46 protein-coding genes and 1 tRNA gene are annotated in these 55,296 nt (G+C 35.8%); 22 read left to right on the forward strand and 25 right to left on the reverse strand.

Going from position 1 to position 55,296, the window contains the following annotated elements; all coding sequences use genetic code 11:
* The coding region (locus tag ABIZ51_09195) for a hypothetical protein (protein MEO7088954.1) at positions 1 to 847 on the reverse strand (847 nt) is incomplete at its 3' end.
* A gap of 320 nt (positions 848 to 1,167) precedes the next feature.
* Here ABIZ51_09195 and ABIZ51_09200 point away from each other — a divergent pair.
* The gene (locus ABIZ51_09200) at positions 1,168 to 1,911 is read left to right on the forward strand and encodes a T9SS type A sorting domain-containing protein (protein ID MEO7088955.1); all 744 of its coding nucleotides are present in this window, start codon (positions 1,168 to 1,170) and stop codon (positions 1,909 to 1,911) included.
* Between the two features lie 31 nt (positions 1,912 to 1,942).
* On the opposite strand, the gene ABIZ51_09205 is transcribed toward ABIZ51_09200, so the two are convergent.
* Together ABIZ51_09205 and ABIZ51_09210 are read right to left on the reverse strand one after the other, a co-directional pair.
* Positions 1,943 to 2,629, reverse strand: a complete 687-nt coding sequence (locus ABIZ51_09205) for an NAD-dependent deacylase (protein ID MEO7088956.1) — start codon at positions 2,627 to 2,629, stop codon at positions 1,943 to 1,945.
* 20 nt (positions 2,630 to 2,649) lie between these two features.
* Positions 2,650 to 3,921, reverse strand: coding sequence for a choice-of-anchor L domain-containing protein (locus ABIZ51_09210; GenBank protein MEO7088957.1), 1,272 nt, complete (start codon positions 3,919 to 3,921; stop codon positions 2,650 to 2,652).
* Between the two features lie 278 nt (positions 3,922 to 4,199).
* On the opposite strand from ABIZ51_09210, the gene ABIZ51_09215 reads away from it, so the two are divergent.
* Positions 4,200 to 7,502 carry a PKD domain-containing protein gene (locus ABIZ51_09215; protein ID MEO7088958.1) on the forward strand — a complete coding sequence of 1,101 codons (3,303 nt, stop codon included), beginning with the start codon at positions 4,200 to 4,202 and terminating at the stop codon, positions 7,500 to 7,502.
* Positions 7,503 to 7,544: 42 nt separating this feature from the next.
* Here the strand turns inward: ABIZ51_09215 and ABIZ51_09220 are convergent, their stop codons facing one another.
* A complete protein-coding gene (locus tag ABIZ51_09220; GenBank protein ID MEO7088959.1) occupies positions 7,545 to 9,068 on the reverse strand; it encodes a glycosyltransferase family 39 protein in 1,524 nt (507 codons plus the stop codon).
* Between the two features lie 134 nt (positions 9,069 to 9,202).
* Here ABIZ51_09220 and atpD point away from each other — a divergent pair, with 134 nt between their 5' ends.
* The 14 genes from atpD to ABIZ51_09290 all read left to right on the forward strand — a co-directional run bounded on the left by atpD (position 9,203) and on the right by ABIZ51_09290 (position 26,312).
* A complete protein-coding gene (atpD, locus tag ABIZ51_09225) occupies positions 9,203 to 10,711 on the forward strand; it encodes a F0F1 ATP synthase subunit beta (protein ID MEO7088960.1) in 1,509 nt (502 codons plus the stop codon).
* A 50-nt stretch (positions 10,712 to 10,761) separates the two neighbouring features.
* A complete protein-coding gene (locus ABIZ51_09230) occupies positions 10,762 to 11,118 on the forward strand; it encodes a four helix bundle protein (GenBank protein MEO7088961.1) in 357 nt (118 codons plus the stop codon).
* Between the two features lie 53 nt (positions 11,119 to 11,171).
* On the forward strand, positions 11,172 to 11,408 hold the full coding sequence (gene atpC, locus ABIZ51_09235) for an ATP synthase F1 subunit epsilon (protein MEO7088962.1): 237 nt from the start codon (positions 11,172 to 11,174) through the stop codon (positions 11,406 to 11,408).
* 279 nt (positions 11,409 to 11,687) lie between these two features.
* Positions 11,688 to 14,966: a preprotein translocase subunit SecA gene (gene secA / locus ABIZ51_09240; protein ID MEO7088963.1), complete on the forward strand. Its 3,279-nt coding sequence runs from the start codon at positions 11,688 to 11,690 to the stop codon at positions 14,964 to 14,966.
* 198 nt (positions 14,967 to 15,164) lie between these two features.
* On the forward strand, positions 15,165 to 15,536 hold the full coding sequence (locus tag ABIZ51_09245; GenBank protein MEO7088964.1) for an MmcQ/YjbR family DNA-binding protein: 372 nt from the start codon (positions 15,165 to 15,167) through the stop codon (positions 15,534 to 15,536).
* A gap of 64 nt (positions 15,537 to 15,600) precedes the next feature.
* On the forward strand, positions 15,601 to 16,428 hold the full coding sequence (gene tatC / locus ABIZ51_09250) for a twin-arginine translocase subunit TatC (GenBank protein MEO7088965.1): 828 nt from the start codon (positions 15,601 to 15,603) through the stop codon (positions 16,426 to 16,428).
* Between the two features lie 39 nt (positions 16,429 to 16,467).
* A complete protein-coding gene (locus ABIZ51_09255; protein ID MEO7088966.1) occupies positions 16,468 to 16,833 on the forward strand; it encodes a carboxymuconolactone decarboxylase family protein in 366 nt (121 codons plus the stop codon).
* A gap of 8 nt (positions 16,834 to 16,841) precedes the next feature.
* Positions 16,842 to 19,313, forward strand: coding sequence for a DUF5686 family protein (locus tag ABIZ51_09260; GenBank protein MEO7088967.1), 2,472 nt, complete (start codon positions 16,842 to 16,844; stop codon positions 19,311 to 19,313).
* A gap of 166 nt (positions 19,314 to 19,479) precedes the next feature.
* A complete protein-coding gene (locus ABIZ51_09265; GenBank protein MEO7088968.1) occupies positions 19,480 to 20,223 on the forward strand; it encodes an isoprenyl transferase in 744 nt (247 codons plus the stop codon).
* 1 nt (position 20,224) lies between these two features.
* The gene (locus ABIZ51_09270) at positions 20,225 to 22,888 is read left to right on the forward strand and encodes a POTRA domain-containing protein (protein MEO7088969.1); all 2,664 of its coding nucleotides are present in this window, start codon (positions 20,225 to 20,227) and stop codon (positions 22,886 to 22,888) included.
* A gap of 57 nt (positions 22,889 to 22,945) precedes the next feature.
* A complete protein-coding gene (locus ABIZ51_09275) occupies positions 22,946 to 23,476 on the forward strand; it encodes an OmpH family outer membrane protein (protein MEO7088970.1) in 531 nt (176 codons plus the stop codon).
* Between the two features lie 26 nt (positions 23,477 to 23,502).
* Positions 23,503 to 24,078, forward strand: a complete 576-nt coding sequence (locus tag ABIZ51_09280) for an OmpH family outer membrane protein (protein ID MEO7088971.1) — start codon at positions 23,503 to 23,505, stop codon at positions 24,076 to 24,078.
* A gap of 26 nt (positions 24,079 to 24,104) precedes the next feature.
* The gene (murI, locus tag ABIZ51_09285) at positions 24,105 to 24,953 is read left to right on the forward strand and encodes a glutamate racemase (protein ID MEO7088972.1); all 849 of its coding nucleotides are present in this window, start codon (positions 24,105 to 24,107) and stop codon (positions 24,951 to 24,953) included.
* A 51-nt stretch (positions 24,954 to 25,004) separates the two neighbouring features.
* On the forward strand, positions 25,005 to 26,312 hold the full coding sequence (locus ABIZ51_09290) for a lysophospholipid acyltransferase family protein (GenBank protein MEO7088973.1): 1,308 nt from the start codon (positions 25,005 to 25,007) through the stop codon (positions 26,310 to 26,312).
* Positions 26,313 to 26,370: 58 nt separating this feature from the next.
* Here the strand turns inward: ABIZ51_09290 and ABIZ51_09295 are convergent, their stop codons facing one another.
* From ABIZ51_09295 to ABIZ51_09305, 3 genes are all read right to left on the reverse strand, one after another.
* Positions 26,371 to 28,203, reverse strand: a complete 1,833-nt coding sequence (locus ABIZ51_09295; GenBank protein MEO7088974.1) for a gliding motility-associated C-terminal domain-containing protein — start codon at positions 28,201 to 28,203, stop codon at positions 26,371 to 26,373.
* A gap of 134 nt (positions 28,204 to 28,337) precedes the next feature.
* Positions 28,338 to 28,673: a gliding motility protein GldC gene (gene gldC, locus ABIZ51_09300; GenBank protein MEO7088975.1), complete on the reverse strand. Its 336-nt coding sequence runs from the start codon at positions 28,671 to 28,673 to the stop codon at positions 28,338 to 28,340.
* A 10-nt stretch (positions 28,674 to 28,683) separates the two neighbouring features.
* Positions 28,684 to 29,703 carry a hypothetical protein gene (locus ABIZ51_09305; protein ID MEO7088976.1) on the reverse strand — a complete coding sequence of 340 codons (1,020 nt, stop codon included), beginning with the start codon at positions 29,701 to 29,703 and terminating at the stop codon, positions 28,684 to 28,686.
* Between the two features lie 61 nt (positions 29,704 to 29,764).
* On the opposite strand from ABIZ51_09305, the gene ABIZ51_09310 reads away from it, so the two are divergent.
* Genes ABIZ51_09310 through ABIZ51_09320 form a run of 3 tightly spaced genes read left to right on the forward strand, consistent with a single transcriptional unit; the run spans position 29,765 to position 32,498 of the window.
* Complete coding sequence (locus ABIZ51_09310) at positions 29,765 to 30,436, forward strand: porin family protein (GenBank protein MEO7088977.1); 672 nt, start codon at positions 29,765 to 29,767, stop codon at positions 30,434 to 30,436.
* 57 nt (positions 30,437 to 30,493) lie between these two features.
* The gene (locus ABIZ51_09315) at positions 30,494 to 32,140 is read left to right on the forward strand and encodes an NAD+ synthase (protein MEO7088978.1); all 1,647 of its coding nucleotides are present in this window, start codon (positions 30,494 to 30,496) and stop codon (positions 32,138 to 32,140) included.
* Between the two features lie 10 nt (positions 32,141 to 32,150).
* Positions 32,151 to 32,498, forward strand: a complete 348-nt coding sequence (locus ABIZ51_09320; protein MEO7088979.1) for a DUF4296 domain-containing protein — start codon at positions 32,151 to 32,153, stop codon at positions 32,496 to 32,498.
* Positions 32,499 to 32,510: 12 nt separating this feature from the next.
* Here the strand turns inward: ABIZ51_09320 and ABIZ51_09325 are convergent, their stop codons facing one another.
* The 5 genes from ABIZ51_09325 to ABIZ51_09345 form a co-directional block, all read right to left on the reverse strand.
* Complete coding sequence (locus ABIZ51_09325; protein MEO7088980.1) at positions 32,511 to 33,119, reverse strand: PAP2 family protein; 609 nt, start codon at positions 33,117 to 33,119, stop codon at positions 32,511 to 32,513.
* Positions 33,120 to 33,136: 17 nt separating this feature from the next.
* The gene (locus ABIZ51_09330) at positions 33,137 to 34,660 is read right to left on the reverse strand and encodes a LysM peptidoglycan-binding domain-containing protein (protein MEO7088981.1); all 1,524 of its coding nucleotides are present in this window, start codon (positions 34,658 to 34,660) and stop codon (positions 33,137 to 33,139) included.
* Positions 34,661 to 34,774: 114 nt separating this feature from the next.
* The gene (gene gatA, locus ABIZ51_09335) at positions 34,775 to 36,196 is read right to left on the reverse strand and encodes an Asp-tRNA(Asn)/Glu-tRNA(Gln) amidotransferase subunit GatA (GenBank protein ID MEO7088982.1); all 1,422 of its coding nucleotides are present in this window, start codon (positions 36,194 to 36,196) and stop codon (positions 34,775 to 34,777) included.
* Between the two features lie 76 nt (positions 36,197 to 36,272).
* Complete coding sequence (tatA, locus tag ABIZ51_09340) at positions 36,273 to 36,476, reverse strand: twin-arginine translocase TatA/TatE family subunit (protein ID MEO7088983.1); 204 nt, start codon at positions 36,474 to 36,476, stop codon at positions 36,273 to 36,275.
* 117 nt (positions 36,477 to 36,593) lie between these two features.
* Positions 36,594 to 37,004 (reverse strand): BrxA/BrxB family bacilliredoxin, encoded by a 411-nt coding sequence (locus ABIZ51_09345; protein MEO7088984.1) that lies wholly within the window; start codon positions 37,002 to 37,004, stop codon positions 36,594 to 36,596.
* 237 nt (positions 37,005 to 37,241) lie between these two features.
* On the opposite strand from ABIZ51_09345, the gene ABIZ51_09350 reads away from it, so the two are divergent.
* On the forward strand, positions 37,242 to 38,063 hold the full coding sequence (locus ABIZ51_09350; GenBank protein MEO7088985.1) for a hypothetical protein: 822 nt from the start codon (positions 37,242 to 37,244) through the stop codon (positions 38,061 to 38,063).
* A 99-nt stretch (positions 38,064 to 38,162) separates the two neighbouring features.
* On the opposite strand, the gene ABIZ51_09355 is transcribed toward ABIZ51_09350, so the two are convergent.
* From ABIZ51_09355 to ABIZ51_09375, 5 genes are all read right to left on the reverse strand, one after another.
* A complete protein-coding gene (locus ABIZ51_09355; protein ID MEO7088986.1) occupies positions 38,163 to 38,864 on the reverse strand; it encodes a 3'-5' exonuclease in 702 nt (233 codons plus the stop codon).
* A 95-nt stretch (positions 38,865 to 38,959) separates the two neighbouring features.
* On the reverse strand, positions 38,960 to 39,364 hold the full coding sequence (locus tag ABIZ51_09360; GenBank protein MEO7088987.1) for a hypothetical protein: 405 nt from the start codon (positions 39,362 to 39,364) through the stop codon (positions 38,960 to 38,962).
* A 439-nt stretch (positions 39,365 to 39,803) separates the two neighbouring features.
* Positions 39,804 to 40,019, reverse strand: a complete 216-nt coding sequence (locus tag ABIZ51_09365; protein MEO7088988.1) for a YwbE family protein — start codon at positions 40,017 to 40,019, stop codon at positions 39,804 to 39,806.
* 15 nt (positions 40,020 to 40,034) lie between these two features.
* The gene (locus ABIZ51_09370) at positions 40,035 to 41,726 is read right to left on the reverse strand and encodes a M3 family oligoendopeptidase (GenBank protein MEO7088989.1); all 1,692 of its coding nucleotides are present in this window, start codon (positions 41,724 to 41,726) and stop codon (positions 40,035 to 40,037) included.
* A gap of 90 nt (positions 41,727 to 41,816) precedes the next feature.
* On the reverse strand, positions 41,817 to 42,698 hold the full coding sequence (locus ABIZ51_09375; protein ID MEO7088990.1) for a leucine-rich repeat domain-containing protein: 882 nt from the start codon (positions 42,696 to 42,698) through the stop codon (positions 41,817 to 41,819).
* Between the two features lie 237 nt (positions 42,699 to 42,935).
* Between ABIZ51_09375 and ABIZ51_09380 the strand changes: the two genes are divergently transcribed.
* Positions 42,936 to 43,676: an outer membrane beta-barrel protein gene (locus tag ABIZ51_09380; GenBank protein MEO7088991.1), complete on the forward strand. Its 741-nt coding sequence runs from the start codon at positions 42,936 to 42,938 to the stop codon at positions 43,674 to 43,676.
* 7 nt (positions 43,677 to 43,683) lie between these two features.
* Here ABIZ51_09380 and ABIZ51_09385 read toward each other — a convergent pair.
* From ABIZ51_09385 to ABIZ51_09415, 7 genes are all read right to left on the reverse strand, one after another.
* Positions 43,684 to 43,757: transfer RNA gene (locus ABIZ51_09385), tRNA-Ala, on the reverse strand.
* Between the two features lie 65 nt (positions 43,758 to 43,822).
* Positions 43,823 to 44,803 (reverse strand): polyprenyl synthetase family protein, encoded by a 981-nt coding sequence (locus tag ABIZ51_09390; GenBank protein MEO7088992.1) that lies wholly within the window; start codon positions 44,801 to 44,803, stop codon positions 43,823 to 43,825.
* The gene (locus ABIZ51_09395) at positions 44,800 to 45,735 is read right to left on the reverse strand and encodes an NAD-dependent epimerase/dehydratase family protein (GenBank protein MEO7088993.1); all 936 of its coding nucleotides are present in this window, start codon (positions 45,733 to 45,735) and stop codon (positions 44,800 to 44,802) included. The genes ABIZ51_09390 and ABIZ51_09395 overlap by 4 nt, the downstream gene beginning before the upstream one ends.
* Positions 45,736 to 45,746: 11 nt before the next feature.
* Positions 45,747 to 46,607, reverse strand: coding sequence for a glucose-1-phosphate thymidylyltransferase RfbA (gene rfbA / locus ABIZ51_09400; protein MEO7088994.1), 861 nt, complete (start codon positions 46,605 to 46,607; stop codon positions 45,747 to 45,749).
* A gap of 64 nt (positions 46,608 to 46,671) precedes the next feature.
* Positions 46,672 to 49,371: a DUF3352 domain-containing protein gene (locus ABIZ51_09405; protein ID MEO7088995.1), complete on the reverse strand. Its 2,700-nt coding sequence runs from the start codon at positions 49,369 to 49,371 to the stop codon at positions 46,672 to 46,674.
* Between the two features lie 50 nt (positions 49,372 to 49,421).
* Entirely contained in the window at positions 49,422 to 50,021 is a 600-nt protein-coding gene (locus ABIZ51_09410) for a ribonuclease HII (GenBank protein MEO7088996.1), read from the reverse strand.
* Positions 50,002 to 51,153, reverse strand: coding sequence for a glycosyltransferase family 1 protein (locus ABIZ51_09415; GenBank protein ID MEO7088997.1), 1,152 nt, complete (start codon positions 51,151 to 51,153; stop codon positions 50,002 to 50,004). The genes ABIZ51_09410 and ABIZ51_09415 overlap by 20 nt, the downstream gene beginning before the upstream one ends.
* A gap of 116 nt (positions 51,154 to 51,269) precedes the next feature.
* Between ABIZ51_09415 and ABIZ51_09420 the strand changes: the two genes are divergently transcribed.
* Positions 51,270 to 52,709: an oligosaccharide flippase family protein gene (locus ABIZ51_09420; GenBank protein ID MEO7088998.1), complete on the forward strand. Its 1,440-nt coding sequence runs from the start codon at positions 51,270 to 51,272 to the stop codon at positions 52,707 to 52,709.
* A 144-nt stretch (positions 52,710 to 52,853) separates the two neighbouring features.
* Here the strand turns inward: ABIZ51_09420 and ABIZ51_09425 are convergent.
* Positions 52,854 to 55,296, reverse strand: a 2,443-nt coding sequence (locus ABIZ51_09425; GenBank protein MEO7088999.1) for a putative LPS assembly protein LptD, incomplete at its 5' end; no start/stop codon positions are given.

Below are 55,296 nucleotides of genomic sequence, written 5' to 3' on the forward strand. Positions count from 1 at the left end.
TCATCGTATAAATTCCATCCGCAGTGGGCGTCCAAGCTATATTGTGTGTAAAGTTATAATTACTTAATGCAGAAATACTCAAAGAAGAAAGTGCGTCCGTAACTGGAGTTCCACCATTTACACTGTATTTCAAATTCATAGAAGTAATAGTAGTTGAACCATAATTATGAATAGTTCCGCTTACAGTTTTCGCAACGTTATTGCCAATGTAATAAGGTAAATTTTGAGCTGTAACGCCCATATCATAATTGCTTGGTGCAAAAACACTCACATTATCAACTCCTACTCCATACATTTGGTATCCGAAATTATTGTATGTAAAGGCAATCATCACATTCGCATTTCCTGCTGCATAAGCAGATATATCATACGTAGCATTTCTCCAATTATTATTACTTGCTCCTCCAATAGTATCAGCAGTTGTCCATGTAACTCCTCCGTTATTAGATACAGCAATGGTAGCTTGCTCAGTAGGTCCACTTGTATATCCTACTTCTTGAAACCAAACATCCAAAGAAACAAACACGTGGGCATAAGCAGCGCAATTCATACTAGATGAATACAAAGTATCATTGCTCAAATGTGCCTGACCTGTATTAGTATTCGTTGGTGCATTGTTATCGTAATCATCCACCCAAGCATACTCCGTATGCGCCGGAACAATCGTATTTAAGTTTGCTCCCATCGCGGTGCTTACATGCCAACCTGTATTTGTTACAGAACCTGCTTTTTGTTGTGACCATCCAGCGGGCATGCCTGACTGAAAATTTTGCGACTGGATAACTTGCGCATTTGTAGCGAAACAAAATGCAGCGAGGCACGTTACGCTGAGTAGTATTTTTTTCATGTTTTTTTGTTTATTAATTAGTAATTTTTTTTAGACCTTTAAATCGAATTTGTTTAGGGTAAAAGTAGAAATAAAAAATAGTAATTCCTACTTTTTTTTATTGATTATTGTATTCCTAAAATTACAATCGCCTCAAGACAGTTTATTTTAAAGGTGTTTCAAAAAAATATTTTTCGGGTTAGTATATATAAACTTTTTTAAAATTTTAGCGTAGAAGTATCCATAAGATTGCAAATTCAGATTTTAATCGTACTTTTACCCTGTCGAAAAAATATTTTTTTGGATGCATTTTTTTCAACCTAATAATTAAATAAAACATTATGAAAAAGACATTACTTTCCTTGCTATCGTTCTCATTGATTGCAACTATTTCCGTTGCACAGGGTGTATTTAAAATAACAGATCCAAATAACGGAAATATTGTTGTAAACAGTACAACTATTGATTATTGGGGTGCCCCAAATTCAATGATGGAAGCTAAACTAAATGTAAAAAACACAACAAATAGCAGTATCGATGTTTTTTGCAAACGCGATACTATTTCCACCGTGAGTGGAAGTACTAATCTTTTTTGTTGGGTTCTTTGCTACGGACCGAGTACCAATCAATCTCCTACAGGGATTGTTTTAGCTGCAGATTCCACCACTTCTTCTTTTTATGGTAAGTATACTACCGGACCAGGAACAGGTGTTACTACTATTAGATATGTATTTTTTGGTCAATATAATCCGAGTGATTCTTCTTACGTAACCGTAAATTATCACGTTACACCTACTGGAATTGCTACTTATACGCTTGGAAAAAATGCTTTGTCGCCGGCGTTTCCAAATCCTACTGCTAATTTAGTTTCTCTTTCTTATTCGTTGGAATCGGATGCAACTGTTGCAAAAATTATTTTTTACAACATGCTGGGAGAAAAAATAAAAGAATTACCGATTGATATCAATAACCGCGAAGGCATTGTAAAAGCAGATGTTACTGGAATGGATGCAGGAATTTATTTCTACTCTTTTGTTGTCAACGGTAAAACGATTGCAACTAAAAAATTAGTGGTAACACACTAAAAATTTACATTAAAATAAAACATTCGAAAAATTATTTTTTCAAGAGCTCTTTTACCAACGCCGGAACGCCCGTTCCGGCGTTTTCTTTTCTAAAAAAAAAGTTTTTTTGGCTTGGTATTTTTAAGCTGTTGGGGTCAATCACATATTTGGGCACATTTTCAAAAACAGCCTCCAATAACCCTGCCGCCGGATACACATTTAGCGAAGTTCCCACAACCATAAAAACACTTGCTTTTGCAGCCATCGCGTAAGCCATTTCCATATTCGGAACCAATTCTCCAAACCATACAATGTGCGGACGTAATTGAGAGCCTTTTTTGCAAACGTCGCCCAATTTTAATTCGGTTTTATTTATTTCGTAAATTAGCGATTCGTCTACGCTGCTGCGCGATTTCATGATTTCTCCATGCAAATGCAATACTTTTTTGGAGCCGGCTCTTTCGTGTAAATCGTCAATATTTTGAGTGATGATTTGCACATCGTATTTTTTTTCCAATTCTACCAATGCGAAGTGCGCGGCATTGGGTTTTGCATCCATCACTTGTTGTTTACGCTTGTTGTAAAAATCGAGTACTAAAGCGGGATTTTTTGCCCATGCTTCGGGCGTGGCAACGTCGTTAATATTATATTCTTCCCACAAACCGCCGGTATCACGAAATGTTTTTATTCCGCTTTCGGCACTTATTCCGGCTCCTGTAAAGACAACAATTTTTTTCATCCAAAAAAGCGTTTGAAAAATTATTTTTTTCGTAAGATGGTTACAAAACCTTTCATCGTCTTATCGTTCGGAACGTCTAAGATATAGTAATACGTGCCATCCGACAAATCGGAACCGTTCCATTCGTTGTGATAATTATCGTCTTCAAAAACTTTTTTTCCCCAACGATCATAAATAATTAATCTCGAATCAGGATGTCTTTCCAAATTTTGAATCACAAAATAATCATTTACATTGTCTCCGTTAGGTGTGAAAACATTGGGAATCATCACATCGCAGGCGTTTACATGTATGTACACAGAATCGGCGCCGCTTTCACAAAATCCTGGAACGGAAACTTTTATTTTCTTCATTCCGGGAGTATTCCAACTTAATGAATACGGTCCGGAACCGCTACCAGATAAGACATTTGCACTATCAAAATTCCAATTAAAAATATGTGAAGTAGAAGTATCGCTACAAAAAACGCGTACATTATCATTCGGACAAAGAGTATCTGCCATCAAATTAGTTTGGATGTGTAAGCTGCTACCACCAGTAAAACTGCCTGCCTCCAGAAAAACACCGGAATCAATATTTCCGTCGCCTCCATCGGCAATCGCAATTTTGATGTGGTATTTTTGTCCGCACTGAACGGGTGAAACAGCCGTCATTGGCTCCGTAAAACCATTGTATTGAACTGTTGTTCCGCCAGTATTATCAATATAATAATTAGAATGACTGTTGCAACACGGATTGGATGTATTGCAAACACTGGTACCTACGCAATTTCCATTTAAAGTGTTGATGGAAATCGGAGTAGTAGTAGTCGGAATCAATGCTAAATTTTTTTTTCCGACAATGCCAGGACCACTGATATAAAACGCGAATACATCATTGTCAGGGCAACACACGTATTCCGGGTATTCTTCCGAACCAAATACATAATGAAATTTAATCGTATCCGCATACGGCACAAAATCAAATTCTAACACGGCGGCATCAAATGTTGTTCCGCCCGAAGTAGCGCTCAAATCAGAATCTCCGGGCAAATGTAAATTCAATCCGGCACTTGTTTGATTGTTCGGACCAACCGCCAAATAAATACTTCCTGTTGTCATTAAAATACCGCTGCTGATGCCGATATTCGAGTTGGTTCCGTTAAAAAAGCCTGTTGCAATTTGCGCGCCTGTATATGTGATATTACTGGCAATTACACCGCTGCCCAGCAAAACGTTTTGTACTAATTGTTGCGGTGTTTGCGTGTTATTTACTACCAATTGTGCGAGCACATCGGAGGGTTTACAAAGCAAAAAAATGCTTGCGAAAAAAATGATTTTCTGAAAAAATTTCAACACAAAAAAAATTACTGTACAAATTTAGTAAAAGATTTTTATCAGAATTTTTGCTGAAAAAACAGCTTCAAAAAAATAATTTTTCGATGCGAAATTTTTGATACAAAAGAGTCATCGTAAAAAAAAATTTAAAGGGAGAAAAACGAAAGTCTATCGGCAAATTTTGTTGATTAACCAAAAAATATTTTATCTTTGGTATCTGAATAACAGATTTTTAAATTAAAAATAAACGTAAGATGGCAATAAAATTACCTCGTTACAGTTGTTTGAAAAATTATTTTTCCGATAAAGGAAAGTGCTTTTTTCTCATTTTGGGATGTTTTATTTTCTGTACATCCGCCTATTCTCAAACACATTCTTTTCAACCTAAATGGAAGGTAAATCCGTTTGATCAAAAAGTGTTTGTAGAAAACAAAACTCAATTTGATGGGAAAGACAGTCTGCCAAACAGCCCTATTTTATTTGGCATACGCAATAAAGGTGTCCAAATTTATTTTACTCCGAAAGGCTTGACATATCGACACGATGAATACAAAAAAATTAGTGGAGACGAACGCGAAAAATTAGAAAAAGAAGGTAAAACACACGAGGAATTAACGCAAGTAATTACGACAATGGCAAGTATGGAGTGGGAAAATTCCAATCCGAACGTGCAAATTATTGCAGAAGATAAAGTAAGTAATTATTTTACGTATGGCGATTTGCGCGACAATTCAGGCAAAACAACTATCAAAGCACAGGCTTATAAAAAAATACTTTACAAAAATTTATATTCAAATGTGGATGTGGAATATTCTTTTCCAGAAAATAAAGAAGGAATTGAATATGCGATTATTTTGCATCCAGGAGCAGATGTATCCCAGTTAAAAATGAAGTATTCTGGAAACGAAAAAATAAATTTGGATGCTATCGGAAACGCAGAAATAAATTCAGCCTTCGGAAGCATTATTGACCATGCGCCAATTACAAAAAATCAAAATGGACTGAAAATTAATTCCTCATTTCAGGTGAATGATAATATCGTTTCTTTCCATCTAAAAACCTACAATCACAGTGAAACTGTTATTATTGATCCTTGGGTTACAACGCCTACTTTTGCAGGCTCCTCCAATGCATATGATGTAGATTGTGATTTAGCAGGAAATGTTTATATTTATGGTGGAACTCCTCCTTTTACAGAATCAAAACTAAACAGCGCTGGCGTCATTTTATGGTCGTATACATCCACCCCCATAACCAGTAGTTACTATGGAGATTTTGCAGTGGACGGACACAGTCAAAATTCATACTTAACCGAAGGATTTAATTCTTCTGGAGCTGAGATTGTGAAGGTAAGCGGTGCAGGAACCCAATTAGCTGTGCTCCCTCCCAATCCAAATATGGTGGAAATGTGGAGAATCGTTTACAACAATTGTACACATACTTCTGTAATTGCTGGCGGAGGAACTGGACCAGTTTATCAAGCCTGCGTATTGGATACAAACGTAACAACCATAACACCTGTTAATATTTTAAATGCCGTAGAATGTTGCCATGATTTTGCCCTGTTAGCACAAGATAATGTTGGGAATTGCTACATGGCCACAGCTCAATCTGTGGGTTACCCTGGTAATTTCGACAATGTATTACTAAAAGCACCTATTCCTGCCTTGGCTCCCACAGCTTATCTGGTTTCTGATGGATATACCTTTGTAGAAGTAGGAAGTGTGACGTATGGACCCGGTCCGCCAAATGGTTTCAACGGAATGGCAACAAGTAATAATTTTCTCTATACCTATGATGGAGCTATTTTAAAGAAATGGAACCCTGCAACAGGTACTTTGTTAGCCAGTGCAACAATTACTGGAACCCCTTTTAATTCTGGCGGTATTGCTGTTGATATGTGTGATCATATTTTTATAGGAGTTGGTAATGCTATCAAACAATATGATGTTAATTTAAATCCTGTTGCTACAATCCCTGCAACTAATATTGTATATGATTTAAGATTAGGAGCTGGAGGACTGTTATATGCTTGCGGACTTGGTTTCGTGCAATCACTTTCAGTTACATTAGCTCCATGCACGGGAGGTTTAACTTTAACAATGACCTCCACAGGAGGTTGTGCCGCCGCAGGAACAGCAACCGTTACAGCTTCAGGAGGCGTTGGACCTTACTCATATTCATGGAGTACTGCGCCTTCGCAAAATACGGCCACTGCTACAGGACTCTCTTCTGGAGAATATTATGTAAGTGTAACCGATAATTCATGTATTCCTTTAACGTCTAAAGATTCCGTTCTAATTACATCGGGCGTTACAGCATCTTTAATCATAAGTGCCGTCCCTCCTATTGTTTGTCAAGGAGATTCGAGTTCCTTATCAGTATCAGGAGCAACAACCTACTCTTGGTCTCCCTCTACTGGGTTAAGTTCCACTACTTCTGCCAATCCAAAAGCAACTCCTCCAGCAACTACTACCTATACTGTAACTGGTACATCTGGTACATGCACAGGCACAGCACAAGTAACAGTAACCGTAAATCCACTCCCAATATTAAGGGTTAATTCTGCCGCTATTTGTATTGGAAATAGCGTTACTTTAAACGCCAGTGGAGGAATAACATACAGTTGGACCCCAGCGACAGGATTAAGTTCTAGCACTTTGTCAAACCCAGTTGCAAACCCAATTGTTACCACCAATTATACGGTATCTGCTACCGATAATGGCTGTTCAAGCACTGCTAGTGCCACCGTAACAGTTCGCCCATTGCCAATGGTAGCTTTTTCAGCTGATACTACTCACGGTTGTGCCCCTGTTTGTGTAAAATTTACAAACCTCAGCACTCCAACAAGTATGACAGCAGTATGGGTATTTGGGAATGGTAATACAAGTACCAACTCCCCTATTGCCAATAATTGTTATCCAAATCCTGGAACCTATACCATAAAACTTGCCGTAACAGATAGCTTAGGTTGTTCCAATACGGCATCCATAAACAATATGATAACAGTATATCAAAACCCAATAGCTGCCTTTTCAATGGCTCCTCAGCCAGCAATTATCATTGATCCGATTGTTTATTTTACCGATCATTCCACAGGAGGAGTCAATCAATGGGAATGGAATTTTGGAGATGTGCCAAATTCAGCCTCTTCTTTACAAAACCCACAATATACCTACCCTGACACTGGATATTACAACGTTCAACTTATTGTAACCAATAATTATGGCTGTAAGGACAGCATTACACAAATAGCTTATATTGAAGGGGATTTTGTATTGTATATACCAAATGCATTTACGCCCAATAACGATGGACTAAATGACGTGTTTTTACCAACTGGATCGGACGTGGATGTAAACAATTACGATATGTCTATTTTCGACCGCTGGGGAAATTTAATTTTTCATACAACCAATTTCTATCAAGGTTGGGACGGAAAAGCCAATGGAGGAAAAGCTATTGCACAGGAAGATGTCTATGTTTGGAAAATCAGCGTCAAAGATTTTAAGGAAAAAAGCCATTTATACATTGGGCACGTTTCCTTAATGAAATAAAATAATCCGTTTTGAATTTTGATATTTTGGGCTCTCAAAAAATTATTTTTCTAAATGATAAATATAAGTCGTTTGATTATTATTTACGGGATTCATGTAATTGAGTAACCAATCAATAAAGCTGGGCTGAATAGTGGTTTCGTAAGTTAAATCGGGGTAATATTTTTTCATCGTGGCAACACGCGCATCAATATTTTCTTTTTGCATAAATACTACGTAATTGGGTAAAATGGGAGAGTTTTTTAATTCGGTTGTTTGTTTATAAAGCGAATCCAGTGGAAATTTTTTAGTTACGAAAAATACGTGTCCCCATTTTTGCAAATAAAACAATGGCAGCATCGTAAATTTATCGTTGTCGCTGTCTTCGATAACAATGGAGCGAACATCGTGTTTCGCAGCGATATACGTCATGGCTTCTACGCGATTTCGTTTGGAATAGGAAACCGAAACTACCAATAATGGCAAGAGATTTACGCTCCAAAAAAATATCCAGCAAACGCGAGTTAATTTTGGTCGCTTTTGCCAAAAAGCTGATTTTTCTTGAAATTCGCTCCAGCCCACCCATCCTAAAATAATAATAAAAGGAATAATCGGAATGATGAAACGCTCTTGTTTATTGGGGAAATAGCAATGGAACGCAAAAAAAATAAAACTTGGTAAAAATAAAATTAACTGTGTTTTCCATTTTTTTACGAAACCAAAAAGTAAAGCCAAACTTATTGGAGGAATCAAAATCCCCGTTAACAAAGGGAAATAATTGTACCAAGGTTGTGTGTTGTACGAAGTTGAATGCGCTAAATTGTAGCGAACGTATTCTCTAAATTCAACAAAAGGGGCGTGCCAGACAAATGAATCGACAACGCCCTGTATCGCGGCAGCGCAGAGTGCAAAGCCAATGCCGAGTGTGATTGCTTCTTTCCATTTTTTCTGAAAGAGGAGCGCTAAACCAAAACCTCCGCAAAATAAAATAGATTGAAAACGAATGGAAAATGCAATGCCGACGATGAAACCAATCCATAAATAGGTGCGGAAAGAAAATTTTTTTTCGGAAGCGATTAACAATAACCACGTGGCGTACATCAAAGGTGGAATGCAAACAAATTCTACCAAATTACGAACGCTTAAAAAAGGCATAAACCAAAATAAAGCAAGTAGTATTCCAACTACTTTCGCACGTTTTTGGTCGGCAATTTTCTCGGTAATTTTATATCCAAAATAAATAATACTGATAGATAATACGGCGTGTAAAAAACGAACGAGATACATTTTGTGTTGAGGATCTGTAACGCCGATTTGTTTGAGCAACCAAAACAATATAAAATGTAATCCGGTATAAAAAAAACTATGTCCAGAAGGGTGCATCGCAGGCTCATGACTAAACGGAAGCCAACTGTTGTAATCGGCACCATCTACCCAAGATTGCGCCGGTTCGATGACCAAAAAATGATCGTCGTGCATGCCATATCCTTTCGAAAAAATAACAGCTAAAATGCGAAAAAAACATCCTGCTAAAAGAATCAGCAGCAGCGGTTTTTCATTCCATAATTGTTTGATCCGTAGAATCATTTTGCGAAAAAATAATTCTACGAAAGTAGTAAACAGTTTTCGAAGAATTATCAACAAACCTGCTTTTTAATTCATAAAAAAATACTACATTCGCGCAAAATTTTAAAAATAATTTTTTTAAGCACACATAAAAAATGGCACAGAAAAACGGGAAAATAGTACAGGTAATTGGTCCTGTAATTGACGTAAGTTTTGAAGAAACAGGCGGTAAATTGCCGAGTATCTTGGACGCTCTTGAGATTGTGAGAGATAACGGACAAAAAGTAATTTTAGAATGTCAACAGCACATTGGCGAAGATACTGTGAGAACAGTAGCGATGGATTCCAGCGATGGACTTAGAAGAGGAATGGAAGTGATTGCAACTGGCGCTCCAATTAAAATGCCGATTGGCGATAAAGTAAAAGGACGTTTATTTAATGTAGTTGGCGAAGCCATTGATGGAATTGATCAAGTTTCCAACGAAGGTGGTTATGCGATTCATAGAATGCCTCCTAAATTTGAAGAACTTTCCACAGCTACCGAAGTCTTATATACTGGAATTAAAGTTATTGACTTATTAGAGCCTTACGCGAAAGGCGGTAAAATTGGTTTGTTTGGTGGTGCGGGTGTTGGCAAAACCGTATTGATTATGGAATTGGTAAATAACATCGCGAAGGCATATTCCGGATTATCCGTATTTGCGGGCGTTGGCGAAAGAACCAGAGAAGGAAACGATTTGTTGAGAGAGTTTATCGAATCGGACGTTATCAATTATGGAAAAGAGTTTAAACATTCGATGGAACAAGGTGGTTGGGATTTATCGAAAGTAGATAAAAAAGCCTTGACAGAATCCAAAGCAACATTGGTGTTCGGACAAATGAACGAACCTCCTGGAGCACGTGCTCGTGTGGCTTTATCAGGATTAACAATGGCAGAATATTTCCGCGATGGAGATGAAAAATCTGGCGGACGTGATATTTTATTTTTCGTAGATATTATTTTCCGTTTTACACAAGCAGGTGCGGAAGTATCGGCTTTATTGGGTCGTATGCCTTCTGCGGTAGGTTATCAGCCAACACTTTCCACAGAAATGGGAATGATGCAAGAGCGTATTACTTCTACAAAAAGAGGTTCTATCACTTCTGTTCAGGCGGTTTATGTACCTGCGGATGACTTGACGGATCCGGCTCCGGCTACCACTTTTGCGCATTTGGATGCTACTACGGTATTGAGTCGTAAAATTGCTGAGTTAGGAATTTATCCTGCGGTGGATCCATTGGATTCTACTTCTCGTATTCTTTCTCCAACCGTTTTGGGTGATGCGCATTATAACACTGCTCAACGCGTGAAACAAATTTTACAACGTTACAAAGAGTTGCAAGATATTATCGCGATTCTTGGAATGGACGAACTTTCGGAAGAAGATAAATTGGTAGTTCAACGCGCCAGACGTGTTCAACGTTTCTTGTCGCAACCATTCCACGTTGCCGAACAATTTACAGGTTTGAAAGGCGTACTTGTTACAATCGAAGATACTATCAAAGGATTTAATATGATTTTAGATGGCGAAGTGGATGAATATCCAGAAGCTGCCTTCAATCTTGTTGGAACCATTGAAGATGCAATTGAAAAAGGGAAGAAAATTCTCGCGGAAGCGAATTAATAATAATTTGAAGATTCGACGATTTGAAAATGTATGAATGAAAAAGTGAAATGCGTGACGATAAAGAAAATATAATCGTTGATTTAACATTTCAGTTTTCGTTAGAGTTGATTGAATATGTTGAGTTATTAGAAGCAAACAGGAAGTTCATAATCGCCAATCAGTTATTGCGTTCAGGAACTTCGGTTGGTGCGAATGTAAGAGAAGCACAAAACGCAGAAAGCAAAGCAGATTTTATTCATAAAATAAAAATTGCCTTGAAAGAAGCCGAAGAAACGGAATATTGGTTGTTGTTGGCGAAACATTCAAAACAATATCCGACTGAAGAAAATTTATTATTGAAAATTGCATCTATTTTAAAAATTCTATCAAAAATTATTGGTTCGTTAAAAAGAAATAATACATAAATTTTCAGAGAAATCGTCAAATAAATTCATTCTCAAATTTTCAAATTGTCACCATGTTTTTAGAAATCATTACTCCGGATAAAAAATTATACAGCGGCGAAGTAAAATCGGTACAAGTGCCCGGCGCAGATGGTTCGTTTGGTGTTTTAGATGCGCATGCGCCTGTAATTGCTACTTTGCAAGAAGGAAAAATAAAGATTACCGACGATAAACACGGCGTGCAATTAATTGAAATTAAAGGCGGCGTGGTAGAAGTGTTGCGTAATAAAGTAACTGTTTTAGCAGAATAAATTTCTTTTCTCTTTCGCGAAAAATTATTTTTTTGGGACGCCTTTTTTGTCTTTGGAAAAATATTTTTTTGAACCACTTTTAATTGTTTTGAAAAAATAATTTTTCAAAACAAATTTATCTCATCACAAAAATCTTTTTTTTACCCTTCGAAAAATTATTTTTTCGGAAGCACAATTTATCGTTTCAAAAATTATTTTTTTGAACGGCTTTTTTACTTTTCTTCCTCCGAAAAATAAACTAAATTTGCCAGCTTAAATAAAAACATAAAACAGCATTCCATGTTAGAATCATTCACGGCGTCCATTTCGAAAATGTTTGGTAATAAATCCGACCGAGATTTAAAAACAATTCATCCGATTGTCGATCAAATCCATAAAATATATCCAAGCATCCAAATACTCAGCAACGATGCGCTTCGCGCGAAGACGCAAGAGTTTAAACAACGCATCGCGGACGAAATAAAAGCCGACGAAGCGCGCAGCGAAGACTTAAAAAAGCAAGCAGAATTTTCGGACGATTTATCCATCGAAGAAAAAGAAAAATTATACGCGGAAATTGATCAACTTAAAAAAACAATTACCGAAACGATTAAAAAAAGTTTAGATGCCATTCTTCCGGAAGCTTTTTCTGTGATGAAAGAAACGGCAAAGCGTTTCAAAGAAAACGAAGCTGTAGAAGTAACGGCAACGGCGCTCGACAAAGATTTTTCTGCTTCCAGAAACAGCGTTCAAATAAAAGGCGAAAAAGCATTTTGGAGCAATACTTGGAAAGCCGCAGGAACAGACGTCAAATGGGACATGGTGCATTACGATGTGCAATTAATTGGAGGCATTGTTTTGCACGAAGGAAAAATTGCGGAGATGGCAACGGGCGAAGGAAAAACTTTGGTGGCTACTTTGCCGATGTACCTTAATGCCCTTTCTGGCAGAGGCGTTCACTTGGTTACGGTAAATGATTATTTGGCAAAACGAGATTCGGAATGGATGGGAACTTTATTCGAATTTCATGGATTGACAGTGGATTGTATTGATAAACATGAACCGAATTCTCCCGAAAGAAGACAAGCGTATTTAGCGGATATTACATACGGAACCAATAACGAATTTGGTTTCGATTATTTACGTGATAACATGGGTCACAGCGTGGAAGATTTGGTGCAACGCGCACCTAATTACGCGATTGTGGATGAGGTAGATTCCGTGTTGATTGACGATGCGCGTACGCCGCTTATTATTTCTGGACCTACGCCAAAAGGCGATAAACAGGAGTTTCAAGCATTAAAACCAAGAATCGAAAAAATTGTAAATGCTCAAAAATCATATATCAATACAGCTTTAGCTGATGCCAAAAAATTAATTTCCGAAGGCAAAGAAAAAGAAGGAGGATTGGCTCTATTCCGTTGTTACAGAGGATTGCCGAAAAACAAAGCACTCATCAAATATTTAAGCGAGCCCGGAATTCGTGCGATTTTGCAAAAAACAGAAAACTTTTATTTGCAAGATCAGGAAAGAGAAATGCACAAAGCAGATGAAGAATTATTTTTTGTGATTGATGAAAAAAATAATTCCATTGAACTTTCTGAAAAAGGATATGATTTACTCACTACATCCAGCGAAGATGCTAAGTTTTTTGTGTTGCCAGATGTAGGTGCTGAAATTGCAGAAATTGAAAAATCAGAAAAAAGTATTGAGGAAAAAGCAGTTCAGAAAGATGAATTGCTTCGAGATTTTAGTGTGAAATCTGAATTGGTTCACACCATCAATCAATTGTTGAAAGCCTATACGCTTTTTGAGATTGATGTGGAATACGTAATCATCGATGGTAAAATTAAAATTGTGGATGAGCAAACTGGTCGTATCATGGAAGGCAGAAGGTATTCCGACGGTTTGCACCAAGCTTTGGAAGCCAAAGAAAATGTGAAAGTAGAAGCTGCAACACAAACGTACGCCACCATTACTTTGCAAAATTATTTCCGGATGTACAATAAATTGGCGGGGATGACGGGTACTGCAGAAACGGAAGCAGGCGAATTTTGGGATATTTATAAATTGGATGTTGTCGTTATTCCTACCAACAGAAAAATTGCACGTGCAGACAGGGAAGATTTGGTGTACAAAACCAAACGCGAAAAATACAATGCGGTTATTGATGAAATTGTAAAATGTGTAGAAGCAAAACGTCCAGTATTGGTGGGTACAACTTCTGTCGAAATTTCAGAATTATTAAGTCGCACGCTTAAATTACGCGGTATCAAACACAATGTCCTCAACGCCAAATTACATCAGAAAGAAGCAGACATTGTTGCAGAAGCAGGACGTCCTGGAACCGTTACCATTGCTACCAATATGGCAGGAAGGGGAACGGATATTAAACTCGGGCCTGGCGTAAAAGAAGCAGGAGGTTTGGCAATTATTGGTACGGAACGCCACGAATCCAGACGTGTAGACAGACAATTACGCGGACGTTCCGGAAGACAAGGAGATCCAGGATCAACACAATTTTTTGTTTCCTTGGAAGATGATTTGATGCGCCTTTTCGGATCGGAAAGAATCGCGAAATTAATGGACAGAATGGGTTTGAAAGAAGGCGAAGTAATTCAGCATTCCATGATTACAAAATCCATTGAACGTGCGCAACGAAAAGTGGAGGAAAACAATTTCGGTATTCGTAAACGATTAATTGAATACGATGACGTGATGAATGCGCAACGGGAAGTTATCTACACGAAAAGAAAACACGCACTTTATGGCGAACGCATTTCCGTGGACATTGCTAATATGTTGACTGATGTGTGCGAAAATATTACGGATGAATTTCACGAAACGCAAGATTACGAAGGATTTAAAATGGAATTGATTCGATTACTTTCTTTAGAATCTCCTATTTCTGAAAAAGAATTTGCCGATTTAACAAACGTAGCTATTGGCGCAAAAACGTATGAGACAGCGGCTTTGCAATACAAAAATAAAAGTGCAGCCATTGCGATAAAAGCCTTCCCAACGATAAAAAACGTGCACGAAAGTCCATCCAATCAATATGAAAATATGATTACAACACTTTCGGACGGAATACGAACCATGCAAGTATTGGTCAATCTTCAAAAAGCATACGATTCGAAAGGAAAAGAAATGGTTTCGTCCTTTGAAAAATCTGTTATTTTAGCGATGATTGACGATGCTTGGAAAGAACATTTGCGCGAAATGGATGATTTAAAACAATCGGTTCAAAATGCGTCGTACGAACAAAAAGATCCTTTGTTGGTTTACAAATTTGAGTCGTTCGAATTGTTCAAATCCATGATTACGAAAGTGTATAAGGATGCGATTTCTTTTTTGATAAAAGGAAATTTAATGAATGAAAATCCGACACAACAACGTGCGCCGCAACGCGAAGACACAAGTCGTTTACAAACCAGTCGTAGTGGAATAGAACCTGGCGCGCAGCGTCAAGAAGAACAACCAAAATCACAACCAGTAAGAGCAGAAGAAAAAACAGGTCGTAACGAACCTTGTCCTTGTGGAAGTGGCAAAAAATTTAAGAATTGTCACGGAAAATAATTTTTTCGAAAGGCAATATTATTTTTCAACTTACAAAAGAAGAATTTGAAAATATCAGATTTCAAATTGATATTTTAAATCAAAGTATGTCATCACAGATTGTGATGACATACCCGACAAAACGTCCAAACTCTTTTTTGCATTACGTTTTCACGGAACAAAGAATCGGTTTCAAAAAATAATTTTTCAAACGCAAAAATGAATAGCGAAGAACTCCGAGATTATTGTTTGACAAAACAAGAAGTAACGGAAAGTTTCCCGTTTGGATCGGATACATTGGTTTTTAAAGTGTGCGGAAAAATATTTTTACTTTGTAGTTTAAGTTCCAATCCATTGCAATTTAATGTAAAATCCGATCCGGAAAAAATCACTGAATTACGTGAACAATACGATTGTGTTTTACCAGGTTATCACATGAATAAAAGACATTGGAATACCATTATTATAGATGGTTCTGTAAGTAAACAGCAATTGCAAAAATGGATAAATGAATCCTATCGTTTGATTATTTTATCACTCCCAAAAACAGTTCAGAAAAATTATTTTTCCGACACGAATTCTTCGCTGTAAAAATCTTGCGTTTCGCAAACGGAAAACTGTCCTGTTTTTTTTTACCTTTAGCCACTGAAAAATTATGTTTGAAAGGATAAAACAAGCACTCAATCCGAACGGAGAAATGTCATTTTTGGCACATCTCGAAACCTTGCGTTGGCATTTGATGCGCTCCGTAATTGTGGTTTCTATTTTGGGCGTAGTGATGTTTATCAATGAAAAATTTTTATTCGGAACAGTTTTATTTGGTCCGAAAAACCCTGATTTCATTACGTATCGCATTCTTTGCCGAATTGGCGGAAGATTAAATATGCCGGAATTGTGCATTCATAAAATTCCGATACAATTAATAAATACGGAGCTCGCTGGACAATTAACGATGAGCATGTGGGTTTCCTTCGTTGCCGGATTAATCCTCGGAATGCCCTACGTTTTATGGGAATTTTGGTTGTTTATAAAACCTGCTTTAAAACAAAAAGAAATAAAAGGCGCCAAAGGTTTTGTGTTTTTTGCGACCTTACTTTTTTTACTGGGCGCGAGTTTCAGTTATTTTTTAATTGTGCCATGGACGATAAATTTTCTTGGAAATTACAGTATCAGCGGAAGCGATGTGTCGAATATGATTACGATGGATTCGTATATTTCTACCGTTACGAGTTTGGTTTTTTTACTCGGTTTGGTTTTCGAATTACCGATTATCGTTTATTTTCTAACCAAGTTCGGAATCCTTTCAGCAGCATTTATGCGTAAATATCGCAGGCATGCCGTTATTGTTGTTTTGATTGGCGCAGCATTTATTAGTCCGCCGGATGTTACCTCGCAAATGGTGGTAGCAGTGCCTTTGTATTTGTTGTTTGAAGTGAGTATTTTTGTTTCAGCCTTTGCGCAAAAACGAAAAAAAGTAATTTAATTCGAACGTTAAAAAGTGTTTTGAAAAAATAATTTTCCGATGAGCAATTCCATAGCTGAGTTCAATGATTTTCGCGAAGCGATGAACGAAAAAATTTTAGCACAAGATAATTTGGTGCTGAAACGTTTATTTAATTTGGATACAAATACGTATCAGGCAGGTGCACTTCCCGTGAAAACAAAAGAATTATTGGGTTTGGTGGCTTCGATGGTTTTGCGTTGCGATGATTGCATTAAATATCATTTGGGAAAATGTGACGAACAAAATGTATCGGACGAAGAACTTTTTGAAACCTTTGCCGTTGCGAATATTGTAGGCGGAACAATTGTTATTCCGCATACGCGAAGAGCAGTTGCGTATTGGGAAGAATTAAAAAAAGAAAAAAAACAGGCTTCAAAAAAATAATTTTTCGAATGCACTTTTTCATAAAAAAAATGCGTGTTTTATTTTTTCTTTTTTCACTATTTTGTGTTTCGATTTTATCTGCGCAAGAAACAAAAATTTCGGGAAGAGTGTACGATGCGAAAACCCGCGAACCATTGCCATTTATCAGTGTTGCGCTGCAAGGCACAACTATTGGGACTACCACAGATGTAGAAGGAAATTACACCATTTCTTCTGATATTTCTGCTGATTCCATCCAATTTTCATACATCGGATACACCACTTTTTCACACAAAATAATCCATCACCAAACACAAATTGTCAATGTGTTTTTACAGCCTTCCGAAATGGATTTGCCTGAAATTACTATTCGTCCGGGCGAAAACCCAGCACATAAAATTTTACGAAAAGTAATTGCACACAAGCCGGAAAATGACCCAGATTATTTGGATGCGTATCAATACCAAGTGTACAATAAATTAGAATTTGATTTGAACAATCTTTCCGAAAAATTTAAAAACCGAAAAGTTTTTAAACCTATCAAATTTGTGTTCGATAATATTGATAGTTCCAATGTGAAAGAAAAGCCGTATTTGCCCATGTTTATCACGGAAACCTTGTCGGATGTGTATTATAAAAAAGATCCAAAATACAAGCAAGAAATCATCAATGCCAGTAAAGTATCCGGAATGCAAGACGCCAGCATCGCGCAGTTTACAGGCGATATGTATCAAACATTTAATATTTACGATAATTCTTTTTTGGTTGCTACCACCAGTTATTTCAGTCCCATTTCGAACAACGGATTATTGTATTACAAATATTATTTGATTGATAGCTTGGTGTTGAATGGACATTGGTGTTATCAAATTCAATTTAAACCGAAACACAAACAAGCATTTGCCTTTACCGGAAATATTTGGATTGCCGATACCACCTTTGCTGTGGCACGTTTGGAAATGTCTTTAGCCCCAGGAACAAATATTGATTTCATTACCGAGTACAACGTAATTCAAGATTACAAATACATAGATAAGACATGGATGCTGAGCACCGACAAGCGGATTGTTGATTTTGCCATTCAAAAAAATACGATGGGAGTTTACGGACGAAAAACGACGTATTATCACAACATCGTTTTGCATCAACCGAAACCGAATGATTTTTATTCGAAGACAGATAATTTAGTTTTGCAAAAAGGTGCAGTAAATCGATCCGATACGTATTGGAAAAAAAATCGCCCAGACTCCCTTTCCAAAGAAGAAAAGAAAATTTATCAAATGGTGGACAGCGTGGAATCTTTACCCATTTATCATACATGGTTTGGCATTGTCAGTTTGCTTTATACTGGTTATAAAACGGTGGGTAATTTTGATATTGGTCCTTACGGATATATGCTCAGCGCCAATCAAATTGAAGGAACACGCATTCGGATGGGTGGGCGAACAAGTTCTAATTTCAGTTCGTGGTACGAGTTAAGCGGATATGCAGCTTACGGATTTACGGATCAAAAATTAAAATACGGTATCGGATTTAAAACATTTGTTTCGCATAAACCACGCGAAATAATCGGAATTACGTATAAAAATGATTATGAAATTTTAGGAACAAACGACAACATTGTTCCGACAGATAATTTACTGACATCGCTTTTTTCAAGAAGTCCGCTTAACAATCTCACGAAAGTGGAAGAAGTGCATGCGTATTACGACAAAGAATGGTTTCCTGGTTTTGGAACAGTATTTAGTTTTATCGGGCGCACGATGATTCCCTTGGGCGATTTCAAATACCAATACTACAACAACGAAAACGAATTGATTACAAAACCCAATATCAAATCATCTGAGTTAAAATTGGAAACAACGTATTCGAAAGATCAAAAATATATTGATGAAGGTTTTATTCGTGTCCCCGTACCAAACATGAATCCCGTTTTTCAATTCGATTATATGTTGGGCATAAAAGGACTTTTCAATAGTGATTATCAATACAATAAATTTGTGTTGAATATCAGTCAGCGTGTAAACATTTTACCTTTCGGACACATCAATTATACTTTAGAAGGCGGAAAAGTTTTTGGAAATATTCCGTATCCGTTAATGGTTTTACATCCTGGCAACGAAACTTATTTTTACGATCCGAACACATTTAATTTGATGAATTATTACGAGTTTGCAAGCGACCAATATGCAGACGCCTTGGTAGAAGAGCATTTCGACGGATTTTTTTTCAATCACATTCCTTTGTTGCGAAAATTAAAATGGAGAGAAGTAGTAGAAGCAAAAGCACTGGTAGGCAGCGTAAGCAGTGCTGACAGAAACACCTTACTTTTCCCATCCACCTTACATTCCTTAAACCAAGGCGCTTATTATGAAACAGGAGTTGGCATCGAAAATATTTTTAAAGTAATTCGTATTGATGCCGTTTGGCGATTGTCTTATCTAAATGATCCGGATATTTCTCGTTTCGGTATTCGCGGAACGTTGCAATTAATGTTTTGAAAAAATAATTTTTCAAACACGAAATATCCTTGCATAAAAAAGACTTCAAAAAAATAATTTTTCAGAAGGTCTTTTTAGCTGATATCAGTATCTCGAATAATATTATTAACTTTGCACGTTTTGTTAAAAACGTCCCCTTTTAGCTGGGACGATTTTTTTTGTTATCATGGAATTAAAAGAAAAAATAGATTTTAAAAAACTGCCCAAACACATTGCTATCATTATGGATGGAAATGGACGATGGGCAAAACAAAAAGGGAAAGCGCGTATTTTTGGGCATCAAAATGCAATAAAAGCAGTAAAAGAAACGGTGGAAACAGCGGCAGAATTAGGAATTGAATATCTTACACTTTATGCTTTTTCTACCGAAAATTGGAATCGTCCGGAATATGAAATAAATGCACTGATGCAATTACTGGTTTCCACCATCAGCAAAGAAACCAAAACACTGAATGAAAATAATATCCGATTATTAGCTATTGGCGATTTAAACAGTTTGCCGAAAAAGTGTTTAGAAGAATTAAATTTAGCGATGCAAAAGACGGAACACAATAAAAGAATGAATTTAGTGTTAGCGTTAAGTTATAGTTCCAGATGGGAAATCGTTAATGCAGTGAAAAAAATAGCTCAACACATCGAAAGCAAAACAATAAAAGCAGAAGACATCAACGAAAAAATGCTTAGTTCCTATTTAAACACCGCCCAATTTCCAGATCCTGAATTGATGATTCGCACCAGCGGAGAGTACCGCATCAGTAATTTCCTATTGTGGCAGTTGGCTTACGCCGAATTTTATTTCACAGAAAAATTATGGCCCGATTTCAGAAAAGCAGATTTATACGAAGCCATTATTAATTATCAAACCCGAGAGCGCCGGTTTGGAAAAACAAGCGAACAATTAGCCAATTAAAATGAAAAAAATAGTTTTAGCACTTAGTTTTTTATTCCTTATCACCACTTTTATAAGTGCGCAAGTTCAGATTGGCAACGACTCCACAAAAATTGATTATTCCAATCCGAAAGAATATACTATTGGTGGAATTACTGTTTCTGGAACGCAACATTTGGATAAAAATGTGCTGATTCTCCTTTCCGGATTGTCGCCCGGACAAAAAGTGCAAATACCTGGCGATAAAATAGCCAGCGGTATCGAAAACTTATGGAAACAAGGACTTTTTGACGATGTTAAAATTCAAGTTACAAGAATACAGGGCAAAAGTGTTTTTTTAAACATCGCTATTGTGGAACGCCCACGACTTTCCAAATTTACTTTTTCGGGAGTTAAAAGGTCGGAAGCAGACGATTTGCGGGACAAACTCAAACTGGTTCGCGGTAAAGTAGTAACGGATTACCTCATCGCCAATATCATCAATACTGTTAAAGACCATTACATAGACAAAGGATTTATGAATGTGAAAGTATCCGTGAAGGAACAATCTGATACTTCACTCGTTGCAGGAGGTGAAGAGTCCGACAATTCCAATACAAATCAAATAGATGATACTAAAAATCCGAATGAAAATCACAAAGAAAAAACACAAAATAAAAATCATGTGGCAGCAGGAATAAGTTTGGGTGTTATTTTGTATATAAAAGTAGATAAAGGTGAAAAAATTAAAATTGGGAATATTATTTTTGACGGAAATTCTTCTTTGAGTGCAAGGAAATTACGCCATACGATGAAGGACACCAAACAAAAACGCTGGTATAACATCTTTAACAGCTCAAAATATTTAGTTGAAAATTTGAAGAAAGATGAAGGAAATATTATTGACAAATACCATTCCATAGGTTATCGCGATGCAAAAATAGTAAAAGACAGCGTTTATAAAACGAGTGAGAACCTTGTCAATATTAAGATTACGATTAAAGAAGGTTCAAAATATTATTTTCGAAATATTACATGGGTTGGAAACTCTAAATACACCGATAGGACGCTTGCTGCAGTACTTGGAATAAAAAAAGGCGATGTGTACAATCAATCCCTGTTGGATGAAAAATTAACAATGAACCCGAATGGAACCGATGTAAGCTCGCTTTATATGGACAACGGATATTTATTTTTTCAAGTTACACCTGTCGAAGTGATGGTAGAAAATGATTCCATTGATCTTGAAATGCATATTTACGAGGGAAAACAAGCCATTATCAATAAAGTTACCGTAACCGGAAATACAAAAACGAACGATCGTGTTGTGCTACGCGAAATTCGTACTAAACCAGGGCAATTATTCAGACGTTCAGACATTATGCGTACGCAACGAGAATTGGCACAATTAGGTTATTTTGATCCTGAAAAAATGACCGTTACTCCTATTCCGCATCAAGCAGATGGAACAGTAGATATTAATTACGGTGTAGAAGAAAAGCCATCTGATCAAGTGTCGCTTTCGGGCGGTTGGGGCGCAGGGATGATTGTTGGAACTGTCGGGCTTTCATTTAATAATTTTTCAGCACGTAATTTCTTTAATGGATCTGCTTGGAGGCCTTTACCGTCGGGCGATGGACAAAAATTAAGTTTGAGCGCACAAGCCAATGGAATTAATTATCAATCATACAACGCTTCCTTCACGGAGCCTTGGTTGGGAGGCAAAAAGCCCAATTCGCTCACAGTAAGTATATATCATTCCATTCAATCCAACGGACAACCTAAAACTATATCTGTAAACGGTGCAACAGAAGCTAATCCAGCTCGTGCTGACATCACGATTAACGGACTTTCCGTAGGACTTGGAAAAAGACTTCGCTTTCCCGACGATTATTTTAGTTTATATCAAGAAGTTGCACTTCAAAAATACATTTTGAACAATTATGCTTCGGTATTTTCCTACAGCAGCGGTATTTCTTATAACTTTAGTTATAAATTGGCACTTTCGAGAAATTCTATTGATCGCCCTATTTTTACCAGCAGTGGTTCTCAAATTACCTTGTCAGGACAATGGACGCCACCTTATTCCTTATTTTCTCCAAATACCGATTATGCCACCGAAACAGAGGCTCAAAAGTTTCATTTCGTAGAATATCAAAAATATAAGTTTACCGCATCTTGGTTTGCTCCTCTCACTAATTTGCGTGCTGCAGAAGGAAAAGAAGCTCATAATTTAGTATTCAATGCGCGTGCAGGTTTTGGGTTTTTAGGCATGTATAACAACCAAATAGGATTATCTCCTTTTCAACGTTTCTATTTGGGTGGAAGTGGTTTAACTGGATACAATATTGATGGTAGAGAAATTATTGCAATGAGAGGATACGATGACCAATCATTATCTCCAACTACTGGAGCTGCAATGATTTGCAAATACACACTGGAATTGCATTACCCAATATCTCTCAATCCGCAAGCTACGGTCTATTTATTATCATTTGCAGAAGCTGGAAATTCCTGGACCACATTTCAACAATTTGATCCTTTCAGTGTATATCGTTCGGTAGGTGTCGGCGTGCGTATTTTCTTACCGATGTTCGGATTATTAGGCTTCGACTATGGATGGAGATTGGACAATGTTCCCACTGCTCCGAATATGCAGAAATCACAATTTCATTTTACAATTGGAACCTCCATGGGAGAACTTTAAAAAATATTTTGCACGGTTTTTGTACAGTGCATGAATCAAAAAATAAAAACTAAAAAAATGAAAAAAATAGCCTTGATTTTCGGATTGATTTTCGGCACTGCTGCTATTTCGTCCGCGCAACGTTTTGCCTACGTAGATACGCAATATATTCTTTCCAATATTCCAGAATACAAAGCGGCTCAGGACCAATTGGATAAAATTTCAGTTGGGTGGCAAAAAGAAATTGAGGCGAAATATACCGAAATTGACAAACTTTACAAAGCCTATCAAGCCGACCAAATATTGTTGACTGAAGATATGAAAAAGAAAAGAGAAGAAGAAATTGAGTCAAAGGAAAAATCTGCAAAAGATCTACAAAAACAACGTTTCGGCGTGGGAGGAGATTTATTTAAAAAACGACAAGATTTAGTAAAACCGATTCAGGATAAAGTGTACAATGCAGTAAAAGCACTGGCAGAAAAGGACAATTATGCCGTGGTGTTTGATAAGTCAAGCGATTTAACAATGCTTTATACCGCTGCTAAGTACGATAAAAGCGATGAAGTATTGGAATCCATGGGCTATAAACCTGGAGCCGATAAAAGATAAACCTAAAACCTAAACCAAAAATAACAATGAAAAAAGTGATAAAAACAGCCATCGTGGCAATTGTTTTGTTTGCAACAAGCATCCAAGTAAACGCGCAAAAAATAGCGCACATCAGTGTTGATTCTCTCTTGGCCGTGATGCCTGAATCTCAAGCCGCAAAAAAAGCAGCCCAAGATTATTACAATCAACTTCAAGGACAAGTTGTTTCCATGCAAAAAGAATTACAAACTAAATACCAAGATTACCAACAAAACCAAGCAAATTATACTGATTTGGTGAAACAAACCAAACAAAAAGAATTGAATGATTTGAATCAGCGAATTCAAGATTTTCAAACACAAGCGCAACAAGATATCCAGAAGAAGAACGATGACTTAACAAAACCTGTTTATCAAAAAGCGAAAAAAGCCATCAATGAAGTAGCAAAAGAAAAAGGGTATAAATACGTATTAGATACAAGCTCCGGTGTTGTTTTATATTCTGACCCTTCTGATGATATTATGGATGCAGTCAGAAAAAAATTAGGAATTGATCCCAACGCAAAACCAGCAATGGATAACAGCACTCCGACTTCAGGAAGCAGTACAGCTCCAACAAATTAATTTTTAAAACATCCCGCTTTAGCGGGATGTTTTGCTTAGCATTTCTTCCATTGTTTAACTCGAAAAAAAAGAATTTTGCAAGTAATCCTATCGGAATATTTGATTCCGGAATAGGCGGGCTTACTGTTGCTAATGCGATTCACGAAATACTTCCCAACGAAAACCTTGTTTATTTTGGAGATACGGCTCACATGCCTTACGGCGATAAATCGCCGGATTCTATAAAATATTATGCCATTCGTATCAGTCAATTTTTGTTGGAACACGAGTGCAAAATAATTGTAATTGCTTGTAATACCGCATCAGCAATGGCGTACGAAGTAGTGAAAGATTTTGTAGGGAACAAAGCATTGTTAGTAAATGTGGTGGATCCGGTGGTGCAAGAAGTAGTGAAGAAAAAAGTAAAAAACATTGGCGTAATCGGCACAAAAGGCACTATTAAATCGGATATCTACGCGAAAAAAATAATTTCGTTAAACAAAAATGTAGAAGTAAAATCCTTGGCAACTCCGCTTTTAGCTTCGATGATTGAAGAGGGTTTTTTCAATAATAAAATCAGTCGCACGATAATTAATTCCTATCTCTCGCGTCCGAAACTCAAAAAAATTGATTCCTTAATTTTGGCTTGTACGCATTATCCACTCATCAAAAAAGAAATTGAAGAGTATTATAAAAACAGTATTGATATTGTGGATTCTGCCAAAGTTGTGGCGACTTACGTGCACGATTTATTGAAAAAAGAAAAGTTATTGAACAATACAAAAAAACCGAAACACCATTTTTATGTTTCGGATTATACGGATTCGTTTGAGCAAAGCACCAAGTTTTTTTTCAAAAATAAAATCCAATTAGAGAAAATTTCTCTTTGGAAATAATCACAAAAAAATAATTTTCAGCCCTTGCTTTACCGAAGCTTAAAAATACTCATGCGGATTTCGGTAGAAGTTTTCTACAAGAAAATCCATATTCGGAATATTAAAAATTTGCCGCAAAATCAGCCAGTAGTGCTCGCTTGCAATCACCCAAATTCTTTTTTAGATCCAATTATCGTTTCTGTTTTTGTGAAAAATCGCTTGCATTATTTGGCGCGTTCGGATGCATTTAATACGCCGTTTAAAAAATGGATTCTCGGAAAGATAGGATTAGTACCGATTTATCGCTTGCAAGAAGGCGCCGATAAATTGCATAAGAACGAAGAGACATTTGATATATGTGCTGAAATTTTAGCAAAAAATGGAACCATTATTATTTTTTCCGAAGGTTTGTGCATTCAAGAAAGGCGACTTCGTAAATTAAAAAAAGGTACTGCACGATTGGTTTTTGGAGCAGAAGCCGCTCGAGATTTTAACATGGATTTGTTGATTGTTCCAATTGGAATGAATTATTATAAACCGGAGAATTTTAGAAGTGATTTGGTAATTAATTTCGGGAAACCAATCAAATTAAAAGCGTACGAAGAATTATATAAAGAGGATAAAGCGCGTGCTATTAATGCACTTACAGGTGATTTGGAAAAACAAATGGCGGCAGAATTATTAATTATCGAGGAGCAAAAAAATGATTTTTTGGTAGCGGATTTGGAAGAGATATATGGAAAAGAAATACTTTCAAAAAATAATTTTTCAGAAAGCAAATCGGAGAAAAAGTTTTTACTGAGTTGCGGAATTGCAGAAGCAATAAATCGTCTTCAAAAAAATAATTTTTCGAAGGCGGAAATTTTTCGAAAAAAGATTGTCGCATATTCAGAAGAATTGGAAAAAAATAATTTGCGCGATTATTTTTTCTGGAAAAATCCAATTACATACGCTCAAAAAAATAATTTTTCGATACAAGTTTTCGAACTTGTTATTGGCTTTCCTCTTTTCGTTTACGGATTAATTGTTCATTATGTGCCGTATAAAATTTCGTATTCGCTCACCAATAAAATCGTTAAAAACATAGAGTTCTTCAGCTCTGTGAATTGTAGCGCTGGCACTTTTATTTTCTTAATTTTTTATATAATGGAGAGCCTTTTACTGATTCATTTCTTCAATTTTTTCGTATTGATTGGCTTTATTCTTTTACTTCCGCTAAGCGGAAAATATGCTTTGCGTTATCAGCGTTTGATCAAAAAAGTAAAAGGAAAAATAAGTTTAAGACGTTTAATTAAAAAAGATAAATCGTTCGTTGAACATCTTTTTTCAGAGCGAGAGGAAATTCTTCAGGAGTGGAAAGAGATAAAGTTTTTTGTATAAAAAAGAGGCTCGAAAAATTAATTTTTCGAGCCTCTTTTTTATGTAGAGAATACTAATTTTATTTTCCTCTAATAAGTGTTACAAATCCATTCACATTATAATCTTTACCTGAAGTAGAAACTGCTTTCAAAATATAATAATACGTTCCATCAGACATATTAACACCTGCTGTAGATCGTCCGTCCCAACGTATATCCGAAGCTGTAGAGCTAAATACTTTTACGCCCCATCGATTAAATATGTCAATCGAAAACTGTTTCATTCCGCTGTTCGGGATATAAAATTCGTCGTTTTTACCATCTCCATTTGGAGTAAACACGTTGGGAATAATAATTCCTTCATTTACTTTTACGTCGTACGTGATAGTGTCTTTACATCCGAAAGCGTTCGTTACTACTTCTGTTACTGGATAGATACCAGCACCTGGATAGTTGTGGGTTGGGTTTTGTGATGTAGAACTGGAACCATCGCCGAATAACCATGCCCACGATGTTACGCCACCTTTACTAGTATCATTAAAAGCATATAAATTATTATACGTTCCAGAAGAAATAGTATCAAAGCCTGCATCTGGTTTCGGATTTAATGAAACTGTACAAGAAGCCGGACTGGAAGAACAGCCTGTGTTAGAATTCGAAATTACCGTAATAGTACCCGGAGTATTTCCCCAATTCACAATAAGAGAATCAGTTCCTTGTCCAGATACAATGGTAGTTCCGCCAGGAGTTGTCCAAGTGTATGAAGTCCCATTTCCTGTAACGGTAACTAAGTTATTTGGTGTTCCTGGACAAATAGGTCCGATACAATTAATCACAGGCGCCGCAGGATTTGGTGCAGCAAGTACGTAAGGCGTATTACTGAAATTACTCCAATTTGTTTTTAATACATCACTTAATGGAACAGTGGTAGTAGCCGTTACAACTCCTGTATTATTCCATTTTACCACTTGTGGTGTGTTCCACTGTGCAATGCCATTCCAAGAACCGTCATTTGTTTGGTCGTAAAAAATATCGATAGCTGCATTGTCCGTTCCAGAAACGCGCTTAATCAAATGATAAAATAAGGGATTCACCTTACAAAGCGTGCTATCTAAAGAAGCTTTGTTATAACTATCAAGGGTTGGATCATTGTTTGCTAAGCGAACAGAAAAGGTATCAATATTAGCAGCTACTGGGGTCAATTTTACTGGGCGATATCTAGTAGTACCTAAACTGGATCCTGTTGGATAAAAGTAAACAGCAGCAGTATTTGTAACACGCGATAAACTTCCAGTTCCAAGACTACTTACAAAACCTTCATTGCCAGGTACGGTTGTATTTGTAACGGCAGTAAGCGTAGGAGTTAAAACACGCATGGTATTGTTATCTGTTGCCAATTCTCTGTCATTAATGATAAGTGCATTGGTAACATTAGCGTTCAATGTTTGACGTTTGATGCGTGCCGCCCCAACTCCTGTACCAGTAAGTTCCAGTGTATCAAAAGTAGTTATTGTATTGGTGGTGCTTGTTATTAGTTGTGTTGCAGCATTTCCATTCATGTTAACAACACTGTTGTTTGCGTTAAAAGTAGCATCGTTTATCCAATTTTGATCCAGATAATAAGTTCCATTTCCGTGCATCACCGAATTATTAGTAAGATCTATATTTCCCGGAAAAGCCCCATTGCTGGTAACCGTGATAATTCCTTCGTTATCAAAATCACCAGGACCTGCAATGATGTTATCGCTTTGTAAGCCAGCATTTATCTGAACAATGGTGGAAGAAGCCACGTAAACTTGGGCGCCGTTATTAAAAAATATTTGTGCGTTTATATTGCTTCCACAAAAAATAAAGGATAATGAAGCGATGCCTATAAAGATTTTTTTTCGGGATAAAGAGTATGATTTTTTCATGCGCTTTTATTTTTTTAGTGTCTATTTTTCGATTAACAAATATATACTAAATTCTTTGAGAAATCAAAATTTTATTCTAATTAAAAATCAAATAGGTGATTGTCAATCATTTATAATGTCATTTAGAATGAAAACTATTTTTCTAATAAATTTAATTTTTCGGCAAAATGATGGCAAAAATCTTTCATATCATTCGCCATTTTATCTTCTCCAGTTGCGCGCTTTAATGTATCCGACATGGATAAGAGGGTTTGATGAAAAAAACGTTTCATGTCATCCACATTCATCTCTTTTGTCCACAAATCAATTTTGAGAGTATTGTTTTCATTCGCATCCCAAATGGAAATAAATACGGATTTACTCTCACTTTTTTCTTTTCCATCCATAGCTTCCCAAATAATATTTTCAGGAACATTATTTTCATCCAGCGTTACGGAAAATTTTATTTCAGAAGATTTTTTTTTCGACATATTTATTAAATTATTTTGACGGTTTGTATTTTGATCCCAACAATATTTTCTCGCAATCTTTTTCATCCATTAATTGTTGCAAACTTACTTCCGGATGATTGTTCATATACGCTTGTACAATGCGCCAACCTATCCAATTTCCTGTACGTGCAGGCGACTCTTTATTAAACGCAGCAGTAAACGGACCTTCGTTCGTAAACTTTACAATTTCTGTAAAATCGTTGGAATACAACATTTTTTGTTGAATAAAAAACGCCCACATATTGTATTCGTTTTTGATGCACCAATCGGTTTGTTTTTTCGAGAAATCGGTTTTCAACGTATCGCTCACATCTGGAAGCATCGCATCGGTTACGTATAAAATTTTTCCAGCATGAATAATGTTTGTCAAAAAATTATTTTTAGTTTCGTTTTGTGGAAACTCGGTATTCATCCAGCCTTTTACGCAATCACTTACCATGTATGGCGCCGACATATCTATTGTTTTGTATTGCGGCAATTGCAACATCGGATAAAAACGACAATTGGATCCTAAATACATTTCCAAACAAACTCCCAATACGCCGTCAAAATTAACGACGGAATAATTAAAACCTGACATTAAAACCACTACTTTTTTCGGAATTTTTTTCTCCGGAAAATAATACTTGAAATGTTTGAACGCATCTGTTAAACCTGTTTGTAAAAAGGACACGTTGGCAAATTTTTTTTCACAGCTGTCGTATGCTTCTCGCATGGATGGATCCGTAATAAATCGTTTTAAACTAGTGAGGTATGATGTATCTTTTATCCCGCCATCATTGATAAAATTACTAATCAAATGAGCATAAAAAATACCGTATTTTTTTTCCAATTTTTGAGATTCTAACGCCGTATTATTAGGCGAAAGTTGGAATATCTCTTGATCCAATCGATCTACTTTAACTTCCGGAATTGTTATTTTTGAAACATCTACATCCAAGCGATTATGGCTACACGATGTAAAAAATAACAATACAAGAACCGACTTAAACCTCCTTAAATTTTTCATGTTGAAAATAATGTATGAAAAAAAAACGTAATATTGCTTCTCAATTAAAAACGTCAAAATTATGAAAAAGATACTTACTTTAACTTTTGCGAGCATTTTTGCAATCACAGCATTTGCACAATCCTCTTCCGATAAAAAATTCCATTTCGGATTGGAAGCTGCGCCTGGACTTTATTGGTTCAAGCCTAACACCCCTAATAATGCATCCAATGGTCCAAAGTTAGGATTTAGTTATGGCGTTATGCTCGAATTTGGCTTTACAGATAATTATTCTTTTGCCACCGGCTTGGGCGTTGCTAGTATCGGCGGTACTTATACTAATACGACTACCACTGCTCCAATGAATATCACCACCACCATAGCAAACATAGAGCAATTGCAATATTTGCAAATTCCATTAACGTTAAAAATGAAAACCAATGCGATTGGATTGCTTAAATATTACGGACAGTTTGGTTTAGGACTTGGCGTTAATTTAAAAGCAACTGATAATATTACCACTACTGTTGGATCCGCTCCAGCAACTTCCACAAATGGGAGCGATGTACAAAATGCAACCAATCCAGTTCGTCTTTCTTTGTTGATAGGCGGTGGCGTTGAATTTAATCCGAGTGGCAGTACCGCTTTGGTTGCAGGTTTATTATTTGATAACGGATTTTTAAATGTGAACAAAAGTAGCAGCAGCGAAATCCTCTCCAAAGGACTTCAACTAAATTTGGGCGTGTTGTTTTAGAAAAAAAATAATCTTTACTTTTAATCCCGATTTCACCCATCGGGATTTTTTATTTCTATGAAAATAGCTTTAGCGCAACTTAATTATCATATCGGCAATTTTGAAAAAAATGTTTTCAAAATAAAAAATACTATTCAACAGGCAAAGCTGGGAAAGGTTGATTTAATAGTATTTTCGGAACTTTCGGCGTGCGGATATCCTCCAAAAGATTTACTGGAATACACACATTTTATTCAGCAATGCGAAAATGCGGTAATGGAAATTGCCAAACAATGTGTTGGAATTTCTGCCATTGTTGGTGCGCCAAGCGCGAATAAAAATGCACACGAAAAAAAAATTTTCAATGCGGCTTTTTTTCTTGAAAATGGAGAAATAAAATCCATACATGCTAAAACATTATTACCCGATTACGATGTGTTTGACGAGTGTCGACATTTCGAACAGAATAAAAAATGGGACGTTGTACATTTTAAAAATCATAAAATTGCTTTGACGATTTGTGAAGATTTATGGTACGATGAAAATCCCTTGTACACCGTTAATCCAATGGATGAATTGATGAAACACAATCCGGATTTTATTGTTAATATTGCTGCTTCGCCTTTTTCTACTACGCACGCTGAAATTAGAAAATCTGTTATAACAAAAGCTGTAAAAAAATATAAATTACCCTTATTTTATGTGAATCAAGTGGGTGCGCAAACCGATTTAATTTTTGATGGTGGCTCTATGGTCATAAGCAATGATGGCAAACCGTTCGACGAATTAAATTCTTTTTCAGAAGATTTTAAAATCTATGAAATTTCATCCGATAAAGAAGAATTAAAAAAAATTAGCGAAGAAAAAACACTTCAAAAAAATAATTTTTCGAAAGCTGAAAAAATACAATCTGCTTTGGTGTTAGGGATTCGAGATTATTTCGAAAAAAATAATTTTAAAACGGCTATTGTCGGGCTTTCTGGCGGAATTGATTCTGCCGTAGTGTTGGCTTTGGCTTGTGAAGCGCTCGGTGGAAAAAATATTTTTTCAGTGTTGATGCCGTCTAAATTTTCTTCCGATCATTCCGTTGCTGATGCGCTCGAAATGGTTAAAAATATCGGTTGTCATCATCAACTTATTTCCATCGACAATACGTTTGACACACTCGAAAAAACGATGCAGCCGCATTTTGAAAATCGTCCATTTAACCTGGCAGAAGAAAATATGCAGGCGCGTATCCGCGGAATAATGTTGATGGCTTTGTCAAATAAATTCGGTCACATTTTATTGAATACTTCCAACAAAAGCGAAATGGCTGTGGGCTACGGAACACTCTACGGCGATATGTGCGGCGCATTGTCCGTTATCGGGGATGTGTATAAAACAGAAGTATACGAATTGGCGCACACAATTAATTCAACTAAAAAAGTGATTCCAAAAAATATTTTTTCGAAAGCTCCTTCTGCGGAATTGCGTCACGATCAAAAGGATTCTGATTCCTTGCCGGATTACGAAATTTTAGATAAAATTTTATTTCAATACATCGAAAAAAAACAAAGTGAAAAAGAAATTATTTCTTCTGGTTTTGATATTTTGTTGATAAAAAAAATAATTCAAATGATAAATAATAACGAATACAAACGTCATCAAACGCCGCCTGTATTAAGGGTTTCGGATAAAGCTTTTGGAACAGGTCGTAAAATGCCAATTGTAGGAAAATACTAAATTTGTTTTTATGAAATTACATTTGGGAATAGTTGTTTTCGCTTTTGCTTTTTCGATTGGGTGCCATAGCAAAAAAGAAGTAGAAATTCCTGTCAACGTGTTACCACGAGAAAAAATGGTAAGTGTATTGGTGAAAATAAATCTGTTAGAAGCAAGCATCGATTTGAAGTCGGTGCAGGATAATAAAACAAATCCAAACGCACCTTATTTCGACCCTTTAAAAGAAGAGAAAATTACGGCAGAACAATACAATAAAAGTTTTGATTTTTACAGCCATCATCCAGTACTTATGGATAGCATTTACGACGACGTGTTGGACGAATTGAGCAAGCGCAAAGCGGAAGAAATGAAGCGTTGAAAAAATAATTTTTCAAACGAATAATACCACGATTAATTCCGACAAAAATCCAAGAAAAAATCCAGCATATACTTCCATCGGTCGGTGTGCTTTTAAATGCAATCGAGCATACGCCACGCATCCTGAAATAAAAAATAAACTCATAATTAAAAGGTGCAAATCGACATGTATTTTAAATCCGACACCAGTAAAAAGTCCTGTAATACCGCCAATTCCAGTAGTATGTGCACTTATTTTAAATTCTAAATTTATCAGCATCACAAGTAATAAACTAATGGTTGCGCCTAATAAAAATTGAATAATTGGAAAAGAATTTGGAGAAATAAATTTCAAACTGGCATAAGCCAATGTAAAAAAAACAGCCGTAATAACATACGGAAGTCTGCGTTCTTCTTGACTTTTCAATTCAAAATTTTTAATTTGATGAGAATACTTCAAAGCAATTAAGCACAAAATAGGTAGTGCTAAAGTAAATCCGAAAATAATTTGATACGTTATTTTTTGTACGGAAAGAGGAATCAAAAAATAATTTTCTTGCCCAAAATTAAAAATTAAAAACACCCCAAAAAGAGGCATTAATAAAGGATGAAATAGATATGAAATTATTTTTGCGCTACGCATCTTGAAAAAATATTTTTTCAATTGCCCGCCATGGCGATAATTATTTTGCTGCCTTTTTTCAAGCGCTGATTATCGCTAAAATTATTGATTTTTTTTAATTTTTCAACGCTTAGTCCGTGCGCTTTAGCGATACTCCAAAGGGTATCGCCATTTTGTATCGTGTAATAATCAGAATTATTATTTTTAGATACGTTTTTTCGCTGTTTCTTGTTTGCCGCATAACTTTCTTTTGCTCTGTTTCCTCCAGAAGTAATATAAATCGTTAATTTTTCACCAGCGTGAATGTTGTAAGAACGCAAATTATTCCATTCTTTTAATTCGCGAACGCTGCATTTATAACGACTTGCAATGGTGCTTAAATGTTCGCCTTTTTTTACTCTATACGTTTTCGCAATTGGTTCAGATGCCTGCATCGCCAATATTTGCTCGCTCGTAGCAGTATCTGTTTTTAAATAATTGTAAATGGCTGTTTCGTTGGTGATAAAAGTTCCCACATCTTCTTTCGGTAAACACAAACTGGACTCTTCTCCATCTGGATTGTAAGGCACCACATCTAATTTATATTCCGGATTTAAAAATTCAATTTCTGAAATAGGAATGTGCAATACCGAAGAAATTTGATTGAAAGAAAGTTGTTGTTTTATTTTCACGGTATCTACCTGAAAATAAGTTTTTTGAGGTACTGCCGAAAAAATATTGTGTTCTGCCGTATAATTCAACACATAATTTACAGCGATGAAAGCGGGAACATAACCTTGTGTTTCTTTCGGTAAATACGGACGAATTGCCCAATAATTTGTTTTTCCGCCAGAGCGTCTAATGGCACGACTTACTGTTCCTGGTCCGCTGTTGTAGGCTGCTAAAACCAATTGCCAATCGCCAAAAGTATCGTATAAATATTGAAAATATTCACAGGCTGCAACGGTTGATTTATATGGATCGCTGCGTTCGTCTACGTAAGAAGTTGTATTCAAATTATACATTTTTCCAGTGGTGTACATAAATTGCCACAAACCGCGTGCTCCGGTGCGTGATTTAGCGCTCGGATTTAATGCAGATTCCACTACGGCAAGGTATTTTAATTCCAGAGGTAAATTGTATTTATCGAGCAATTCTTCAAACATCGGAAAATATAATTTCGACATAGCCATAATCCTCGACACCAAATCTCTTCTCCTTACAGCGTAAAGTAAAATGTATTGTTTTACAGCATCGTTATAGGCTAAATCGAAAGGTGATTGCGCATCTAATTTTGCTAAACGAGCTTCGTATATTTTGTCATCGTATTGAGGAACAGAATCCGCAGAGAAATGATATTTTCCTATGATTCTTTTTTGAAGAGATGATTTTTTTGCTGTTTTATCAAAATATTGCAAATTCGATAAACTATCGAGCATCGCAGCAATCGGGTCGTCTTCAAACGTAGTAGTAACAACACTGTCTTTTTTTAGTGTTGGTGCTTTTGCCGGCGCAATCGATTGGGCTGCCGCCGAGAGCGTAAGAAGGAAAGCCGGGAGAAATATGTAGTTCTTCAGTTTCATGCGATACATTATACGGAAAGCAACAAAAAAAGTTAGTTCATCACAAACACGAGTTCTGCAAAGCTAAACAATAAAATCTTTTTTTCAAACTCGAAAAAAAAAATTTCTGCACGACTATATGTTGATTAAATAGTTGGAGAAGGCAAGTAATTCTGTTTCTCCAAACTTTTTTCCCATCAATTGTATTCCGAAAGGCAAACCGTTACTGTGTTTGCCGATGGGTAATGAAATAGCTGGAATTCCTGCAATATTTGCTTGCACGGTAAAAATATCTTCCAAATACATTTTAATCGGATCTGCCGAATTTTTTCCGAAATCAAAAGCTGTTCCTGGAGTTGTCGGAGATAAAATAAAATCGTACTCACTTAAAATTTCCGCTGTTTTATCGTGCAACAAACGTCTTACTTTTTGTCCGCGTGCATAATACGCATCGTAATAACCAGCGCTCAAAACAAATGTTCCGAGCATAATTCTTCGTTTCACTTCCGCGCCAAAACCTTCGCTGCGCGATTGTGTATAGGTAGTTTCCAAATCATTCGCCGTTGCACTTCTATAACCGTAATTAATACCGTCGTAGCGGGATAAATTGGAAGAAGCTTCGGCTGTGGTAAGCACATAATAGGTTGGTACCAGATAGTCGATGTAAGGAAAACCAACCATTTCAATCGTATGTCCTTCTTTTTTTAATTTTTCAATCAGCGTGTCGATGTGCAATTTTATTTCCGGATCTAATCCTTCCTTTTCCATGCAATCCTTTAACACTGCTATTTTTTTCGGCGATTTGTTCTCTAAATTTTTTGAATACTGTTCTGCTTTTTTAGAGGAAACCGTGCTGTCGTATTCGTCTGCGCCTGCAATAATTTCCAGTAAAAGTGCCGCGTCAAAAATATTTTTTGTAATCGGACCAATTTGATCAAACGAAGAGGCATAAGCAATCGCGCCGTGTCTGGAAACCCTTCCATAAGTGGGTTTTAAGCCAATCACGCCACAAAAAGAAGCCGGCTGACGAATCGATCCGCCAGTATCTGTTCCCAATGCTGCTAAACATAAATCTGCTGCAACAGCTGCAGCAGAGCCTCCAGAAGAGCCTCCTGGAACTTTTTTTTCATTCAAAGGATTGAGTACATTTCCGAAAGCAGAATTTTCGTTGGAGCTGCCCATCGCAAATTCATCACAATTACAACGTCCAATAATAATGGCATCTTCAGCTAAAATACGTTCGGTAACCGTTGCGCTGTAAAGCGAAGTGAAATTTTCAAGAATTTTTGAAGACGCAGAAATTTTATGATTTTTGATGCATATATTATCCTTCATGCCAATTACCATTCCTGCCAAACGACCAGCTGTTCCAGCTTTTATTTTTTCATCAATAATTGTAGCTTTCTCCAGCGCTTCCGCAGAGAAAACTTCCAGAAAAATATTCAAATGTTTCTTTTCTTCGATGCGCGAAAGATAATTTTTCACTAATTCTACGCAGGTCAATTTGCCTTCCGAAAAATCTTTTTGTATCGCAGTTAAAGAGGAATAAGTCTTCAAGAAAATTTAAAATAGAATTAATGAAAAAAATCAACAGTTTATTAAAACAGTTGATACGATTGGGAAATAGTGTAGATTAATCTTTTTTCTCTAAATCTTTTTTCGGAGCATCGTTGTCAATCCCGTTGGATGCATCTTTAAATTCTTTGATACCTTTTCCAAGTCCTTTCATCAATTCAGGCACTTTTCTACCTCCGAATAAAAGTAAAATAATAATGAGAATAACAAATATTTCGCCTCCGCTGAAGTTCATAAACTCCAAATAAACACCGTGTTGCATGGTTAATGGTTTTAATTAAATAATGTTACAAAGATAGTTTTTTTTCCAAAATGAGAATGTTCGAAAAAAGACAGTCGAAAAATTAATTTTTCAACCGCCCTTTTTTACTGTTTTTTTTCAACAAAATTCGTCAAATGCGATTTTCAAATGATCTGCAATCATTTCTGCAGAGCGACCTTCTATGTGATGTCTTTCCACAAAATGAACCAATTTACCATCTTTAAAAAGTGCAATACAAGGCGAAGATGGAGGATAAGGAGCCATAAATTGTCTTGCTTTGGCAACTGCTTCTGTGTCAAATCCAGCGAAAACAGTGGTTAAATGCGTTGGCTTTTTTTCGTTCTTTACAGCGATGCGAATTCCAGGGCGCGCTGCACCTGCGGCACATCCACATACAGAATTTATCACCACCAGTGTGGTCCCAGCACTTTTAATAGCTTTATCCACAGCATCGGGCGTTGTTAAATCTTCAAAACCTACACTAATTAGTTCGGCTTTCATCGGGGCAACTAAATTTTCGGGATACATATTTTTTTATTTTTGAGATTAAAAAATTCGTTTATTTCATCCGCAAAGGTACTAAAGTTAGTACGATTATAGAAATAATACATCTCAATAAATTCTTATTGAAAGCGAAAGAATAATTATCTTCATGAAAAATTCATATCAATAACTGACTTTAGTAATTGAAAAAAAAGATTTTAAACCTTTTTTACACTAATTTGTCTATTCATTTAATCAAACAAAAACGTAAAAAATAAATCCATGAAAACAAAAAAAATTTTAATTAAAGGACTTTTAAGCGCAGCTTTTTTAGCCTTTATTTTTATCGGATGCAAAAAAAATTCCGACGCACCTCAAGATAGAGATACAGAATCTGGCGCTGACAACGCTCAAGCCAGCTTGTTTTCGCAAGATGCCAGCAACATTGCTGACAATGCAGCAAAAGGACAAACAACTTACCGTCCGCAGCAAGGCGGAGATAATGTGTTAAGTACTTGTGCAACCGTTAAAGATTCTGCACACGTATTAACAATTAATTTTGGGACAACAGATTGTATGTGTATGGATGGCAGATACCGAAGAGGTGAAATTATTGTAAATTATACGAACCATTATTTTGATTCGGCTTCCGTTCGCACCATTACATTTAGTAATTATTATGTGAACGAAAACAATGTTCAGGGTACGAAAACGGTTACAAATATGGGACGTAATTCTTCTGGGCAGTATTTTTGGTCGGTGAACGCAAATATAAAAATTACGCGCGCTGATGGAAAAGTACACACTTGGAACGCTAACAGAACACGCACTATGGTAAATGGATCTATTACAGCTTATTCGCCGACGGATGAATACAATGTAATTGGAGGTTCTACAGGTGTGGATGCAAATGGAATCAGTTACACCACTCAAATTACGAAACCATTGGATTGGGTATTAGATTGTCATTGGATTAGAAGCGGAACTGTAAATATTACACCGAATGGAAAATCAACACGTATTTTAGATTTCGGGAATGGAAATTGTGATAATTTAGCAACGCTTACTATTAATGGAATAACGTATAATATCACACTTCCATAATAATCGAACAGAATTTATTTTGAAAAATCCTTCGCATTTACGCGAAGGATTTTTTTATGTCTTTTTACGTGTCGAAAAATTAATTTTTCGACACACTATTTATACGATGAAAATATTTTCTTGAGAAATCATTTTTTCACCTTTCATCCGCAGGTAAAGTTGAGCAACCGTTAAAACATCTTTTTGACAATAAGTTGCAATTCGAGCAATATTTTTTTCTTCCCAATACACACGCGCCACATCACTTCCGTTAATGTCATCTTTTGGCGTTGGAATTCCGAAAACGGCTGCCAATAAATTTAAAGAAGTATAATTTTTATAATCACCGAATTTCCACAACTCCATTGTATCTAAATGTTTTATTTCCCAAGGTTTTTTACCGCCAATATCAAGCATTTCTGGCAGTTTTATTCCGCTGATGAGCATTCTTCTCGCGATAAATGGAAAGTCAAATTCCTTGCCGTTGTGCGCGCAAAGCCGATGTTGTTCTTTATTATAATGTTGATTCAGAAGCGCAGAAAAATTTTCTAAAATTATTTTTTCATCGTCGCCGAAAAAAGATTTTAAACGAAAATTTCCTTCTTTAAAAGCACCAACAGAAATGCAAATTATTTTTGCGAATTCCGAATAAACACCTGCTTTTTTATAGCCCTCCACAGGATCAGCCTCTTTTTGATAAATAAATTTATGATCCCATAAATGGCGCATCGTTTCGTCCATTTCATCATAATTATAAACAATAGGTACAGTTTCAATATCCAAAAAAAGGATGTCTTCGATTTTTATTTTTTTATCGCCCATAAAATTATTTTTTCTTTGTCAAAATAAATGCTTGCACATTCATAACGTTGATTTTTTCGTTTTCGTCTGTAACATAGAAAATACAGGCTTCAAAATTATTTTATCATCACTCCTTTTTTATGAAGAATGGGTAGCGTAATTAAATTTTCTTCTTGAATACTTTCCGCTAAAAAAACATATTTCTTATCGTACAAAGTTTTGTTGATGTAAAAACTCAATAGATACTCGTTGTTCAGTCCAAAAAGTCCTTCTATAATCGGCTCAATTTTTATCGCATTTTGCGCTGGAACGTTTTCAAAAAAATGACGTAGCGTTGACGTTTTCACTTCTTCTCCGTTGTAATTTCCGTACCCTTTTGAGGTAACCAATACGTGTGTGATGTTTTCTTTTTTTAAATTGAGTAAATAAATGTTCCAAATTGCTTCACCAAATTCGTTCGAATCTTTCACAACGGCGAGCGCCACATCGGTTACAAGCGGCGGATGAATGTCTTTTTTCACAGGAAATAAAATCTAAATAAGTGTCATTTTTACACGAACGTTTTTTCTCTATTCAAAAGAACGAAAAAATTAGCAATGAAAAAAATAATTTTTCGAAACGCAATTTCTGGCACTCTTTAAAATTTCAATGTTTCGAGACGTGTTAAACGCGTGTATTTTCAGGAATAAAAATTTATTTTCTTTCTTTTGTCTTGATGCAAGTCCAAATAACATAGAGAAATTATTTTTTGGAACAGAAAAATGGCATCGGATTTCGAATAAAATTTTAGCAAAATGAAAGCGTGATGAGATTGGGAAGTTCCGAGAGTAACGAGGAAATCACCCAACGAATAGCTTTCGGGAAGCTAAAATGAAAGGAGAAATCCAAGCCTTGAATTTTTGTTTCTTTTTTTTCAAGAAAAAAGAAATTAAGAAAAAGAGTCTTCAAAAAAATAATTTTTCAAGCCACGATTTCCTGCACTCTTCCAACCTCTCGTGTTTCGAGCATTACTTTAATTCCGTGTGAATGAAAAGGTTTACTGGTGAGTATCCAGCGCACTTTCCCTGAAGTAAGTTTGCCGGTTTTTTGATCGCGTTTCAGCACCACATTTACTTCCATTCCCAACTGAATGTTTTTTCGGTATTGTCCGTTTTTGATGTCTGAAAGCGTTTCCATAAAATTAAGTTCTATTTAAAACTTCGAATCATCTACACTTTCTAACCAATGATTTACTTCGTTGGCAACAGATTCTAAACATCCTCCGCTAAAAGGCGAAACTAATTTGGCAATTTCAACTAATTTTAAAAAGGAATAACTGCCACCTTGTTTACAAAGATTGGTGTAATCCGCCAAAGCTTGTACTCTGTTTTCGTTCGATTTTTTCCAAAATTGAAAAGCACAAATTTGAGCCAATGTGTAATCAATATAATAAAACGGACTTTGATAAATGTGTGCTTGTTGTTGCCAAAAACCACCTTTCTCTAAAAATTCGTTTCCATCATAATCGCGGTGTGGCAAATATTTTTTTTCGATAGTTCTCCAAGCTGTATTTCTTTCGGCAGGCGTAGCTTCATAATTTTCATACACCCAATGTTGAAACTCGTCCACAGCAACTCCGTAAGGTAAAAACAAAAGCGAGCTGCTCATGTGCGAGAATTTGAATTTTTCTGTTTCCTCTTTAAAGAATAATTCCATCCAAGGCCAAGTAATAAATTCCATACTCATCGAATGTATTTCGGCAGCTTCGTAGGTTGGGAAAAAATATTCTGGAACGGATAAATTACGACTGGAATATGCCTGAAATGCGTGTCCGGCTTCGTGTGTAAGAACGGTAATATCGTGTTTTGTTCCATTAAAATTGGAAAAAATAAATGGACTTTTTTCAGCGCCAATGTACGTGCAATAACCGCCACCAGCTTTTCCTTTTTTAGAAACCAAATCCATCATTTCATCATTCACCATGTGGTCGAAAAATATTTTTGTTTCTGGAGAAAGTTCAGAATACATTTTTATCGCATTTTTTAGAATCCAATCCGGATCGCCTTTAGGCGCAGCATTCCCAGTTTTAAAATCAACTGCTTCATCGTAAAATTTTAATTTATTTAAACCCAAACGCTCGGCTTGTTTCTGACGTAATTTACTAGCAATTGGCACAATAAATTTTTCTACTTGTTGGCGATAAAAAGCCACCATCTCTGCATTGTAATCGCTGCGCAACATTCGGAAATAAGCCATTTCCACAAAATTTTTGAAGCCTAATTTAAGCGCCATTTTATGTCTGGTTTTTACCAATTCATCGTAAATACGATCTAAATCTGCGGCATGTTTTGTGAAAAATTCGTATTTCTTTTTATTTGCTTCTTGACGAACTTCACGTTTATCGGACGTTGTATATTTTGCTAAATCAGAAAGATTTAATTCTTTTCCATCAAAATTAATTTTCGCAGAAGCCAATATTTTCGTGTATTCGCTGCCCAATTGATTTTCTTTTTGAAGATCTTCGATAATTTCTGGAGAGAATGTTTTTATTGACATTTCCGCAATCGTAAACAATTGTTTTCCGTATTCTTTTTCTAATTCCGAACGATGCGAAGATTTTATCAAAGCTTTGTAGTACTCGCTGATTAAACCCTCGACTGTAGGTCCGTTATTGTCGAAAAAATCTTTTTCAGCATTGTAAAATTCGTTGTTAGTATCTATCGAATGACGAATGCTAGAAAGTGTTGCCATCGTATCGAAATCGTTGCGCAAAGCGTTGATTTCGCTCATTAATTGTTTTTGTTCAAAAGCCGAAGCTCCATTAAATTTTTTGAGAAGCGCGTTGAATTTTTCCGCCAACATTTTAACATCTGGACGAGAATACTTGATATCATTGAATTTCATGAGGTTTTGTTTTTAAAAAATGATTGTAAAGATAGTTATTTTGAGAATAATATTTTTTTGAGATTTGAAAAATTATTTTTTTGGAGGCATTTATTTTGCATCCCACAAAATAGAACATTTCGGCAACAATGCCTGCAAAATTTCGATATCGTAAGGAGAAAATTTATTTCCTCGCAAGTCAAGTGTAGTAAGGTTTTTCAGAAAACAAATTTCGTCCGGCAAATGCGTAAATTTATTATTCCGCAACGACAAATATTGTAAATGATGCAAATGGCAAACGCTTTCCGGCAACGCAATTAAATTATTATTATCCAACTCCAACGTTTGCAAAGAATTTATTTTTCCCAATGCTTTTGGAAGCCGATTTAATTTACAAGCAATCAGCGAAAGCGTTTGTAAATTTTGTAAAGAACCAATTGTTCGCGGCAAGGTATCTAAAGGAGAATTGGAAATAGACAAGGTTTTTAAACTGCTCAAATAACCGATATTATTGGGAAGTTTTAACGTATCTGCTTTGTTATCTTGAATCGAAAATTTTTCCAAACGCTGCCAATAGGCAATGCTTGCAGGTAAAGAATCGAGATTTGTCAAACTTAAATTCATTTCCATCAAGCCGCTGCAATTCCCGATATCACTTGGCAAAGTAACAAACGGGTTTCCTACAGACGAAAAATAAACCAAATTATCGAGTTTGGAAAAATCATCTGGCAATTGTGTAAAGCCATTAAAACCTATCGTAAATACTTCTACATTTTTCAGTTTCCCGATTTTTAAAAACCATTTTGGATCAACCGTTTCGTTGGTTAAATTAAGTTTATACACTTCGTCCGCTTCTTTGATGGCACTCTTAATATCCTTATACGTAAAGGTGTTTGGAGGTCCGTATAAATCAAAAGGCGAGGACGTTTCGTCTTGCGAAAAAACAACTAAAGGAATAAAAAAAACGATGTAAAAAATTAATTTTCGGAGCATTATTTTTTGATACTGAAATTTTTGTTGGAGCAATTTACTTTTTATTTTTCGTGTGAGAAAAATATCCTTGAAAATTATTTTTTGAGGAGAAAGAATAAAATAAAGCTATTGCAAGAAAATTAATTTTAGACTCCCTTTTATCCTGTTTTTAAGTACTTCATTTCTATTTCTTATGAAAAAACGGTTACAAGTGTTTCTACCATCATTTTCTGCTTACATTTGCGCGTATTTTTTCGGATGAAAAACAGGGTTCAAAAAATTATTTTTTCGATGCTGCTTTTTTGCAGTTCGCAGCAAATGCTGTTGGCACAAGGCAACGGTTTTTTGCAAACTTTTGAATTAAAAAAAAGATTTGCAATTGCTCCAGTACTTTCTTTTTATCAAAACAATTCGGATTATACGGCGAATACGAAATCCTCTCCAGGGTTTAATATCCGCGCAGAAGAAGAAATTTTGTTCCGTACCAATTTGAGTATTCTTGCAGGAATCGAATACGTACGGCAAGGCATGACTTTTAATTCCTATTATTTTGAACGAGGATATTCTGTTATTTACGATAAAAATTTTAATTACGAGCATACTCTTTCTACCAACGAACTTCAAATTCCTTTATTGGTAAAGCAAAGTTTCTCGAGTGAAAAGGACAATAAAAACACTTTTTATTTTGTCGCCGGATGGGCACTTCATTATATGTTATACGCTCACGCAAGTATTTTATCGGATGTTACGCAACATCAAATTTGGAAAGGGCAAACCAATCTCGCCGTTCAATATCCTCTTTTCGGAAAAGTAGCAGGAAGTTTGTTAGAAACTGGTCTGGGCTTTCAACACAACAACCGCCTATTACAAAATGCAGTGTTCATTGATTTTATATACAAATACAACCTCACACCATTTTTATATACTGGCAACGGAACTTCTAACCAATTGTATTTCAGAAATTCGAGTTTGAGTATCGCCATCGGATACAAAATGTAATTGTAAGTGGAGAATACCGGAGTCGAACCGGTGACCTCTTGCATGCCATGCAAGCGCTCTAGCCAGCTGAGCTAATCCCCCTTTGAAAATTATTTTTTCGGAACAAAAATACTAAATAATTGATTGACAAAATTTTTATTTTTTCTTTACTTTTCTCTGTTCATAAGACTTTCAGCAAACGATTTCAAAATTATTTTTTTAGATGCCGGAATTTTTATGGCGTCCATATTTTTCATCGCTTTTTTATAATACTGCTGAATGTACGATTCTGCAATGCTTTTAACGCCCAACTCATCGTATATTTTTTTGACAGCACTTATTTTCTCTTTCGAAAAATTATTTTTTTGAGCAACTATTTTTTTTAATTTTTTTCGCGTGTCATTGTCTGCTTTATCGAGCGCTGAGATGAGCAACAATGTTTTTTTATTCGCAAGAATATCGCCGCCCGTTTGTTTTCCGAATTTTGTTTCGTCGCCATACACATCCAACAAATCATCTTGTAATTGAAAAGCAATTCCGATATTTTTTCCGAACGCATATATTTTTTCTGCTTCCGTATTTGTCGCTCCCGCCGTAAGCGCGCCTATTTTCAAGCTGGCAGCAATTAACACGGCCGTTTTTAACGTAATCATTTCCAAATAATCGTTCACAGAAACTTTTTTCTGCGTCTCGAAATTCATGTCCAATTGTTGTCCTCTGCACACTTCAATCGCGGTAGAATTAAAGATAGAAAACACATTTGAAAAACTTTTTTTCTCACATTTACTGAGACATTTATAAGCTTCTACCAACAAAGTATCACCACTTAAAATAGCTACATTTTCATTCCATTTTTGATGCACCGTTGTTTGATTGCGACGCAAAGGAGCTTTGTCCATAATGTCATCGTGCATCAATGTGAAATTATGAAACAACTCGATGGAAAGCGCAGCTGGCAAAGCTTTTTTGATATTTCCGCCAAACATTTCGCAAGCATTTAAAAGCAAAACGGGGCGCGTTCTTTTTCCATCTAACGAAAGCATATAGGTAATTGGGCGGTATAATTCTTCCGGTGAAAAAATTAATTTTTCAGAAAAATTTTCTAACTCGATGCTAAAAAAATCTCGGAGTTGTTCAATTGTTTTCACAGAATAAATCGGGTATTTTGAAGCACTTGTTTCAAGCCTTCTTCCAATGAAAGTAGTGGTCGATCCAATAATAAATTCATTTTTGAAATATCTGGCCTCCGACGCGTCATATCGCCTTCTTCCAGAGCCGGCAAAAAATTAATTTTTGAAGAAGAATGACACACTTTGATAATCGTATTCGCCAATTCCAATATCGAAACTTCAATGTTTCCGCCAATATTTACCACATCGTTCACAAATTTATTTTGATAAAATGCGTTGATACACGCCTCGATGTGATCATTTATAAAACAAAAAGTACGCGTTTGTTTTCCGTCTCCGTAAATCGAAATAGGTTTATTTTTTAATGCTGCCGCGATGAATTTCGATACCACAAAATCTTTGCTTTGTTTCGGTCCATACGTATTGAAAAAACGAAAAACAGTATAATCCAGCCCAAATTCTTTTTTATAAGATTTAAGATAGGCTTCGCCCGCGTTCTTAACAATAGCGTAAGGAAGACGAGAATTTAACGGAGTTGTTTCTTCGTTCTGCGGATATTCCACCGGCTCTCCATATACTTCGGAAGAAGAAGAATAATACACTCTTTTCACTCCTGTATTTTTGGAAAGATTGAGAATGTTTTTTATTCCCTCTAAATCATTTAAAACCATTACAGGGTGCTCCAAAGTACGCTTTACGCCCACTACGGCGGCATAATGAAAAACGTAATCAAAAGAATAAGCGAAAAAAACGCTTGAAATATCTGTAAAATTATTTACATCGCATTTAATAAATTTGATGTTTGAGTGTTTGGATGCAGGGATTTTTTTCACGTCTCCCGTAAGGAGGTTATCTACAATAACGACAAAATTTTCCGCATTCTCCGCTAGCTTTTCAGCCACTGCGCTTGCGATAAATCCGGCACCTCCAGTAACAAGTATTTTGTTCATTTCAATTTTTATTATTCTGATAATTGCATCAAATATTTTCCATAGCCGCTTTTCAGCAATGGTGTCGCTATTTTTTTTAATTCTTCTTTGTTGATGTATCCCATGCGGTAGGCTATTTCTTCGATGCATCCGATTTTTAATCCTTGACGTTCTTCTATCACTTGCACAAATTGAGCAGCTTGCATCAACGAAGCAAACGTGCCGGTATCTAACCACGCTGTGCCGCGATCTAAAATGCCCACTTTTAATTTTCCACGTTTCAAATATTCTTTGTTCACATCCGTAATTTCGTATTCTCCGCGCGCACTTGGTTTTAAATTTTTAGCAATTTCTATCACACTATTATCATAAAAATAAAGTCCAGGGACAGCATAATTGGATTTCGGTTTCTCCGGTTTTTCTTCGATGGAAATAACTTTATTCCCGCCATCAAACTCCACCACACCATAACGTTCTGGGTCCGACACGTGATATGCAAATACCACTCCACCTTCCGGATTTTTATTGTTTTGAAGCAATCTTCCCAAGCCACCACCGTAAAAAATATTATCGCCCAATACCAAGGCAACTTTCTCTTTTCCGATAAATTTTTCGCCAATTACAAACGCTTGTGCCAACCCATTCGGAATTTCCTGAGCAGCGTAACTAAAGCTGCATCCAAGGCTTTTTCCATCTCCCAATAAACGTTCGAAACTCGGTAAATCATGAGGTGTAGAAATAATTAATATTTCTGAAATGCCCGCCATCATTAACACAGAAAGCGGATAATAAATCATCGGTTTGTCGTAAACAGGCATTAACTGCTTGCTAACCGCCAATGTAAGCGGATGTAGGCGTGTACCAGATCCTCCTGCTAAAATAATTCCTTTCATGAATTTGTAATTTAAAGAAACAAAAATAAAACAATTAATGACAGTGCGACAAATCAATTTTCCATCACTGCAATTGATACAAAATAATATTTTTATCTGGACTTCCTGTAATCAAATAAAGTTGCCCATCGTTGTTCATATCTGCAATACTAAAAAGCGTATTTCCATACAAAAGAAAGCCGCTACAAAGTCTACCGTTATTGTCAATCAGAAATAATTCGTTTGTGCTTTTAGACACCACTCCTATTCTTCCACTATTATCAGGATACAAAAAGAATAAAGGTTTTTTATTCATTTCCGTTTTAAAATCATAGCTGAACGAATAACTTTTATCTGGATTATAAACCGACAATTTTTCATGCGTGAGAAAAATATATTTTCGAATTTTAGTATTATCTAAATCTTTGTAATCAAAATATGGATTTTCTTTAAAATCACCAATCTTAATGGTTTCTGGCTCATCTCGAAAACTTAAACGAAGAATATTTCCAAGTGTATCGGCACAAATAATTTTCGACTGCTCCAAGTTTTTTTCAGCATCAATAAAAAAATGAGTTACGGGAGCATGTAACGTATTTTGCAATTGAAGTCGCGTTCTCCCTTGCCTATCTAAAAAATAAGTATCTCCAGTACTGTCAATCGCTACGATGTAATCCTTTCCAGCCACCGTACAACGCTCAATAGGTGCGAGAATCACATTTTTTGAAACATCAAATTTCCAGCCATCTACCAAACTTCCATCCGCCTCATAATTATAAATATGTTTATCTGCGCAAGCAATCATCATCCGATAATCTTTGTTGTTTTCATAATCAAATACAGCAAGCGAATTAGTAGCGTTCGCAGGCAATTTAACAGGATAACCTTCCACATTTTTTCCATTTCTATCAATCAAATAAATAGAAGAAGTGGTATTAAAAAGCAATTGCAATTTGTCGTTTTTGTACCGATCAATTTGCGTTACACCACCTTTTATTTTTTTATCCAGCGATTGTTTCCATAAAATTTTTCCGGTATTACTGATGAGATAAATTTTATTCGCATCGTCTTGCACAAAAATTTCTTTTTCACCTGTTAAATGGTTCGTAACAAAATACGGTTGCGTGCTCACCGTGGTGTCTAATTTTATTTCCCAAATAGAGTTACTTTCTTTTTTGTAGATGGGATTTCGTTTGAAATAGGCATTTGTATAAAACACTCCTTTATCCGCACTAAATTGAATTCCGAAAGCTTGAAATTTTTGAAGAAGTGGCAATTTATTTTCGAGCTCTTTCGAAAAATTATTTTTTAAAACTGATTCCAACACTTTGGTGGAACGAGCAATGTTCGCATAAAAATAAACATTCGATTCTTTGTCTAAATGATCGCTTGAAAACTCTTTGTAATAGATATCATTTTGCAATGTTTTGCCACTTTTATTGGCTTGAATAAATTTTTTCAATGCCTCCGAACTGTTTGCAAACACAACATAATCTCCAACAATAGTGTAATAATTATTTGTTATCGACGAAAAAATAGTTCCAAAAATTTCGGAAAGTTCATTTTTTACCGGCAAATGATAGATCCCAACACCTTGATAATTCTCAGAATCCGTTTTTAACTCCAAAAGTGCATTCAGGGAATCTGTTAAATTATTTAATGTCGCTTTTGCATTCTCGATTTCATTACTATGAAAAATAGCATACGCATTGTCCGACCAATCGCTGCTTTCAGGTTCAGTAACAACCAAGGCAATTTCATTTTCGGTCCACGAAAAAATATTTTTTTTTACGACATTTACGAGTGTGTCAGAATTTTTTTTTCGATTTAAAAATTCAGAATAATCATTTTTAAAAGAAGTAACATCACTTATTCCCATCAAAAGAAACATTGCTGTATTTGCAGGTACAACGCTTGTTAACTCAATATTTTGAGGCTTTTGTTTAGAAAATAAATTAAGAAATTTTTTTTGAGAAATGTCTGCTACAGAAAAACCATCCAGCATTACTTCGCTCGGTTTTACTGAAAAATCAAGCGCCGTCCAATTTGCAAAAGGTGAAAAGAAGTCTCGATTTTCATTTTCTAAATACGTATTTAAACTCGAATGGATTCGTTCATAATTCACGAAAAGTGTTGCATCTACGGCTTTTCCAGCTGTATTAAATACTTGTGAAAAATTTTTATCCTGCAGTAAAGATGTGCCATTTTCTGTTTGCTGAATGGCTTTTTGTACAAGTGTTAAATTAAATCCGGCAATAAAAATACCTTTCGAAAAAGCATAATTAAATTTCGTATTTTTTTCTACAGAGATTGAATTTACTGATATTCCATCGAAATTTTGTGTGTATTTTTTTTTATCCTTAAATGATTTATTAATAAAATCCTCTACTATTTCACGCTTAGTAATATCAGGCAAACTGTAGGAAAAAAGGAAATCTAAATGATTTTTTTGTGTTTCGTGAGCAGAAATAAAAAAAGGATTTTCATCCAACAATCCAATAATATCAGGAGAATTTTGAATAAGCGAATCTATAATAAATCCATTTTTATTGATGTCCGAAAAAATATTTTCCGATAAAAAATCTTGCCAAATAATGTTATTCTGAGAAATTTTTTTCCAAAATATATCTGCTGAATTACTTCGAATAATAAAAACAGCGTCCGCAGGGATTGCATTAATAGCAGTACTTACAGGTGTTTTTATTTTTCTAAGATAAAAAAAACCAAAAATTCCTGCTACAATAACAGCAGTTACAAAGGTTCCGAAAAATATTTTTTTGAACATGAAATTTTCGCTCGGTTTTTCGCAATCAAAATTAGGAATAAAAGCGCAGCTTAAAACGGAAATGTAAGTTGTTCTGGCAACATCCGAAATGTTTTTCGATGAAAATCCGTAATTCCTATTTTTCTTATGGCTTCGCGGTGCTCGCGTGTAGGATATCCTTTATTTTTGAGCCAATTGTACTGCGGAAATTGCGCGTGCAAATCATCCATAAAATCATCTCGATACGTTTTGGCAAGCACAGATGCCGCGGCAATCGATAAATATTTTCCATCGCCTTGAATAATGCAATGGTGCGGAATTTTTTTATATTTCGTAAACCGATTTCCGTCAATGAGCAGCAATTGCGGCTTTTTCGAAAGCTTTTCAATCGCACGGTGCATTGCTAAAAAAGAGGCGTTCAAAATATTTATTTTATCAATCTCATTGTTATCAACGATTCCAACTGCCCAAGCAATCGCTTTTTTTTCAATAATTGGGCGTAGTATTTTGCGTTGTTTGTCGGTTAATTGTTTCGAATCATTCAACAAAGAATCCTTAAAATTTTTCGGAAGAATAACTGCTGCTGCATAGACCGGTCCTGCCAAACAGCCTCTACCGGCTTCATCACAACCAGCCTCAATTAATTTTTTATCAAAGTATTTTTCCAGCATACGGGTTTTCTGAAACTGTTTTTTCGATGCTATTCCAAAGCAAAGACGCTGTTTTATCCCACGAAAAATGCGCACTTCGAATTCTTCCCTTTTCGATTAACATTTTACGAAATTGTTCGTCTTGAGAAATTTTCAACATCCCATCCTTTATACTTTCTACGGAAAAAGGATCTACTAGCAAAGCTGCATCGGCAGCTATTTCTGGCATAGAAGTAACGTTGGACGTAATTACCGGAACATCGCATTTCATCGCTTCCAACAAGGGAATTCCGAAACCTTCAAAATACGGAACGTAAGTTATAGCAAATGCGGCAGCCGTTATTTGATACAATTGTTCGGCATTCATTCTACCCACAAAAACAACCTCATTTTTAAAATTCATTTTTTCGTACGCAGCTTCCATTTCACTTGTCCACCAATACTTTTCGCCTACAATCACTAATTTTATCGCAGAAGTCGCTGCCTTCTTAAATGCATCAAAAGCCTGTAATAAACGTGTAATATTTTTTCGAGGATGCAATGAACCTACAAATAAAAAATAATCGCAAGATTGGCTGTATTTCTGCTTTACCGCTATTTTTTCAATTTCACTTATCGGAGAAAAAAGGGTATTGACACCATCGTACACGACGTCAATTTTATCGGGAGAGATGCTGTATAATTTGGAAATATCTTGTTTCGAATATTCCGAAACAGTAGCAATTCGTGCAGCTTTTTTCGCAAAAAGTGGAAAAAAATGTTGATAATATTTTCGGAATGAAAAAGGTAAATCTTGTGGATAATATTCAAAATTCAAATCGTGAATAACTGGCAAAGACGGCACATTGGCAGCAAGCGAAAGGTAGCCATCTGGCGACAAAAACACATCTGGTTTTGCTTTATTTAAAAATTTACCAAGCGAAAATTCAAACCACCAATAATAAAGAATCGGATGACGCGCTTGAGGAAAAAAAACGACTGGCGTTATATTATCTGAAAAAATAAACGATTCATCAAAATCACGATCAAAGACAAAAATAAAATGATCTTCGGGATGTTGCTGCGTAATTCTTTTCAATGTTTCGTAGGAAAACCAACCGATTCCTTCGAGTTTGTTTTTTAAAAGCAGGCGTGTATTGACGACAATTTCCAATGGATAGAAGAATTGAATTAAAAAAATTATTTTTACGCAAAACCGTTTTAAAATAATATTTTTGCGAACGCACTTATCGGCGTAAGAGCACAAAAGTAATAAGATTTAAAATTAGCATGCGAAAAAAATTCGTTACCAATTTAGCTTTTGTTTTAGCACTCAACCTGTTCATCAAACCGATATGGATTTTCGGTATTGACAGAACCGTTCAAAATGTAGTAGGTGCAGCCGATTACGGTCTTTATTTCTCCTTATTTAATTTTTCTTTTCTACTTAATATTTTATTGGATATCGGCATCACCAATTTCAATAACCGAAACATTGCACAAAACAATCATTTACTCAACAAACATTTTTCGAGTTTAGTTATTTTAAAAATCATGCTTGCTTGTGTTTACATGACTGCAACGCTTTTATGTGGATTATTAATTGGGTATGACGTACGTTTGATGAAATTGCTTTTTGTACTTGGCGTGAATCAATTTCTCATTTCCTTTATTTTGTATTTGCGCTCCAACCTTGCCGGATTACATCTTTTCAAAACAGACAGTGTTGTATCGATATTAGATAGAGTTATTCAGATTACACTTTGTGCGTCTATTTTATGGGGACATGTTTTTAATCTGAAAATGGACATTATGTTATTTGTGTATGCACAAACCACTGGCTATTTTTTGACAGCACTCATCACCTCTATTATTGTCATGAAAAAAGCAAAATTTCTAAAATTGAAATGGCATTTCGCCTTTTTCATTATGATTTTAAAACAGAGTTACCCTTTTGCCGTTTTAGTTTTATTAATGTCGTTTTATAACCGAATTGACTCTGTAATGCTGGAACGGATGCTTCCTGATGGAGCCACGCAATCAGGCATTTACGCGCAAGCATTTCGTTTATTAGATGCTTCTAACATGATTGCGTTTTTATTTGCAGGATTATTGCTTCCTATTTTTTCGCGCATGATAAAATACAAAGAATCGGTGGAACATCTCGTCAAATTGTCTTTCACCATGCTCATCACACTTTCTGTGATTGTAGCCGCTGGATGCTTTTTTTATTCGCACGAAATGATGTCCTTCCTTTACAAAGCCAACACAGAATATTCCTCACCGGTATTCGGAATATTGATGTCGTGTTTTATCGCTATTTCCACCACGTATGTCTTCGGCACATTATTAACCGCCAATAACAATTTGAAACAACTCAACATCATGGCAGCTTGCGGTATGGTGATAAATATTTTATTAAATTTTTATTTGATTCCGCATTACAAAGCGCTTGGTTCCGCATGCGCTAGTTTAACCACGCAGTTTCTCACGGCAACTGCACAAGTAATTATCGTACAATATGTTTTTAAATTTAAAATCAACTACCGTTTAATAAGTACCATTCTTGTTTTCATTGCGGGTGTTATTTTCATCAATTATTTTTCCAAACAAATGCCTTACGATTGGAAAATAAATTTTGTATTGATGGGCGCAGGTTGCATTTTATGGGCGTTTATCATTAAACTGATTCGTATTAAATCCATGCTTCGGATTTTGAAATACGGATAAATTTAGGTTTGAAAAATTATTTTTTCAGAGCACAAAATTCCTCAAAAAAACACGTTCGAATAATTATTTTTTTAAACACGATTTCTACCTAACAAAAAGTGCTTCGAAAAATTATTTTTTTGAATGATTAAATAATATTTAACTTTAATAATCATACCAATCGCGGCGGCGAGTAAGGCGCAAATCCTGCAAAACAGACGATTTAACATGAATGCTGATACTGTAACTTTGTCGGAAACCAAAAGGTATCCACGAAAACTCCATCGCCCAGCAATGCAAATCGCGGTAAGCATTTAAGGAAGTATAGGTGAGTTGGGAGCTTTCGAAATCATAACCTGAACTAAAACCGATTCTCCAATTTTTGGTAAGCTCTAAATCACCGCTAAAACTAAGCGATTGAGTTATTTGAGGCTGCACAAGAGGTGGCACTTGGTAATTGTTATAAAGTAAATTAAAATAGGCGTTGAGTGACCAAGGAATGTCAAAATCCACGTATTCATCGGCATAAGCGTTAATTTTATTCATTTGCTGCTGATTTTGCGGCGTTGTAACAGAAGCTGTTTTTTTGGTAATATCAGTACTTCTAAAACTGGTACTTAGTGAAAGTGTAGCATTGGTAAGCCTCCCTAAACCTTCGCCGTGTTGAAATTGCAATTCATCCAATTGATTTCCTTGTGCATCTACCCTATACGGATCAATCACTCCATTAAACGTAACATCCAATTTCTTAAATACTTTGGTTCGCCCTGAAATAGTAATGTTTTGCCATGTTTTTCCGATAACATCGTACGCTGATGATATTTGAAATGTTTCAATTAAAGTTATTTTTTTATGGATCGTGGCAGTATCATTTTTTTCGCGTACTTTCATTTCTAAATTATTATCCAAGGACCACGTAACAAGTCCAGAAGCATTGGCTGGCAAGGATCCGTAAATACCATTCTGAAAAATGGAATAATTTTGAATATCGCCTAAACTATCTTTTTGAACGGAATAATTCCCGAATTTTTGTCCGCCAAAACCAGGCTGATATGTAAATCCGAAAGTAGGAATCATTACATGCCGAATTTGTTCTAATTTCATATTTTGGAACATATAATTTCCGTAAATACGTGTGTTAAATTGTGCACTAAAACTGGCATTATTAGCAGATCTAAAACCTTGAACGGTATCGGTAACAACCGAATTTAGCTTGGAATTATATTGCTCACGGATGGTTTGAAAATACCACGCAGACGAAGCATTGATAGTGGGTGTAAATGTGATGTATTTAAAAAGATTAAAATTCGTACTTATCGGAATCACCTGCCGCATCCCATTTTGCATTTGCCGCAATGTTGCTGGACGAAAAAACAAAGAATCGTACGTATTGATGCTATTACTCGCGTTTGCCAAATAACTTAAACTGATTTTATCATACCATTTCTGAACAATGTCCGACTGGCTTTTAAACGGATAAATACGGTTCATACTGAAGGTAATTTGCGGCAGACTGACAGTTAATTGATGGGTAATTGTATTTTGGTTGTGCGATGCATTTGCGGATAAATTGAACGGCGTATTTTGCCAAGATTTTGTATACGTAACACTGGATTGAAAAGTGGTGGATAAATAATCCGTTGCATCTGTTGCGTTGTACGTATTGTATTTGCTGCTTCCGGCATTAATGCTGGCAGAAAAATAACTGGATGGATTGGCTTTCGGATCTTGCGTATGCGACCAACGCACAAAAAAATCATTTTCCTTATTATAAGAAGGCGTTTCCGGAACTCCCAATAACATTTTGGAATAACTGAAATCAAAAAAACCATTGTATTCATAGCGTTTTTTATAATCCGAAGAAGCATGTAAAGCCCAGCTTTCGCGAGAATAAATATCACCTCTCAGCGCTGCATCCACATAATCGTTGATGCCAAAATAATAACCACCATCGCGTAAATAATAACCCAAATTATCCGATGCTCCGTAGGTTGGAATAATAATTCCGGAACTACGTCCTTTAGCGTTCGGAAAAAAACCAAACGGAATTGCCAATGGCGTCGGAACGTCTTCAATCACCAGATATGCAGGACCAGTAACAATCATTTTATTTGGAATAATTTTGATGCGAGATGCTTGAATGTAAAAATCTGGATGTGCTAAATCACACGTTGTGTAACGCCCATTTTTAATATAAATCGTGTTGTTGGAATCTTTTTTGATGGTTTCGCCATGAATATATCCTTCGCCTTCTTTGGTGGATACTTCTGAAATTTTTCCTTTTTTCGTTTTAAAATTGTATCGAATACTTTGTGCTTTAAAACTCTCCGTGCCTTGTTTAAAATCAGGCAATCCGTAACTTTTACCTAAAGAATCTCGCTTGCCACAGGCATAAACCGTATTGTCCGCTAAATTTAATTCGATGTAAGCAGCTTTCAAATTCACATCTTCGTAAGTTACTTCTGCATTTCCGTATAAAAAAACATGTTGGTTGGCAACGTCGAAATGGATGGAATCATCAGCACTGTATGTTACTTTTGATTTCAAAGGATTATCCTCTTTCGGCTTTACAGGAATATTTTTTTTGATGCTATCGGTATCGGCAAAA

This window comes from Bacteroidia bacterium, assembly GCA_039924845.1.
GTDB lineage: Bacteria > Bacteroidota > Bacteroidia > DATLTG01 > DATLTG01 > DATLTG01.

Bases quoted from the DNA above. Each gene is read 5' to 3' on its own strand.
- ABIZ51_09200 (MEO7088955.1), top strand. From the start codon at position 1,168: ATGAAAAAGACATTACTTTCCTTGCTATCGTTCTCATTGATTGCAACT.
- ABIZ51_09205 (MEO7088956.1), bottom strand. From the start codon at position 2,629: ATGAAAAAAATTGTTGTCTTTACAGGAGCCGGAATAAGTGCCGAAAGC.
- ABIZ51_09215 (MEO7088958.1), top strand. From the start codon at position 4,200: ATGGCAATAAAATTACCTCGTTACAGTTGTTTGAAAAATTATTTTTCC.
- ABIZ51_09220 (MEO7088959.1), bottom strand. From the start codon at position 9,068: ATGATTCTACGGATCAAACAATTATGGAATGAAAAACCGCTGCTGCTG.
- atpD (MEO7088960.1), top strand. From the start codon at position 9,203: ATGGCACAGAAAAACGGGAAAATAGTACAGGTAATTGGTCCTGTAATT.
- ABIZ51_09230 (MEO7088961.1), top strand. From the start codon at position 10,762: ATGCGTGACGATAAAGAAAATATAATCGTTGATTTAACATTTCAGTTT.
- atpC (MEO7088962.1), top strand. From the start codon at position 11,172: ATGTTTTTAGAAATCATTACTCCGGATAAAAAATTATACAGCGGCGAA.
- secA (MEO7088963.1), top strand. From the start codon at position 11,688: ATGTTAGAATCATTCACGGCGTCCATTTCGAAAATGTTTGGTAATAAA.
- ABIZ51_09245 (MEO7088964.1), top strand. From the start codon at position 15,165: ATGAATAGCGAAGAACTCCGAGATTATTGTTTGACAAAACAAGAAGTA.
- tatC (MEO7088965.1), top strand. From the start codon at position 15,601: ATGTTTGAAAGGATAAAACAAGCACTCAATCCGAACGGAGAAATGTCA.
- ABIZ51_09255 (MEO7088966.1), top strand. From the start codon at position 16,468: ATGAGCAATTCCATAGCTGAGTTCAATGATTTTCGCGAAGCGATGAAC.
- ABIZ51_09260 (MEO7088967.1), top strand. From the start codon at position 16,842: ATGCACTTTTTCATAAAAAAAATGCGTGTTTTATTTTTTCTTTTTTCA.
- ABIZ51_09265 (MEO7088968.1), top strand. From the start codon at position 19,480: ATGGAATTAAAAGAAAAAATAGATTTTAAAAAACTGCCCAAACACATT.
- ABIZ51_09270 (MEO7088969.1), top strand. From the start codon at position 20,225: ATGAAAAAAATAGTTTTAGCACTTAGTTTTTTATTCCTTATCACCACT.
- ABIZ51_09275 (MEO7088970.1), top strand. From the start codon at position 22,946: ATGAAAAAAATAGCCTTGATTTTCGGATTGATTTTCGGCACTGCTGCT.
- ABIZ51_09280 (MEO7088971.1), top strand. From the start codon at position 23,503: ATGAAAAAAGTGATAAAAACAGCCATCGTGGCAATTGTTTTGTTTGCA.
- murI (MEO7088972.1), top strand. From the start codon at position 24,105: ATGTTTTGCTTAGCATTTCTTCCATTGTTTAACTCGAAAAAAAAGAAT.
- ABIZ51_09290 (MEO7088973.1), top strand. From the start codon at position 25,005: ATGCGGATTTCGGTAGAAGTTTTCTACAAGAAAATCCATATTCGGAAT.
- ABIZ51_09295 (MEO7088974.1), bottom strand. From the start codon at position 28,203: ATGAAAAAATCATACTCTTTATCCCGAAAAAAAATCTTTATAGGCATC.
- gldC (MEO7088975.1), bottom strand. From the start codon at position 28,673: ATGTCGAAAAAAAAATCTTCTGAAATAAAATTTTCCGTAACGCTGGAT.
- ABIZ51_09305 (MEO7088976.1), bottom strand. From the start codon at position 29,703: ATGAAAAATTTAAGGAGGTTTAAGTCGGTTCTTGTATTGTTATTTTTT.
- ABIZ51_09310 (MEO7088977.1), top strand. From the start codon at position 29,765: ATGAAAAAGATACTTACTTTAACTTTTGCGAGCATTTTTGCAATCACA.
- ABIZ51_09315 (MEO7088978.1), top strand. From the start codon at position 30,494: ATGAAAATAGCTTTAGCGCAACTTAATTATCATATCGGCAATTTTGAA.
- ABIZ51_09320 (MEO7088979.1), top strand. From the start codon at position 32,151: ATGAAATTACATTTGGGAATAGTTGTTTTCGCTTTTGCTTTTTCGATT.
- ABIZ51_09325 (MEO7088980.1), bottom strand. From the start codon at position 33,119: ATGCGTAGCGCAAAAATAATTTCATATCTATTTCATCCTTTATTAATG.
- ABIZ51_09330 (MEO7088981.1), bottom strand. From the start codon at position 34,660: ATGAAACTGAAGAACTACATATTTCTCCCGGCTTTCCTTCTTACGCTC.
- tatA (MEO7088983.1), bottom strand. From the start codon at position 36,476: ATGCAACACGGTGTTTATTTGGAGTTTATGAACTTCAGCGGAGGCGAA.
- ABIZ51_09345 (MEO7088984.1), bottom strand. From the start codon at position 37,004: ATGTATCCCGAAAATTTAGTTGCCCCGATGAAAGCCGAACTAATTAGT.
- ABIZ51_09350 (MEO7088985.1), top strand. From the start codon at position 37,242: ATGAAAACAAAAAAAATTTTAATTAAAGGACTTTTAAGCGCAGCTTTT.
- ABIZ51_09355 (MEO7088986.1), bottom strand. From the start codon at position 38,864: ATGGGCGATAAAAAAATAAAAATCGAAGACATCCTTTTTTTGGATATT.
- ABIZ51_09365 (MEO7088988.1), bottom strand. From the start codon at position 40,019: ATGGAAACGCTTTCAGACATCAAAAACGGACAATACCGAAAAAACATT.
- ABIZ51_09370 (MEO7088989.1), bottom strand. From the start codon at position 41,726: ATGAAATTCAATGATATCAAGTATTCTCGTCCAGATGTTAAAATGTTG.
- ABIZ51_09375 (MEO7088990.1), bottom strand. From the start codon at position 42,698: ATGCTCCGAAAATTAATTTTTTACATCGTTTTTTTTATTCCTTTAGTT.
- ABIZ51_09380 (MEO7088991.1), top strand. From the start codon at position 42,936: ATGAAAAACAGGGTTCAAAAAATTATTTTTTCGATGCTGCTTTTTTGC.
- ABIZ51_09395 (MEO7088993.1), bottom strand. From the start codon at position 45,735: ATGAACAAAATACTTGTTACTGGAGGTGCCGGATTTATCGCAAGCGCA.
- rfbA (MEO7088994.1), bottom strand. From the start codon at position 46,607: ATGAAAGGAATTATTTTAGCAGGAGGATCTGGTACACGCCTACATCCG.
- ABIZ51_09405 (MEO7088995.1), bottom strand. From the start codon at position 49,371: ATGTTCAAAAAAATATTTTTCGGAACCTTTGTAACTGCTGTTATTGTA.
- ABIZ51_09410 (MEO7088996.1), bottom strand. From the start codon at position 50,021: ATGCTGGAAAAATACTTTGATAAAAAATTAATTGAGGCTGGTTGTGAT.
- ABIZ51_09420 (MEO7088998.1), top strand. From the start codon at position 51,270: ATGCGAAAAAAATTCGTTACCAATTTAGCTTTTGTTTTAGCACTCAAC.